The 52,469-nt window shown below is 70.6% G+C and carries 53 protein-coding genes and 1 pseudogene; 38 read left to right on the top strand and 16 right to left on the bottom strand.

All coding sequences use genetic code 11. The features are described from left to right. The 3 genes from thrC to rho all read left to right on the top strand — a co-directional run. On the top strand, positions 1–883 hold an 883-nt coding region (gene thrC, locus VGN18_RS03255), incomplete at its 5' end, for a threonine synthase (RefSeq protein WP_327538201.1). A gap of 6 nt (positions 884–889) precedes the next feature. Further along, a complete protein-coding gene (gene thrB, locus VGN18_RS03250) occupies positions 890–1,810 on the top strand; it encodes a homoserine kinase (protein WP_327538200.1) in 921 nt (306 codons plus the stop codon). 294 nt (positions 1,811–2,104) lie between these two features. After that, complete coding sequence (gene rho / locus VGN18_RS03245) at positions 2,105–4,060, top strand: transcription termination factor Rho (protein ID WP_327538199.1); 1,956 nt, start codon at positions 2,105–2,107, stop codon at positions 4,058–4,060. A gap of 3 nt (positions 4,061–4,063) precedes the next feature. Here the strand turns inward: rho and VGN18_RS03240 are convergent, their stop codons facing one another. Further along, on the bottom strand, positions 4,064–4,531 hold the full coding sequence (locus tag VGN18_RS03240; RefSeq protein WP_327538198.1) for a PH domain-containing protein: 468 nt from the start codon (positions 4,529–4,531) through the stop codon (positions 4,064–4,066). A gap of 23 nt (positions 4,532–4,554) precedes the next feature. Next, positions 4,555–6,921 carry a glycoside hydrolase family 31 protein gene (locus VGN18_RS03235; RefSeq protein ID WP_327538197.1) on the bottom strand — a complete coding sequence of 789 codons (2,367 nt, stop codon included), beginning with the start codon at positions 6,919–6,921 and terminating at the stop codon, positions 4,555–4,557. Between the two features lie 100 nt (positions 6,922–7,021). On the opposite strand from VGN18_RS03235, the gene VGN18_RS03230 reads away from it, so the two are divergent. From VGN18_RS03230 to galK, 6 genes are all read left to right on the top strand, one after another. Then, positions 7,022–7,600, top strand: a complete 579-nt coding sequence (locus VGN18_RS03230) for a hypothetical protein (protein WP_327538196.1) — start codon at positions 7,022–7,024, stop codon at positions 7,598–7,600. A gap of 162 nt (positions 7,601–7,762) precedes the next feature. Beyond that, complete coding sequence (locus tag VGN18_RS03225) at positions 7,763–9,031, top strand: ABC transporter substrate-binding protein (protein ID WP_349259820.1); 1,269 nt, start codon at positions 7,763–7,765, stop codon at positions 9,029–9,031. A gap of 124 nt (positions 9,032–9,155) precedes the next feature. Continuing rightward, positions 9,156–10,178, top strand: coding sequence for a sugar ABC transporter permease (locus VGN18_RS03220; RefSeq protein WP_327538194.1), 1,023 nt, complete (start codon positions 9,156–9,158; stop codon positions 10,176–10,178). Then, positions 10,178–11,080: a carbohydrate ABC transporter permease gene (locus VGN18_RS03215; protein WP_327538193.1), complete on the top strand. Its 903-nt coding sequence runs from the start codon at positions 10,178–10,180 to the stop codon at positions 11,078–11,080. Before VGN18_RS03220 ends, VGN18_RS03215 begins: the two co-directional genes overlap by 1 nt. A gap of 203 nt (positions 11,081–11,283) precedes the next feature. Then, positions 11,284–12,393, top strand: a complete 1,110-nt coding sequence (locus VGN18_RS03210; RefSeq protein WP_327538192.1) for a sn-glycerol-3-phosphate ABC transporter ATP-binding protein UgpC — start codon at positions 11,284–11,286, stop codon at positions 12,391–12,393. Between the two features lie 151 nt (positions 12,394–12,544). Continuing rightward, positions 12,545–13,630: a galactokinase gene (galK, locus tag VGN18_RS03205; RefSeq protein ID WP_327538191.1), complete on the top strand. Its 1,086-nt coding sequence runs from the start codon at positions 12,545–12,547 to the stop codon at positions 13,628–13,630. On the opposite strand, the gene VGN18_RS03200 is transcribed toward galK, so the two are convergent. Continuing rightward, positions 13,627–15,522 (bottom strand): alpha-amylase family protein, encoded by a 1,896-nt coding sequence (locus VGN18_RS03200; RefSeq protein WP_327538190.1) that lies wholly within the window; start codon positions 15,520–15,522, stop codon positions 13,627–13,629. The two genes, galK and VGN18_RS03200, sit on opposite strands and share 4 nt — an antisense overlap. A gap of 139 nt (positions 15,523–15,661) precedes the next feature. On the opposite strand from VGN18_RS03200, the gene rpmE reads away from it, so the two are divergent. From rpmE to VGN18_RS03120, 16 genes and pseudogenes are all read left to right on the top strand, one after another. After that, entirely contained in the window at positions 15,662–15,880 is a 219-nt protein-coding gene (gene rpmE / locus VGN18_RS03195; RefSeq protein WP_327538189.1) for a 50S ribosomal protein L31, read from the top strand. Between the two features lie 89 nt (positions 15,881–15,969). Continuing rightward, on the top strand, positions 15,970–17,040 hold the full coding sequence (gene prfA / locus VGN18_RS03190; RefSeq protein ID WP_327538188.1) for a peptide chain release factor 1: 1,071 nt from the start codon (positions 15,970–15,972) through the stop codon (positions 17,038–17,040). Next, positions 17,037–17,861: a peptide chain release factor N(5)-glutamine methyltransferase gene (prmC, locus tag VGN18_RS03185; protein ID WP_327538187.1), complete on the top strand. Its 825-nt coding sequence runs from the start codon at positions 17,037–17,039 to the stop codon at positions 17,859–17,861. Before prfA ends, prmC begins: the two co-directional genes overlap by 4 nt. 54 nt (positions 17,862–17,915) lie before the next feature. Continuing rightward, positions 17,916–18,578: an L-threonylcarbamoyladenylate synthase gene (locus tag VGN18_RS03180; protein ID WP_327538186.1), complete on the top strand. Its 663-nt coding sequence runs from the start codon at positions 17,916–17,918 to the stop codon at positions 18,576–18,578. Positions 18,579–18,591: 13 nt separating this feature from the next. After that, entirely contained in the window at positions 18,592–19,818 is a 1,227-nt protein-coding gene (locus tag VGN18_RS03175) for an MraY family glycosyltransferase (RefSeq protein ID WP_327538185.1), read from the top strand. A gap of 147 nt (positions 19,819–19,965) precedes the next feature. After that, entirely contained in the window at positions 19,966–20,172 is a 207-nt protein-coding gene (locus tag VGN18_RS03170) for an AtpZ/AtpI family protein (RefSeq protein ID WP_327538184.1), read from the top strand. Between the two features lie 16 nt (positions 20,173–20,188). Further along, on the top strand, positions 20,189–20,590 hold the full coding sequence (locus VGN18_RS03165; RefSeq protein ID WP_327538183.1) for an ATP synthase subunit I: 402 nt from the start codon (positions 20,189–20,191) through the stop codon (positions 20,588–20,590). A 28-nt stretch (positions 20,591–20,618) separates the two neighbouring features. Beyond that, a complete protein-coding gene (atpB, locus tag VGN18_RS03160; RefSeq protein WP_327538182.1) occupies positions 20,619–21,350 on the top strand; it encodes a F0F1 ATP synthase subunit A in 732 nt (243 codons plus the stop codon). Between the two features lie 66 nt (positions 21,351–21,416). Further along, positions 21,417–21,677 (top strand): F0F1 ATP synthase subunit C, encoded by a 261-nt coding sequence (locus tag VGN18_RS03155; RefSeq protein ID WP_327538181.1) that lies wholly within the window; start codon positions 21,417–21,419, stop codon positions 21,675–21,677. Positions 21,678–21,701: 24 nt separating this feature from the next. Then, positions 21,702–22,253, top strand: coding sequence for a F0F1 ATP synthase subunit B (locus tag VGN18_RS03150; protein ID WP_327538180.1), 552 nt, complete (start codon positions 21,702–21,704; stop codon positions 22,251–22,253). After that, entirely contained in the window at positions 22,250–23,074 is an 825-nt protein-coding gene (locus tag VGN18_RS03145; RefSeq protein WP_327538179.1) for a F0F1 ATP synthase subunit delta, read from the top strand. Before VGN18_RS03150 ends, VGN18_RS03145 begins: the two co-directional genes overlap by 4 nt. Before the next feature lie 82 nt (positions 23,075–23,156). Then, a pseudogene (gene atpA, locus VGN18_RS03140) lies at positions 23,157–24,710 on the top strand (F0F1 ATP synthase subunit alpha); the annotation flags it as partial. A gap of 21 nt (positions 24,711–24,731) precedes the next feature. Continuing rightward, on the top strand, positions 24,732–25,721 hold the full coding sequence (locus VGN18_RS03135; protein ID WP_327538177.1) for a F0F1 ATP synthase subunit gamma: 990 nt from the start codon (positions 24,732–24,734) through the stop codon (positions 25,719–25,721). Between the two features lie 2 nt (positions 25,722–25,723). Further along, positions 25,724–27,178 (top strand): F0F1 ATP synthase subunit beta, encoded by a 1,455-nt coding sequence (atpD, locus tag VGN18_RS03130; protein WP_327538176.1) that lies wholly within the window; start codon positions 25,724–25,726, stop codon positions 27,176–27,178. A 4-nt stretch (positions 27,179–27,182) separates the two neighbouring features. Continuing rightward, positions 27,183–27,566, top strand: coding sequence for a F0F1 ATP synthase subunit epsilon (locus VGN18_RS03125; RefSeq protein ID WP_349259819.1), 384 nt, complete (start codon positions 27,183–27,185; stop codon positions 27,564–27,566). Positions 27,567–27,614: 48 nt separating this feature from the next. After that, positions 27,615–28,019, top strand: a complete 405-nt coding sequence (locus VGN18_RS03120; RefSeq protein WP_327538174.1) for a DUF2550 domain-containing protein — start codon at positions 27,615–27,617, stop codon at positions 28,017–28,019. On the opposite strand, the gene VGN18_RS03115 is transcribed toward VGN18_RS03120, so the two are convergent. Together VGN18_RS03115 and VGN18_RS03110 are read right to left on the bottom strand one after the other, a co-directional pair. Continuing rightward, positions 27,971–28,474, bottom strand: coding sequence for a gluconokinase (locus VGN18_RS03115; RefSeq protein ID WP_327538202.1), 504 nt, complete (start codon positions 28,472–28,474; stop codon positions 27,971–27,973). The two genes, VGN18_RS03120 and VGN18_RS03115, sit on opposite strands and share 49 nt — an antisense overlap. A 23-nt stretch (positions 28,475–28,497) precedes the next feature. After that, on the bottom strand, positions 28,498–29,070 hold the full coding sequence (locus tag VGN18_RS03110; RefSeq protein WP_327538173.1) for a cob(I)yrinic acid a,c-diamide adenosyltransferase: 573 nt from the start codon (positions 29,068–29,070) through the stop codon (positions 28,498–28,500). A gap of 39 nt (positions 29,071–29,109) precedes the next feature. Here VGN18_RS03110 and murA point away from each other — a divergent pair, with 39 nt between their 5' ends. Further along, complete coding sequence (gene murA, locus VGN18_RS03105; protein ID WP_327538172.1) at positions 29,110–30,390, top strand: UDP-N-acetylglucosamine 1-carboxyvinyltransferase; 1,281 nt, start codon at positions 29,110–29,112, stop codon at positions 30,388–30,390. Here the strand turns inward: murA and VGN18_RS03100 are convergent. From VGN18_RS03100 to VGN18_RS03090, 3 genes are all read right to left on the bottom strand, one after another. Continuing rightward, positions 30,370–31,194 (bottom strand): hypothetical protein, encoded by an 825-nt coding sequence (locus VGN18_RS03100; protein WP_327538171.1) that lies wholly within the window; start codon positions 31,192–31,194, stop codon positions 30,370–30,372. The genes murA and VGN18_RS03100 overlap by 21 nt on opposite strands. A 64-nt stretch (positions 31,195–31,258) precedes the next feature. After that, the gene (locus VGN18_RS03095) at positions 31,259–31,570 is read right to left on the bottom strand and encodes a hypothetical protein (protein WP_327538170.1); all 312 of its coding nucleotides are present in this window, start codon (positions 31,568–31,570) and stop codon (positions 31,259–31,261) included. A gap of 7 nt (positions 31,571–31,577) precedes the next feature. Then, positions 31,578–32,027 (bottom strand): SRPBCC family protein, encoded by a 450-nt coding sequence (locus tag VGN18_RS03090; protein ID WP_327538169.1) that lies wholly within the window; start codon positions 32,025–32,027, stop codon positions 31,578–31,580. 121 nt (positions 32,028–32,148) lie between these two features. Here VGN18_RS03090 and VGN18_RS03085 point away from each other — a divergent pair, with 121 nt between their 5' ends. From VGN18_RS03085 to VGN18_RS03065, 5 genes are all read left to right on the top strand, one after another. Then, positions 32,149–34,134, top strand: coding sequence for a protein meaA (locus VGN18_RS03085; protein WP_327538168.1), 1,986 nt, complete (start codon positions 32,149–32,151; stop codon positions 34,132–34,134). A 132-nt stretch (positions 34,135–34,266) separates the two neighbouring features. Then, positions 34,267–34,926 (top strand): endonuclease NucS, encoded by a 660-nt coding sequence (gene nucS, locus VGN18_RS03080; RefSeq protein ID WP_327538167.1) that lies wholly within the window; start codon positions 34,267–34,269, stop codon positions 34,924–34,926. Positions 34,927–35,105: 179 nt separating this feature from the next. Further along, positions 35,106–35,861, top strand: coding sequence for an enoyl-CoA hydratase (locus VGN18_RS03075; RefSeq protein ID WP_327538166.1), 756 nt, complete (start codon positions 35,106–35,108; stop codon positions 35,859–35,861). Between the two features lie 74 nt (positions 35,862–35,935). After that, positions 35,936–37,711, top strand: a complete 1,776-nt coding sequence (locus VGN18_RS03070) for a 3-hydroxybutyryl-CoA dehydrogenase (RefSeq protein WP_327538165.1) — start codon at positions 35,936–35,938, stop codon at positions 37,709–37,711. A 4-nt stretch (positions 37,712–37,715) separates the two neighbouring features. Further along, the gene (locus tag VGN18_RS03065) at positions 37,716–38,021 is read left to right on the top strand and encodes a hypothetical protein (RefSeq protein WP_327538164.1); all 306 of its coding nucleotides are present in this window, start codon (positions 37,716–37,718) and stop codon (positions 38,019–38,021) included. Positions 38,022–38,054: 33 nt separating this feature from the next. Here the strand turns inward: VGN18_RS03065 and VGN18_RS03060 are convergent, their stop codons facing one another. From VGN18_RS03060 to mce, 3 genes are all read right to left on the bottom strand, one after another. Then, positions 38,055–39,017: a hypothetical protein gene (locus tag VGN18_RS03060; RefSeq protein ID WP_327538163.1), complete on the bottom strand. Its 963-nt coding sequence runs from the start codon at positions 39,015–39,017 to the stop codon at positions 38,055–38,057. Positions 39,018–39,093: 76 nt separating this feature from the next. Continuing rightward, positions 39,094–40,422 carry a crotonyl-CoA carboxylase/reductase gene (gene ccrA, locus VGN18_RS03055; protein ID WP_327538162.1) on the bottom strand — a complete coding sequence of 443 codons (1,329 nt, stop codon included), beginning with the start codon at positions 40,420–40,422 and terminating at the stop codon, positions 39,094–39,096. A 60-nt stretch (positions 40,423–40,482) separates the two neighbouring features. Continuing rightward, a complete protein-coding gene (gene mce, locus VGN18_RS03050) occupies positions 40,483–40,932 on the bottom strand; it encodes a methylmalonyl-CoA epimerase (RefSeq protein ID WP_327538161.1) in 450 nt (149 codons plus the stop codon). A 134-nt stretch (positions 40,933–41,066) separates the two neighbouring features. On the opposite strand from mce, the gene VGN18_RS03045 reads away from it, so the two are divergent. Together VGN18_RS03045 and meaB are read left to right on the top strand one after the other, a co-directional pair. Further along, on the top strand, positions 41,067–42,251 hold the full coding sequence (locus VGN18_RS03045) for an acetyl-CoA C-acetyltransferase (protein ID WP_327538160.1): 1,185 nt from the start codon (positions 41,067–41,069) through the stop codon (positions 42,249–42,251). 3 nt (positions 42,252–42,254) lie between these two features. Next, positions 42,255–43,223: a methylmalonyl Co-A mutase-associated GTPase MeaB gene (meaB, locus tag VGN18_RS03040; RefSeq protein ID WP_327538159.1), complete on the top strand. Its 969-nt coding sequence runs from the start codon at positions 42,255–42,257 to the stop codon at positions 43,221–43,223. A 5-nt stretch (positions 43,224–43,228) separates the two neighbouring features. Here the strand turns inward: meaB and VGN18_RS03035 are convergent, their stop codons facing one another. Together VGN18_RS03035 and VGN18_RS03030 are read right to left on the bottom strand one after the other, a co-directional pair. Then, positions 43,229–44,428, bottom strand: a complete 1,200-nt coding sequence (locus VGN18_RS03035; protein ID WP_327538158.1) for an alpha/beta fold hydrolase — start codon at positions 44,426–44,428, stop codon at positions 43,229–43,231. Between the two features lie 96 nt (positions 44,429–44,524). Continuing rightward, positions 44,525–45,304, bottom strand: a complete 780-nt coding sequence (locus VGN18_RS03030; protein WP_327538157.1) for a DUF2127 domain-containing protein — start codon at positions 45,302–45,304, stop codon at positions 44,525–44,527. Between the two features lie 109 nt (positions 45,305–45,413). Here VGN18_RS03030 and VGN18_RS03025 point away from each other — a divergent pair, with 109 nt between their 5' ends. The 3 genes from VGN18_RS03025 to VGN18_RS03015 are packed head-to-tail and all read left to right on the top strand — an operon-like array spanning position 45,414 to position 47,521. Further along, complete coding sequence (locus tag VGN18_RS03025; protein WP_327538156.1) at positions 45,414–45,761, top strand: YciI family protein; 348 nt, start codon at positions 45,414–45,416, stop codon at positions 45,759–45,761. A 10-nt stretch (positions 45,762–45,771) separates the two neighbouring features. Further along, positions 45,772–47,016: an RNA polymerase sigma factor gene (locus VGN18_RS03020; RefSeq protein WP_327538155.1), complete on the top strand. Its 1,245-nt coding sequence runs from the start codon at positions 45,772–45,774 to the stop codon at positions 47,014–47,016. A gap of 16 nt (positions 47,017–47,032) precedes the next feature. Then, positions 47,033–47,521, top strand: coding sequence for an N-acetyltransferase family protein (locus tag VGN18_RS03015; protein WP_327538154.1), 489 nt, complete (start codon positions 47,033–47,035; stop codon positions 47,519–47,521). A 13-nt stretch (positions 47,522–47,534) separates the two neighbouring features. Here VGN18_RS03015 and VGN18_RS03010 read toward each other — a convergent pair whose 3' ends face one another. Together VGN18_RS03010 and VGN18_RS03005 are read right to left on the bottom strand one after the other, a co-directional pair. After that, entirely contained in the window at positions 47,535–48,707 is a 1,173-nt protein-coding gene (locus VGN18_RS03010; protein WP_327538153.1) for an acyl-CoA dehydrogenase family protein, read from the bottom strand. Positions 48,708–48,732: 25 nt separating this feature from the next. Then, on the bottom strand, positions 48,733–49,839 hold the full coding sequence (locus VGN18_RS03005; RefSeq protein WP_327538152.1) for a M14 family zinc carboxypeptidase: 1,107 nt from the start codon (positions 49,837–49,839) through the stop codon (positions 48,733–48,735). Between the two features lie 62 nt (positions 49,840–49,901). Here VGN18_RS03005 and VGN18_RS03000 point away from each other — a divergent pair, with 62 nt between their 5' ends. Continuing rightward, positions 49,902–50,423, top strand: coding sequence for a MarR family transcriptional regulator (locus VGN18_RS03000; RefSeq protein ID WP_327538151.1), 522 nt, complete (start codon positions 49,902–49,904; stop codon positions 50,421–50,423). 50 nt (positions 50,424–50,473) lie between these two features. Here the strand turns inward: VGN18_RS03000 and VGN18_RS02995 are convergent, their stop codons facing one another. After that, entirely contained in the window at positions 50,474–51,265 is a 792-nt protein-coding gene (locus VGN18_RS02995) for a hypothetical protein (protein WP_327538150.1), read from the bottom strand. A 127-nt stretch (positions 51,266–51,392) separates the two neighbouring features. Between VGN18_RS02995 and VGN18_RS02990 the strand changes: the two genes are divergently transcribed. Beyond that, positions 51,393–52,469 (top strand): acyl-CoA mutase large subunit family protein (locus VGN18_RS02990; RefSeq protein ID WP_327538149.1); only part of this gene is annotated, 1,077 nt, incomplete at its 3' end.

Genomic DNA, 52,469 nt, shown 5'->3' with positions numbered 1-52,469 from the left:
GTCGTTCAAGGACCGCGGGATGACGATGGCGATCTCACGTGCGGCCGAGGCCGGCGCGAAGGCCGTCATCTGCGCCTCGACCGGCAACACGTCGGCCTCGGCCGCCGCCTACGCCACCGCGGCCGGCATGGCCTGCGCCGTGCTCGTGCCCGACGGCAAGATCGCGATGGGCAAGCTCAGCCAGGCCATCGCCCACGGGGCGACCCTGCTGCAGGTCGACGGCAACTTCGACGACTGCCTCGAACTCGCCCGCAAGCTCGCGGTCGACTACCCGGTGGCGCTGGTCAACTCGGTGAACCCGTTCCGGCTGCAGGGCCAGAAGACCGCCGCGTTCGAGATCTGCGACGTGCTGGGCGGCCCGCCCGACGTCCACTGCATCCCGGTCGGCAACGCCGGCAACATCACCGCCTACTGGATGGGCTACCAGGAGTACGCGCGCGACGGCGTCACCGATCGCTCGCCGCGCATGTTCGGCTTCCAGGCGGCGGGCGCGGCCCCGATCGTGCTCGGCGCCCCGGTGCTGCGGCCGACCACGATCGCGACCGCCATCCGCATCGGCAACCCGGCCTCGTGGACCCAGGCCGAGCAGGCCCGCGACGACTCCCACGGGCTCATCGACGCCGTCACCGACAAGCAGATCCTCGAGGCCTACCGACTCGTGGCGCGCAGCGAGGCGGTGTTCGTCGAGCCCGCATCGGCCGCGTCGGTCGCCGGGCTCCTGGCCACCGCCGCCGACGGCCGACTGCCGGCCGGTTCGCGGGTCGTCTGCACCGTCACCGGCAACGGCCTCAAGGATCCCGAGTGGGCGATCTCGGGCGCGCCGAAGCCGATCACCGTGCCGGTCGACGGGCACGCGGCCGCCGTCCAGCTCGGTCTCGGCTGAGCCGGCGTGAGCGGACACTTCACCGACGCGACCGTCCGGGTCCGCGTTCCGGCCACCAGCGCGAATCTCGGCCCGGGCTTCGACGCGCTGGGCCTCGCCCTCGCGCTCCACGACGACGTCGCGGCGCGGGTCACCGCATCCGGGCTGGAGGTCGAGGTCTCCGGCGAGGGGGCCGACGGCGTGTCCCGCGACGAGACGCACCTCGTCGTGCGGGCGATGCGCCGGGCGTTCACCGCCATGGGCGTCGAATGCCCCGGCCTGGCCCTCACCTGCGACAACCGCATCCCGCACGGGCGCGGGCTCGGCTCGTCGGCCGCGGCCATCGTCGGCGGCCTGCTGCTCGCGCGCGGTCTCGTGCGCGACGGCGTCTCGCGGCTGCCTGACGGCGAGATCCTCGAGTTGGCCTGCGAGCTCGAAGGGCATCCCGACAACGTGGCCCCGTGCCTGCTCGGCGGCCTGACCATCGCCTGGATGGAGGGCGCGACCGCCCTGGCCGTGCGGCGTGATCTCGACCCGGCGATCGTCCCGGTGGCGTTGATCCCGCCGTTCACCGCCTCGACCGAACTCGCCCGCGGTCTGCTGCCGGCGACCGTCCCGCACGCCGACGCCGCCTTCGCCGCGGGCCGCGCCGCGCTGCTCGTCGCCGCGCTCACCGGCACCCCGCAGGCCCTGCTCGCCGCCACCGAGGACCGGCTCCACCAGTCCTACCGGGCGCCGGCGATGCCCGACAGCGCGCAGCTGGTCGCCGAACTGCGATCGCGCGGGCACGCCGCGGTGATCTCGGGAGCCGGTCCCACCGTGCTCGTGCTGGCTCGAGGTCAGGTCGAGGCCGAGTCGGCGATGTCCGCCGCGCCCCAGGATTGGACGTCGATGGTCCTGGTCGTGGACGCGCCGGGCGCGCACGTCCTCGCCGATACGTCGTTGTGATCTTGCCCGTCGGGAACACCGAACCCCAATCCGGTGTTGCTGCTGCTAAGTCGAGCGTCTACGCTCGATCACGTCAGCCAGAGCCCGCTCATGCGCGGCTCGCGACAACCCCGCCAGATCCGAGCCCTTCGGCTCGGGACGACGGCCGGGCGCTGACTTCTCACCACAGCTTCCCGGCACGACGCCGGGGAACCCGGGCCCGGGCGTAAAACAGTCGCCCTGGTCCGACGTAACACAGGTCGAGCCGCACCGAGAGACGTGCGCCGACCGCCCCCTCGGAAGGATCCGACACCAGTGACCGAAACCCACGAGCAGACCCTGCCTGTCGCCATCGAAGCGACGGAGAACGGGGCTGCCGGCCGAACGGGCGCCACCCGCCCCGCGGCCAAGCGAGGCTCGCTGTCCTCGATGCTGCTGCCCGAACTGCAGCAGATCGCCGGTGGCCTCGGCATCAACACGACCAAGAAGAAGAAGAGCGACCTCGTCGCCGCGATCCAGGCGGCCCGCGCGGGCGACGCCCCGTCCAACGGGGCCCCGAAGTCGGAGTCCGCCAAGCCGGAGTCCGCCAAGTCAGAGTCCGCCAAGTCAGAGGCCCCGAAGGCGGATGGCGCGCAGTCCGAGACGCCCCGGGAGCGCCCGGCCCGCCGGGTGGCCCGATCGGCCCAGACCACGCCGGCCGCGGCGCCCTCGGTCGACGGCGGTTCGCCCGAGACGAGCACCGCGCCGACGACCGAGAACGGCAACCAGAGCAACCAGGACCGCGCCCACAACCAGGGCGGCACGGAGCGCAACCAGAACGCCTCCGGCGGCGGCAACCAGGACCGTCAGCGCAACCGCAGCCAGGGCGGCGGCCAGAACAACCAGCCCAACCAGGGCGGTGGCGGCCAGAACCGCAACCAGAACCAGGGCGGCGGCCAGAACCAGGGCGGCGGCCAGAACCGCAACCAGAGCAACCAGGGTGGCGGCGGCAACAACTTCGACGACGACGACGACTTCGAGGGCGGTCGCCGCCGCGGGCGCCGCTACCGCGACCGCCGGGGGCGCAACCGCGAGCGCGTCGGTGGCGGCGGCGGCCAGGGCGGCAACGACGCCGAGCCGACGGTCACCGAGGACGACGTCCTGGTGCCGGTCGCCGGCATCGTCGACTGCATCGAGGACAAGAACGCGTGGTTCGTGCGCGTCGGCGGCTACTTCGCCACGAGCGACGACGTCTTCATCGCCACCGCGCTCGTGCGGCGCCACGGCCTGCGTCGCGGCGACGCGATCACCGGCGTGGTGCGCCAGCCGCGCGAGGGCGAGCGCAAGGAGAAGTACAACCCGCTCGTCCGGCTCGACACCGTCAACGGCGGCAACCCGGATGCCATCAAGGGCCGCCCCGAGTTCACCAAGCTGACGCCGCTCTACCCGCAGGAGCGCCTGCGCCTCGAGACCGAGCCGCACGTGCTGACCACGCGCGTCATCGATCTGGTGATGCCGATCGGCAAGGGCCAGCGCGCCCTGATCGTCTCGCCGCCGAAGGCGGGCAAGACGATGGTGCTGCAGGCCATCGCCAACGCGATCGCGGTCAACAACCCCGAGGCGCACCTCATGGTCGTGCTCGTCGACGAGCGGCCCGAAGAGGTCACCGACATGCAGCGCTCGGTGCGCGGCGAGGTCATCGCCTCGACGTTCGACCGGCGCCCGCAGGACCACATCACCGTCGCCGAGCTCTCCATCGAGCGGGCCAAGCGGCTCGTCGAGATGGGTCACGACGTCGTCGTGCTGCTCGACTCGATCACCCGCCTCGGCCGCGCCTACAACCTCGGCGCACCGGCCAGCGGACGCATCCTGTCCGGTGGCGTCGACTCGACCGCGCTCTACCAGCCGAAGCGCTTCCTCGGCGCGGCCCGCAACATCGAGAACGGTGGCTCGCTGACCATCATCGCCACCGCTCTCGTCGAGACGGGTTCGGCCGGCGACACGGTCTTCTTCGAGGAGTACAAGGGCACCGGCAACGCCGAGCTCAAGCTCGACCGCAAGATTGCCGACAAGCGCGTCTTCCCAGCCATCGACGTCGACCAGAGCTCGACCCGCAAGGAAGAGATCCTGCTGTCGCCCGACGAGCTGGCGGTCACGATCAAGCTGCGCCGCGTGCTGCACGCGCTCGAGTCGCAGCAGGCGATCGAGCTGCTGCTCGACCGGCTGCGCAAGACCCGGACGAACATCGAGTTCCTCATGCAGATCGCGAAGACGACCCCGGGCCAGGACTGACGGTCAACCGCGACGGGCGGCGGCCAGCTCCTTCAGGTGGGTCGCCGTCCCGTGCATGATCGACCGCACCCGGCTCATCTTCGTGGGCAGGGTCGGCAGCAGCAGTGACGGCGGCACGTCCACGTGCGCGCCGGTGACGCGGGTGATGCGGATGGTCGTCGCGTTGCGGCGGCCCACCGTCATCTCGACGTCCTTCACGTCGTTCCACTCGACCAGGTCGGTGCGAAAGAGGTGGCGCACCCAGATGCCGTCGTCGTCGGCGACGAGCAGGTAGCGCAGCGCGACGACGGCGCCGAACAGCGACGCCGCGGCGATGATGCCGGTCATGATCAGCGCCCCCGGGCTCAGGTGCACGTTGAGGTCGAGCGCCAGCAGCCCGGTCGCGACCAGCACCAGCACGGCGGCCTGCCACGGCGGGATGCGCCACTCCTGCGGCAGGTCCCGCGATCGGTTCGTTTCGGTCGGGGGCATCGCTGCAGCGTAGGTGAGCCGGGTCAGGCCGGGTTGGCCGTGACGAGCTCGACGATCGCGTCGCGCAGCGCGGGCGGGATCGCCAGCGCGGTCAGCTGCGGGACGAGGCGCACGAGGTCGTCGTCGAACGCCGCGTACACCTCCTCCTTCAGCGCGTAGCCGACCTGGGCGTGGTCGAGGAGTTCGAAGACGCGGCGCCGCACGTCGGCATTCGTCCGCAGCGATGGATCGCCCGACACCGACACGTCGATCGCCGAGGTCAGCGGGACCTGGGGCAGCGCGATGCGCACGCTGCCCGGGACCGGGCCGCGGGTGACCTCCAGCTCGTGCGTCGCCCCGTTGACCGTCGCCGTCGCGGCGTCGACCGCGGTGGCGCCGCACAGCACGATCTCGTAGCGACGTGCGCCCGGGACGGACTCGAGCGAACCCTGCACCGCACCGATGCCCACCGAGCCCGACGCGGCGTCGTACGTGACCGGGGTCAGGGCCCACCGCTCGTCGTCGGAGTCCTCCGCGACGGTGAACGAGCCGTCGGCGCCGGCGAAGACCCACAGCTCGAGCGTCTGCGGGTTCGCCGTGCCCGACGTCTCGCCGGCCGGTGTCAGGGGCACGATCGCCCCGGCCCGGGCCAGCACCGGGATCGAGTCGAGGTCGCGGTGCAGCACGATCGAGCGGTCGCCGCGGTAGGTCAGCCCGGTGAACACGTCGATCCACGCGCCCGGCGGCAGCCAGGCGGTCACTGCGCCGAGCAGCGTGCCGTCGTCGCGCGGGGTCGTGATCGGCGCGACCAGCAGCTGGTCGCCGAACATGTACTGGTTCGGCACGTCGTAGGCGTGCGCGGTCTCGGGGTGGTCGTAGTACATCGGCTGCACCAGCGGCTGGTGCTCGAGGTGGGCGCGCCGGTTCATCGTGTAGAGGTACGGGACGAGCCGGTGCCGCAGCGCGAGGAACCGCTCCATCGTCTGCTCGGCCGGCGCCCCGAAGCGCCACGGCTCCTTGGTGTTGAACAGGCCCTTGCTCGAGTGCAGCCGGGTGATGGGGGAGAAGACCCCGAACTGCACCCAGCGCACGGCGAGCTCGTCGTCCTTCTCGCCGAAGAAGTGGCCGCCGATGTCATGGCTCCACCAGCCGTAACCGACGTTCGACGCGGTGGCGGTGAAGTAGGGCTGGAACTCGAGCGACGCCCAGCTGATCACCGTGTCGCCGGAGAAGCCGATCGGGTAGCGGTGGCTGCCGATGCCGGCATAGCGCGAGAACGTGAGCGGCCGGCGGCCGCCGCGTCCGGAGTCGAGGTAGTGGACGTGGTTGAGCAGCCACAGCGGGTCGAGCCCGGCGATGCGGGTGACACCGCCCTGCTGCCAGTCCAGCCACCAGAAGTCGACGCCCTCGGCCTCGAGCGGGTGGTGGAGCTCCTCGAGGTAGGCCGCGATGAACTCGGGGTCGGTCGGGTCGAAGGCCACCGGCAGCTCGCTCGCCGGGTCGATGCCGAGGCGCTGTGCGATGGCCGGGTAGGCCGTCTCGTGGCCGTGGACGCCCTCGGCCGGGTGCACGTTGAGCGAGACCGCCAGGCCGCGCCGGTGCAGCTCCTCGAGGAAGGCCTTCGGGTCGGGGAACAGGTCGGTGTTCCAGCTGTAGCCGGTCCAGCCGCTGCCGTAGCGCGGGTCGATCTCGACCCAGTGCCAGTCCATGTCGAGGACGGCCACCGACAGCGGGGTGGCGACGGCCTCGAAGTGATCGAGCAGTTCGAGGTACTCGTCGGCCGAGTAGGGGTGGTAGCGGCTCCACCAGTTGCCCAGGGCGAAGCGCGGCAGCAGCGGCTGCGGGCCGGTCAGGCGGTAGAGCGCGGCGAGCGCGGCGCGATAGTCGCGGCCGAAGGCGAAGACGTAGAGGTCGAGCGTGCCGGGGCGTCGCGACACGACCCAGCCGTCGTCGCCGAGCAGCACCGTGCCCGAGTCGTCGACGACGGTGATGCCGTCGCGGGAGAGGATGCCGGGCTCGAGCGGGCAGGGGCCGTCGACCTCGTCGAGGGTGCGGGCGGTGCCGCCGAGGTTGCGGGTCGGCAACCCGAAACGCCACACGCTGCCCGAGGAGTGGAAGCCGCCCTTGGCCTGCACCGACAGGCCCTCGGTGCTGAACGGCCGCTTGTCGTAGGAAAGATGCAGCCGGGACGTGTGCACCTCGAGCAGGTCGTCGGACTCGGTGACGCTGAAGTCGTTGGCCGGGAAGGCGCGGTCGACGACGCTCTGCGACGGCCGGTCCTCGAACCGGCCGCTCTCGTCGTACTCGAGCCGCACGAGGCCGGCGTCGAGCACCGTGATGCGGTAGTTCGGACCGGCCACGACGTTGGCCGCGTCGGCGGCTCCGTCACCCGTGACGAAATCTGGGAACACCGTTCGTGTGCCTTCCGCAAGCGTTTTCGCAGGACGGGGGAGAACGCTACTGCACCCGGTTCCGGGGCATCGCGGACGACGATCGTTACCGTTACCGCCCATGACCTTCGACTCGCGGCACCCGGCCCCGCGCGGTGACGCGCTCGCCCGGCTCGAGGCCGCCGGCGCGTGCCTGCCCGGTGCGGCCTTCGTGGCGACCGGCACCGTGCTCGTGCTGGCCGCCTTCACGGTGCTGAACTGGTTCCGCGACGGCGCCGGTTTCTTCACCGGCGCGGGCAGCAACACGTCGTTCAACCAGGTCGGCGACATCCTGGATCTGCGCCGGGCGCAGTTCGCCCAGCAGGGGCTGACGAAGTACGTCTCGTTCGGGGCGTCCCAGCCCTATTTCTCCTGGTTCGGCTGGACGCTGCTGCTCGCGGCCGTGCTCACCGGCGGGCTGGCTGTGTCCCGCCTGGGCCGGCGCTGGATCCTGCGGTGGCTAGGGGCGGTCGTGAGCGTCGCCGGCGTCGCGTTCACCCTGCTCGCGCTGAACCTGGTGACGGTCGAGGGCAACGCGGGCAACAACGCGGACCTCCCCGATTACGGCCAGTACATCGCGCATGCCGGCCTCGGGGCCTGGGCCGCCGCGGGCGGGTTCCTGCTCGTCGCCGTCGGCTCGCTCGTACCGCACCGCGACTGACCGGCCGGACCGACAACGGTCCTCGCTCGACAACGATCGGCGGCCCGCACCAGACCTCGATAACGAATCGATACCGAAACGTTGAGATCCGCGCCACCCGCGCCGGGCAATGGCAGGTTGTCCACCCGTAAGGGTTTTCAGGGATTGGGTGAAAGGACGCTGATGCGACCAAGAAAGATGATCGCCACCGCTGTCGCCGTCGGCCTCAGTTTTTCGACGTTGACGGCCTGCTCGTCATCGGGCGGCGGGAGTGGATCTAACAACTCGACGGGACCGATCACCTTCGTGACCGGCAAGGACAACGCCAACGTGTGGCCTCCGTTGATCGCCAAGTGGAACGCGGCGCATCCGAAGGAGCAGGTCACGCTCAAGCAGCAGAGCGACCAGGCCGACCAGCAGCTGTCCGACCTCCAGCAGCACTTCCAGGCCAAGGACGCCAACTACGACGTCGTGACCGTCGACGTCGTGTGGTCGGCCGAGTTCGCGGCCAAGGGCTGGCTCGTCCCGCTGACCGGCAAGAACGCGCTCGACACGTCGAAGCTGCTGCCGGCCACGGTCAAGGCCGCCACCTACAACGGCACGCTCTACGCGGCGCCCTACGCCTCGGACGGCGGGCTGCTCTACTACCGCAAGGATCTCGTCCCGACGGCGCCGACCACGTGGGACCAGCTCATCAGTGACTGCCAGGGCAAGACGAGCCCGACGATCACCGGGCCCAAGCCGGGCTGCTACGCCGGTCAGTTCGCCAAGTACGAGGGCCTGACCGTGAACGCGGCCGAGGCGATCAACGCCGCGGGCGGCGTCATCGTGAAGTCGGACGGCAAGACGCCGGACGTCAACACCCCGGAAGCGGCCAAGGGTCTCGACTTCCTGGTCAACGGCTTCAAGCAGGGCTACATCCCGCGCGAGGCCATCGGCTTCCAGGAGACGCAGAGCCTCAACGCCTTCCAGGCCGGCCAGCTCGTCTTCATGCGCAACTGGCCCTACGCCGACGCCATCCTCAACGGTCCCGGCTCCAAGGTGAAGGGCAAGTTCGACATCGCCCCGCTCCCGGGCCCGAGCGGTCACGGTGCCTCGAGCCTCGGTGGCCACAGCCTCGCGGTGAGCAAGTTCTCGAAGCACCAGGCCACGGGTGCCGCCTTCGTCAAGTGGATGGAGGAGCCGGAGCAGCAGACCTACGACCTCACCAAGGGCACGCTCGCCCCGGTGATCACCTCGCTCTACAGCGACGCCGCGCTGGTCAAGCAGTTCCCGTACCTGCCGACGCTGCTCAAGAGCATCGAGACCGCCGTGCCGCGGCCGGTGACGCCGTTCTACCCGGCCGTCACCGAGGCGATCGAGGTCAACGCGTACGCAGCGCTCCAGGGTCAGACGTCGACGACGGCTGCCTTGGCCGCGATGCAGAAGGCGATCGCGTCAGCGACGGGCTAAGGCCGGTCTGCTAGTCAGGGCGCCCGCGCCCACCCTCACCCGGGCGGAGCGATTCAGGTCTATTGAGTCGCTCCGCCTGGTGTGAGACGGTCATCACATCGCCGCGTCCCAGGGGGAGACCCTCATGACACTCGCCGGACCCGTTGAAGAGCGCGCGACAGAGGGCTCGGGCCCCCCGTCGCCGACGAAGAAGCGCAAGAAGATCAAGTCGGGTGAGGGCCGCCTGGCGCTCATGCTCATTGCCCCCACGATCGTGCTGCTGGCGATGGTGGTCGGGTACCCGATCGTCGACGCCGTTCAGCACTCGTTCCTCACCGACCAGGGCCTGGACAAGGCCGGGTTCTTCAACCAGGGCGGTCAGTGGAACGGGGTCAGCAACTACAAGTACTGGCTCCTGCAGCAGTGCCCCACGGCTGGTGGCGGCACCAGCAGTTGCCCCAGCGGCACGCTGGGTTCGCAGTTCTGGGACAGCGTCGGGGTCACCCTCCTCTTCGCCATCGTCACGGTCACCTTCGAGACGGTCATCGGCATGGGCTTCGCGCTGATGATGAACCGGCCCTTCAGGGGTCGTGGCCTCGTCCGCGCGGTCATCCTCATCCCGTGGGCGATCCCGACCGCCGTCACGGCCAAGCTCTGGTCGGTCGTCTACGACCCGCAGGGCATCCTCAACCACCTGCTCGGTACGAGCTTCCAATGGACCTCGGACCAGTGGCCGGCCCGGTGGGCGATCATCATCGCCGACACCTGGAAGACGACGCCGTTCATCGCGCTGCTGATCCTGGCCGGCCTGCAGGGCATCAGCGCCGACCTCTACGAGTCGGCCAAGATCGACGGCGCCAACGCCTGGCAGCGATTCACCAAGGTGACGCTGCCGCTGGTCAAGCCGGCCCTCGCCGTGGCGGTCATCTTCCGCGCCCTCGACGCCCTGCGCATGTACGACCTGCCGGCGATCCTGACCGGCGGTGCCAACGGGACGACGACGATGTCGATCCTGGTCGTGCGCCAACTCCAGGCGACGAACGTCAACTCGGCGTCCGCGCTGTCGACGGTCACGTTCGTCATGATCTTCGCGATCTCCCTGGCCCTCGTCCGCTTGTTCAACGCGAACATCGTCGGCGCCCAGAAGCCGAGCAAGGAGGCGAAATAATGGCGACCGCTCTCCAGGACGCCCCGTCGGCCCCGCCGCCGGCATCGGCCAAGGCCAGCGCGCCGAAGGAGCCCTTCAAGTGGGGCAACCTCGGCACCGCCGGGGTCATGGTGATCATCATCCTGTGGTGTCTGTTGCCGTTCTACTGGATGGTCGTCATGGCCTTCCGCGACAACGCCTACACCTACGACAACACGTTCTGGTTCACGCATCTCACGATGAAGAACTTCAGCTACGCGTTCGACACGACGAACAACGCGTTCGGTCGGTCACTGGTGAACAGCCTGATCATCGGCACCTGCGTCACCGTGCTGGCGATGGTCATCGGCGTCTTCGCCGGCTACGCGTTGGCCCGCCTGGCCTTCCGGGGCAAGGGCATCGTCCTCGCGGCCATTCTCGCGGCGTCGATGTTCCCGGGCGTGGCGATCCTGACGCCGATCTTCCAGCTGTTCACCGACTTCGGCTGGCTCGGCACCTACCAGGGTCTGATCCTGCCGCAGATCTCGTTCTCGCTGCCGCTCGCGGTCTACACGCTGACGTCGTTCTTCGCCGACATGCCGTGGGAGCTCGAGCAGGCCGCCCGGGTCGACGGTGCGACCCCCGGCCAGGCGTTCCGGCTGGTCATCCTGCCGCTCGCCGCCCCGGCCATGTTCACCACCTCGATCCTGGTGTTCCTGGCCTCGTGGAACGAGTACCTGCTGTCCAGCGTGCTGTCCAACGGCAACACCAACGTCGAACCGTCGACGGTGGCCATCGCCAAGTTCACCGCCGGTCCGCACATCGTCGCCAACACCCAGACGATGGCGGCCGGGCTCGTGGTCACCGTCCCTCTGGTGATCGTCGTCCTGCTCTTCCAGCGTCGCATCGTCAGCGGTCTGACCGCCGGTGGTGTGAAGGGCTGATCCAGCCCCCTCGGATGCACCACCGTTCCACCAACACAGTGCAGTGCCGCAATGCCCGCTCGAGGACCGCTCCATTAGACCGGTGGAGCACTCGGTCGTCGTCGGGAATGCCGTGAGACCCGCCGGGTCGGGCAACGTCGCCTGACCCGGGGTGTCCGTACCCGGCGCGGTATCCACACCGGTCGAGAGAGGGGCAATGCCCCATGGCTGCAGTGCAGTTCTTGAAGGCGACCTGCCAGTACCCGGGTAACCCGGTGCCGTCGGTCAACGAGTTGGACCTCGACATCAACGACGGCGAGTTCATGGTCCTGGTCGGCCCGTCCGGGTCGGGCAAGTCCACCGCGCTGCGCATGCTGGCCGGCCTCGAAGAGGTCAGCCGCGGCGAGATCCGCATCAACGACGTCGACGTCTCGGCCAAGCCGCCGAAGGAACGCGACATCGCGATGGTGTTCCAGTCCTACGCGCTCTACCCGCACATGAGCGTCGCCGAGAACATGGGCTTCGCGCTCAAGCTCGCCGGCGTCAACAAGGACGAGCGCGAGCGCAAGGTGCTCGAGGCGGCGAAGCTGCTCAACCTCGAGGACTACCTGCAGCGCAAGCCGAAGGCCCTCTCCGGTGGCCAGCGCCAGCGGGTGGCGATGGGCCGCGCCATCGTGCGCTCGCCTGCCGTGTTCCTCATGGACGAGCCCCTGTCGAACCTCGACGCCAAGCTGCGGGTCGAAACGCGCTCCAACATCGCCCAGCTGCAGGCGCGGCTCGGCACCACCACCCTCTACGTCACCCACGACCAGGTCGAGGCCATGACCATGGGGCACCGGGTGGCGATCCTCAAGGAGGGCGGCTTCCTGCAGCAGGTCGACACCCCGCGCAACCTCTACGACACCCCCGCCAACGCGTTCGTCGCGGGCTTCATCGGCTCGCCGGCCATGAACCTGCGCCCGGCCGAAATCGTCGACGGAGGCGCCCGGCTCGGCAACATCGTGCTGCCACTGAAGCCGCAGGTGATGGCCGCGGCCAAGGAGGCCGGGCTCAGCACCATCACGCTGGGCGTGCGGCCCGAGTCGTTCCAGGCCAGCCGGCCCGGTGCCGACGGCACCGCCTCCGGACTGCGGATCGAGGTCAAGCTCGTCGAGGAGCTCGGCGCCGACGCGTTCGTCTACGGCAAGCTCGAGGGCGACGAGAACGACGACAGGAACTACACCGTCCGCTTCGACGGCCGGGTGCCCCCGCGGATCGGCGACGTCGTCACCGTCGACGTGCACACCGGCGAGGAGCACGCGTTCCACCCCGAGACGGGCCTGCGACTCGGCTGATCCCCCCACGCACGCGCCGGCGGCGCACGGGTCGACCGACCCGTGCGCCGCTGTCGTTCGCGGTGCACTGTCGGTTCCGGCGCACAGTTACGGCGCACTACGGTGGTCCCGTGCCCCGTACCGCCGACCCCGCCCGCCGCCCGTGACGGTCGTGTGGCGTGCGCCGGGCCGGGTCAACCTGATCGGTGAGCACACCGACTACAACGACGGCTTCGTCGCGCCGATCGCGCTGCCGCTCGGCATCACGGCCCGGGTCACGGCGACCACGGACGGCGCGGTGCACGCCCGCTCGGTCGGCGTCGAACCGGCGCGCTTCGATCTCGCCGGCCTCGCGCCGGGCACGGTCGAGGGCTGGGCGGCCTACGTGGCCGGCGTCGTCTGGGCGCTGGCCGAGCGCGGGCACGACATCACCGGCGCCGACATCGACCTCGACGGCGACGTGCCCCACGGGGCCGGACTCTCCTCGTCGGCCGCGCTCGAGTGCGTGGTCGCGATCGCGCTGGACGACGTCTTCGGCCTCGGGCTCACGCGCGACGAGCTGATCGCGGTGGCCCGCCGGGCCGAGAACGACTACGTGGGGCTGCCCAACGGTGTGCTCGACCAGAGCGCGTCGCTGCTGTGCCGGGCCGGGCACGTCCTGCTGCTGGACACCCGCAGCGGCGAGCGGCGTCACGTCCCGTTCGATCTGGCCGCCGCCGGCCTCGCGCTCCTGGTCATCGACACCCGCGCGCCGCACCGCCTCGTCGACGGCGAGTACGCCGCCCGGCGCCGCGACTGCGAGGCGGCCGCGGCCGAGCTCGGCATGACCGCCCTGCGCGACGTCGTGGACCTCGTCGCCGCGCTCGCCGCGCTCACCGACGAGCGGCTGCGCCACCGGGTGCGGCACGTCGTCACCGAGAACGCCCGCGTGCTCGAGGTCATGGGCATCCTCGACGGCGGGGGAGACCTACGGGCGATCGGGCCGGTGCTCATCGCGTCGCACATGTCGCTGCGCGACGACTACGAGGTGTCCAGCCCGGAGCTCGATCTCGCCGTCTCGGCCGCGCTCGGCGCCGGCGCCCACGGCGCCCGGATGACCGGTGGCGGTTTCGGCGGCTCGGCCATCGCCCTGGTCGATGCCGCGTCGGCCGATGACGTCACCGCCGCGGTCACGGCCGGCTTCGCCGCGGCCGGATTCGGCCCGCCCTCGGTGTTCGCCGCCGTGGCGGCCGACGGCGCGCACCGGGTCGAGGTCTAGCGCGCCAGCAGCCAGACCGCCTGGTAGGGCGCGAGCCAGATGTTTGCGTCGACGTCCACCGGCAGGTCGGAGCCGGACAGCACGTCGCGGTGGCGGCCGAGGCCGAGCTGCTCGAGCCGGTAGGCCGGCCAGGCGCGGCGCGACCCGGTGACGTTGTACAGCTCGAGCAGCACGCCTTCGGGGTGCCGGCGCAGGACGGGCAGGATGCCCGGGTCGGCCGGCTCGAGCACCTGCGACTGCGTGGCCGCGTGCATCATCGGCAGCACTGCGCGGGTGGCCGCCAGGTGGCGCATCGCGGCGAACACCCGCTGCTCGACCGTGCCCGGCTCCGCGCGCCGGGCCTGGGCGGCGCGATCCATGCGGGGACGGTGCGTCCACCGGTTGTCGCCCTCGTGCCCGGGCTCGTCGGCCCAGCGTGGATCGTCCGGCAGGGCGAGCTCGTCGCCCATCCAGATCACCGGCACGCCACCCCACCCGAGCACCAGCGCGTAGCCCAGGACGAGCCGGGCGATCGCGAGGTCGAGCGCGAGCGGGTCGCCGCCGGAGCGGGCGTCGTCGAGCCCGACGAGCGCGGCGGTCATGCCGCTGACGCGCCGGTCGCCGGTGGCCGGGTTCGCCTGGAACACCAGCCCGTGGCCGAACGTGCCGGGGAACGCGCCGGTGTAGAAGTCGGACAGGAAGGTGCGGTGCCCGTAGCCGGTCAGGCCGACGGCGGCGGCATCGGTGTCGTCGATGGCCCAGCCGATGTCGTCGTGGCAACGCAGGTAGCAGATCCAAGCGGTCGTGATCGGCACCGACGGCAACTCCTGCAGCGCCCGCACCGCGAGGGTGACGTCCTGCGTCGCGAGCATCGACCAGATCTGCACCATCAGCGTGTTGTGATAGGCCAGATCGCTGACCTTGCCGTGATGGCGGCCGCGGCCCAGGTAGTGCACGAGATCGTCGGGCGCGACGATCGCCTCGGCCTTGAGCAGCACGGCCGGGCAGGCGATGCGAATCAGGGCGCGGAGCGCCTGGGCGATCGAGTGCACCTCGGGCTGGTTCTGGCAGTTGGTCCCCAGCCGCTTCCAGAGGAACGCGATCGCGTCCAGCCGCAGCACCTCGACGCCGGCGTTGGCGAGGAACAGCACGATGTCGGCGTACTCGGCGAAGACGTCGGGATTGGTCCAGTTGACGTCCCACTGGAAGTCGTTGAACGTTGTCCAGACCCAGGCGTCGAGCTCGGGGTCATGGGTGAAGTTGCCCGGCGCGAAGTCGGGGAACACCTCGGGCAGCGTCCGCTCGTAGGCGTCGGGCTCGGTGCGGTCGGGGTAGACGTGGAAGTAGTCGCGGTACGTCGGCTCGCCGGCTCGGGCCCGCACCGCCCACTCGTGCTCACGGGCCACGTGGTTGAGCACGAGGTCGAGCACGAGGCTGATGCCCTGCTCCCGCAGCTCGAACGCCAGCTTGCGCAGGTCGTCGACGGTGCCGAGGTCGGCCCGCACCTCGCGGTAATCGGCCACCGCGTACCCGCCGTCGCTGTCGCCGTCGCGGGGACGCAGCAACGGCATCAGGTGCAGGTAGCCGACGCCGAGCTCGCGCAGGTAGTGGATCTCGTCGGCGACGCCGGTGAGCGATCCGGCGAAACGGTCGGCGTAGGCGGCGTAGCCGAGCATGCCCGGCTGCTGGAACCAGTCGGGCGTCAGCGTGCGGACGAGATCGAGGTGGTGCAGGTCGTCGGGCCGCTCGGCGTAGGCGCGGGCGGCGAGCTCGATCAGGCGCTCCTCGAGGGTCGCGGCCACCGCCTCGGGGTAGAGATCGAGCAGGCCCTCCCGCAGGTCGGGCCGCCACCGCTGCACCCGGATCTCGAACAGCTCCCGGCGATCGCCCGACAGCCCGGACAGCGGATTCATGGCGGTGATCCTGCCACCCGGCGCCGGGGAATGGAGCAGCCCGCGTAGCCGTTAGACTGGGCGTTCGACACTCCAACCCGGCTCCGGTTCACGCCAGCACCCACGGCGACCCGGCGGCCATCCGAAGGGAACCAGCATCATGCGTGAAGGCATCCACCCCGAGTACGTCGTCACCGAGGTGACCTGCTCGTGCGGCAACACGTTCACCACTCGCAGCACCTCGAAGTCGGGTCAGCTGCACGCGGACGTCTGCTCGGCCTGCCACCCGTTCTACACGGGCAAGCAGAAGATCATGGACGTCGGCGGCCGCGTCGACAAGTTCGAGAAGCGCTACGGCAAGCGCGTCCGCAACTCCTAGCTCTTCCGACGGCGCCCGTTGCCGCCCCCTCATCGGGGGCGGCGGCGGGCGCCGTTCCCATGTCGGCGTCGGGTAGCTAGGAGAGGCACATGAGCGATACACCGGGACGGCTGCCTGAGCTGCTGGCCGAGTACGCCGAGGTGGAGACGGCCCTGGCCGATCCCGAGGTGCACAGCGACCAGCAGCGGGCCCGCGACCTCGGACGACGCTTCGCCGAGCTGGCCCCGATCCGGGCGGCGGCGACCGAGCTCGAGACCGCGCGGGACGACCTGGAGGCCGCTCGCGAGCTGGCCGGTGAGGACGCCTCCTTCGCCGTCGAGGCCGACGCCCTGGTCGTCCGCATCGACGAGCTCGAGGAACGGCTGCGGCGCCTGCTGCTGCCCAAGGACCCGAACGATGCCAAGGACGTCATCCTCGAGGTCAAGGCGGGCGAGGGCGGTGAGGAGTCGGCGCTGTTCGCCGGCGACCTGCTGCGCATGTACCTCCGCTACGCCGAACGTCTCGGCTGGCAGACCGAGGTGCTCGACGACGAGCCGACCGATCTGGGCGGCAAGAAGTCGGTCACCATCGCCGTCCGCGCCCGCAAGCCCACCGACGCGGTCTGGGCGCACCTGAAGTACGAGGGCGGTGTGCACCGCGTCCAGCGGGTACCGGCCACCGAGTCGCAGGGCCGCATCCACACCTCGGCCGCGGGCGTCGTCGTGCTGCCCGAGGCCGATGAGGTCGACGTCGAGATCGATCCCAATGACCTGCGCATCGACGTCTACCGCTCGTCCGGGCCGGGCGGGCAGAGCGTGAACACCACCGACTCGGCCGTGCGCATCACGCACATCCCCACCGGCACCGTGGTCAGCATGCAGAACGAGAAGAGCCAGCTGCAGAACCGTGAGGCCGGCCTGCGGGTGCTGCGGGCCCGACTGCTCGCCGCGGCCCAGGACGCCGCCGAGTCGGCCGCCTCGGACGCGCGCCGGTCGCAGGTCCGCACCGTCGACCGCTCCGAGCGGGTGCGTACCTACAACTTCCCGGAGAACCGGATCAGCGACCACCGCGTCGGCTTCAAGGCCTACAACCTCGACCAGGTGCTCGACGGCGCGCTCGACGACGTCATCGCCGCGCTGCGCCAGGCCGACACCGAAGCGCTGCTGTCGGGCAGTTCGTGACCCTGCTGACGGACGCGACGGCGCGGTTGGCGGCCGCCGGGATCGCGACGCCGCGGGTCGACGCCGAGCTGCTGCTCGCGCACGCGCTGCGCGTGCCCCGGTCGCGGCTCGTGCTCGTCGAGCCCGACGCCGACGCGCTGGCCGCGTTCGAGGGCCTGCTGGTGCGGCGGGAGAGCCGCGAGCCGCTGCAGCACATCGTCGGCACCGCCCCGTTCCGGCACATCGAGATCCCGGTCGGGCCCGGCGTGTTCGTGCCGCGCCCGGAGACCGAGTTGCTCGTCGACGCCGTCCTCGAGCACCTGCGCGCGGCCGCGGAGCCCGTCGTCGTCGACCTCTGTTCGGGCAGCGGCACGCTCGCCCTGGCGATCGCCGACGAGGTGCCGGCCGGTCGGGTGATCGCGGTCGAGCAGGCCGGTGAGGCCGCGTGCTGGCTCGCCCGCAACGCCACCGGCACCCGCGTCGAACCGGTGGTCGCCGACGTGCGCGATCCGCACCTGCTGCCCGAGCTGCGCGGCCGGGTCGACGCCGTCGTGGCCAACCCGCCCTACGTGCCGAGCGGGGTCGAGGTGTCGCCCGAGGTCCGGGCCGACCCGCCCGACGCGGTGTTCGCCGGGGCCGACGGTCTCGCGCTGATGCCGTCGGTGATCGCCCGCGCGGCCGAGCTGCTGCGTCCTGACGGCGCGTTCGCGGTCGAGCACGACGACACGCACGAGACGGCGGTGCCCGACCTGCTGCGGGCCGACGGGCGCTTCACCGCGATCACCGCGCACCGCGATCTGGCCGGCCTACCCCGGTTCGCCACCGCTCGCCGGGTGCGCTGACCTCCGGGAGTGCTGACCTCCGCCGCCCTCACGGCGATGAGGCAGGATGGCCCCGTGGCCCTGTTCTTCCATTGCAGTGATCCCGACACCCGGGTCGACGCCATCCAGACCGCCGCTCACAGCGTGAGCTCGGGCGAGCTGGTCGTGCTGCCCACCGACACGGTCTACGGTCTCGGCGCCGACGCGTTCGACGCGGTGGCGGTGGCCGACCTGCTGCGGGCCAAGGGGCGCGGCCGCGACATGCCCGTCCCGGTGCTCGTCGGCTCGTGGTCGACCATCGACGGCCTGGTCAGCACGGTCGACTCGCGCACCCGCCTGCTGGTCGAGGCCTTCTGGCCCGGCGGCCTCACGCTCGTCGTGCGGCACGCCCAGTCGTTGACCTGGGATCTCGGCGACTCGCGCGGCACGGTCGCGATCCGCATGCCGCTGCACCCCGTCGCCATCGAGCTGCTCGAGAAGACCGGACCGATGGCCGTCTCGAGCGCCAACAAGTCGGGGCACCCGCCGGCGCAGACCGCGGCCGAGGCCCGGGCCCAGCTGGGCGACGACGTGGCCGTCTACCTCGAGGACGGCCCGGCGCCCGAGGGTGTCGCCTCCACCATCGTCGACGTCACCGGCCCGCACCCGCAGATCCTGCGGGTCGGCGCCGTCACCGAGGACGCGCTCCGCGCAATCGTGCCCGACATCATCGGCCTCGGCGCCCCCGCGAGCCCGTGAGCCGGCGGACGCCATGACCCACCCGAGCCTGGAGTACGTGCTCGTCGGCTGCATCGGCGCGCTCGTGACCTTCCTGCTCACCCCGCTGGCCCGCCGCGCGGCGATCCGTTGGGGCGCGGTGGCCCTCCCGCGCGACCGCGACGTGCACGCCGTCGCCACCCCGCGCATGGGCGGCGTCGCACTGTTCGCCGGGGTCGCGCTGGCCCTGTTCGTCGCCCAGCGGCTGCCCACGCTGCACGGGGCCTTCGACAAGGGCCCGGAGATGGCCTGGGTGGTCGGCGCCGCCGCGATCATCTGTCTGATCGGCATCCTCGACGACATCTTCGAGCTCGACTCGCTGACCAAACTGGCCGGCCAGGTACTCGCCACCGGCCTGATGGTCACGCTCGGCGGCGTCCAGCTCGGCTCGTTCTACTTCCCCTTCGGCGACAGCGGCACGGTCGTGCTCGGCAGCGACCTCGCGATCCCGGTCACGATCCTGCTCACCGTCCTGACCATCAACGCGATGAACTTCATCGACGGGTTGGACGGCCTCGCCGCGGGCGTCACGGCCATCGCGGCCGGCGCGTTCTTCGTCTTCTCCTACCACCTGACCCAGCAGGGCTATCTCGATGTCGCGGCCACCCCGACGCTGCTGGCCGCCGTCCTGGCCGGGGCGTGCCTGGGCTTCCTGCCGCACAACTTCTTCCCGGCCCGGATCTTCATGGGCGACTCGGGCTCGATGCTGGTCGGCCTGCTCCTCTCGGCCGCGGCGACGACCGCCACCACGAGCGCCGACCCGCAGTCGTTCAAGAGCGCGTTCGGCGGCCTGCCGCTGCTCCTGCCCCTCCTGATCCCGGTCGCGGTGCTGGCCCTGCCGTTCGTCGACCTCCTGCTCGCCGTGTTCCGCCGGGTCGGCCGGGGCAGCTCGCCCTTCGCACCGGACAAGCAGCACCTGCACCACCGCCTGCTCGAGATCGGGCACAGCCACCGCCGGGCCGTGCTGCTGCTGTACTTCTGGTCGGCCCTGCTGGCCTTCGCCGGGGTCGCGGTGTCGTTCAGCACCGGGCCGTGGGTCGTCGTCTCGATGCTGATCGCGCTCGTCGTGGTGGGGCTGGTCGTGTCGCTGGTTCCCGGCCTGCGTTCGCGGCTGCGCAAGGGCCGGGTGGTGACGGCCGCCGAGGACGACATCCGGGCCAGGAACCCGGCCTCCGGGCGGCCCCCGGTGCAGGAGCACCCCGTCCAGCCCGGTAGTGTCTGAGAAGAAGCCCAGCAGCAGCGGCCGGTCGTGGCGACACGCCGAGCAACTGGTGCGCTGAAGCACGGGTTTCCCCGGATGCCCCCGACTGAGGAGTTGCCGATGACTCACCCCGGTACGGACACCGACAGCTACTGACGGTGGACGCCGATGGCACCTGAATCCCCGAGCTGGCAGTCACTGCTCGGCATGGGCGCCGTCACCGCGGCCGTGCTCGCCCTCGGGATGGTTCTCGGCTGGCTGGCCGACTCCATCGCCGGTACCACCCCGGTCTTCATCATGATCGGCCTGCTGGTCGGCGTGGCGGGGGCGGTCACCTACGTAGTCAACGAGTTCAGACAGTTTCTCAAGAGATGAGCGGAGAGCCTTCACCGTGGAGCCGGTCGTATACACCCCGGTGTCAGCCGCTGCGAACCTGCGCAGATCGGCCCGTATAGGGGGCGTGCTCGGCGTGGTCGCAATCGTGATCACCGGGTTGCAGGGTCACCCGCTGATGGGACTGTTCGGGCTGGTCGGCATCGGCCTCGGCGCGGTGAACAACCTCATGCTGCAGCGTTCGGTACTCGCCTACGCCCGCGATGCCGCGATGAGCAAGAAGCGTTTCCGCAACGGCGTGTTCGGCCGGCTGGGTGGCATCACCCTGGTGGCCATCGCGATGGGCCTGCTGATCCGTCCCGACGGTCTCGGGGTCTTCGCCGGCCTCGCGGTATTCCAGATCCTCATGCTCGTCGGCGCCGCGGTGCCGGTGTTCCGTAGTCTGCGGCCGTCGTCATGATCGCCTCAACGTTGGGAATGGTGAAGTAGTGAGCGCCCAGAACCTGGCCATCAACATCACGCCGGGCGAGCACATCGAGTGGCACGTCGCCGGGCTCACGCTCAACGGCGACACGATCACCGCCACCCTGATCGCCGGCGCGATCATCCTGCTCATCGGCTTCCTGATCCAGCGCAAGTCGAGCACCCGCCGGCCGACCAAGCTGCAGCTCGCGTTCGAGACCATCACCGAGCAGGTCGAGCGCCAGGTCGAGGACACGATGGGCATCAAGACCGCCCCGTTCGTCGTCCCGCTGGCCATGACGCTGTTCGTCTTCATCCTGATCGCCAACCTCATCGCGATCGTGCCGACCGGCCACCACCCCGAGTACGCGCCGCCGCCGGCCTCCGACGTGAACCTGACCTACGCGCTGGCGATCCTGGTCATCGGCACCATGCACGTGGTCGGCATCCGCAAGCGCGGCGTACGCGGCTTCTACGGTCACCTGTTCGAGAAGCCGCGCGTGATGATCCCGCTGCGCCTCGTCGAGGAGGTCATGAAGCCGGTCACGCTGGCACTGCGACTCTTCGGCAACATCTTCGCCGGCACGATCATGGTCGCCCTCATCGCGGCCATGCCGGCCGCGATCCTCTGGCTGCCCGACATCCTGTGGAAGCTGTTCGACGCCTTCATCGGCCTCATCCAGGCGTTCATCTTCGCGCTGCTGACCGTGCTCTACATGAGCTCGATCGCACCTCACGAGGAGGGCGCGCACCACTGACCACGTCAGGTTCGGACCAGTACGACAATTCAGCTACACGTCAACGTCAGAAGGAATTGAGGAGAAATGGCTAACACGCTCATCCAGGGAATCGAGACCGCGGGCGGCCTCGTCGGTGGCGGCCTCGCGCTCGGCGGCGGCGCGATCGGCGCCGGTATCGGTGACGGTCTCGCCGGCAGCTCGCTGATCCAGGGCGTTGCCCGTCAGCCCGAGGCCCAGGGGCAGCTGCAGACGCTGTTCTTCCTGACCGTCGGCCTGGTCGAGGCGGCGTACTTCATCAACCTCGCGTTCGCCGTGCTCTTCGTGTTCGTCCTGTCGAGCAAGTAAGCAACGGAACAGGGAATCCCCGTCATGGCCCAGCCCCACACCGTGCTCGCCTCGGGCAACTTCCTGGTGCCCAACGCGACCTTCATCGCCGAGTTCTTCGCCTTCATCCTGATCCTCGGGATCGTCGCGAAGTACATCCTGCCCCGGCTGCAGGGCCCGCTGCGCGAGCGGCAGGAGCTCATCCGCCAGCAGATGCAGGACGCCGACGACGCGAAGGTGCGTCTGGGCGAGGCGGAGAAGAAGTACCAGGAGGCGCTGAACGAGGCGCGCACCGAGGCGGCCCAGATCCGCGAGAACGCGCGCGCCGAGGCGCAGCGCACCATCGAGGAGCTGCACCAGAAGGCGCAGGAGGACGCGGCTCGCATCGTGCAGCGGGGCGAGGAGCAGCTGGCCAGCCAGCGCGCGTCCATCGTCCGCGAGCTGCGCGGCGAGATCGGCACCCTGGCCGTCGAACTGTCGGAGAAGATCGTCGACCAGCGACTCGCCGACGACGCCCAGGTCTCGGCCACGGTCGACGCCTTCCTCGCCGGCCTCGAGTCCCAGGAGAAGGCAGTGTCAGGAGGGACGGACGCATGATGCGTTCCGCCAGCAGGCAGGCGTCGGCGAAGCTCCGCGAGGAGCAGCACGCTGCGCTCGGCGACAAGGCGAGCGCGGCCGCGCTCACCACGCTCGCCGACGAGCTGTACGCCGTCGCCGGTCTGCTCGTCGCCCAGCCCCGGCTGCGACGCACGCTCGGCGACCCGGCGACCGCCCCCGCGGCCCGCACCCAGTTCGCCGAGAGCCTGTTCGGCAGCAAGATCGACAAGGTCACGCTGCAGGTGCTCAAGGCCGCGGTCGGCTTGCGCTGGTCCTCCCCGTGGGACCTCACCGATGCCCTCGAGCGCGCCGGTGGCGACGCGTTGTTCGCCGCCGCCGAGAAGGACGGCAACCTCGACCGCGTCGAGGACGAGCTGTTCCGTTTCGAGCGGATTCTCGACGCCGACGGTGAGATCGCGACCCTGCTCGACGAGCAGACCGCCGACGTCTCGCGGCGCACGGGCCTGCTCGAATCGCTGGTGGGTGCGAAGGTCTCGCCGCTCACGCTGACGCTGCTCAAGCACGCCGTGGGCAGCCAGCGCAAGCGCAGTATCGCGCTGGCCATCGACGACCTGCTCGAGCAGGCCGCCGTGCGCCAGGAGCGTTCGGTCGCCCGGGTCATCTCGGCCGTCCCGCTCACCGCCGCCCAGCAGGAGCGGCTCGCGGCCGCGCTCGGCCAGACGTACGGCCGGGCGATCAGCGTCCGCACCGCGCTCGACCCCAGCATCCGCGGCGGCCTGGTGATCCGCGTCGGTGACGAGGTCATCGACGGCAGCGTCGCCACCCGCATCGTCGGGGCCCGCACCGCCCTCGCCGGCTGATGCCGGCACCGCAGTACCCGCACCACCCCCGAACCGCACCGCCAGTAACCGCAGGCAAGACCCACGAGATTGAGGAAACTTCATGGCAGAGCTGACGATCTCCGCCGACGAGATCCGTAGCGCGATCGAGAGCTACGTCTCGTCCTATTCGCCGGAGGCCTCCCGCGAAGAGGTCGGCGTCGTTGCCGAGACCGGTGACGGCATCGCCCGTGTCGAGGGTCTGCCGAGCGCGATGACCAACGAGCTGCTCGAGTTCGAGGGCGGCACGCTCGGGATCGCCCTGAACCTGGACGTCCGCGACATCGGCGTGGTCATCCTGGGCGACGCGTCGAAGATCGAGGAGGGTCAGCAGGTCAAGCGCACCGGCGAGATCCTGTCGGTGCCGGTGGGCGACGCCTACCTCGGCCGCGTCGTGAACCCGCTCGGCCGGCCGATCGACGGCCAGGGCGAGATCGAGTCGAGCGAGCGCCGCGCCCTCGAGCTGCAGGCGCCGACAGTGGTGCAGCGCCAGGAGGTCCGCGAGCCGCTGCTGACCGGCATCAAGGCCATCGACGCCATGACCGCCATCGGTCGCGGCCAGCGCCAGCTGATCATCGGCGACCGCCAGACCGGCAAGACCACGGTCTGCCTGGACGCGATCATCAACCAGCGCGACAACTGGAAGAGCGGCGACGAGTCGAAGCAGGTCCGCTGCATCTACGTCGCCATCGGCCAGAAGGGCTCGACGATCGCCGCCGCCAAGAAGACGTTGGAGGAGGCCGACGCGATGGAGTACACGACCATCGTCGCCGCCCCCGCGTCCGACTCGGCCGGTTTCAAGTACCTGGCCCCGTACACCGGCTCGGCCATCGGCCAGCACTGGATGTACGCCGGCAAGCACGTCCTGATCGTGTTCGACGACCTCACCAAGCAGGCCGAGGCCTACCGCGCCGTGTCCCTGCTGCTGCGCCGCCCGCCGGGCCGCGAGGCCTACCCGGGCGACGTGTTCTATCTACACAGCCGGCTGCTCGAGCGTTGCGCGAAGCTGTCGAACGACCTCGGCGGCGGTTCGATGACCGGCCTGCCGGTCATCGAGACCAAGGGCAACGACGTGTCGGCCTACATCCCGACCAACGTCATCTCCATCACCGACGGCCAGTGCTTCCTCGAGACCGACCTCTTCAACGCGGGCGTCCGCCCGGCCATCAACGTCGGCATCTCGGTGTCGCGCGTGGGTGGCGCGGCGCAGCCGAAGGTGATGAAGGACGTCGCCGGCCGCCTGCGGGTGGACCTGGCCCAGTATCGCGAGCTCGAGGCGTTCGCCGCCTTCGGCTCCGACCTGGACAAGGCCTCGCAGCAGCAGCTGGCCCGCGGTTCGCGCCTCGTCGAGCTGCTCAAGCAGCCCGCCGCGTCGCCGTTCCCGGTCGGCCGCGAGATCGCCTCGATCTGGGCCGGCACCACCGGCAAGCTCGACGAGGTCGCGGTCGAGGACATCCGTCGCTACGAGCGCGAGTTCCTGGACTACATCCAGCACAACTCGTCGGGGCTGTTCGAGAGCCTGGCGACGTCCAAGAAGTTCGACGACGACCTGTCGGGGCAGCTGGAGAAGCTGCACGAGGACTTCGCCAAGCAGTTCCAGGCGACCCCCGACAAGTCGAGCAAGTAGTCGGGCAGCTGAATGGGAGCCCAACTTCGGGTCTACCGGCGCCGTATCCGTACGGTGTCGTCGACCAAGAAGATCACCAAGGCGATGGAGCTCATCGCGGCTTCGCGCATCGTCAAGGCGCAGCAGCGGATGAACAACGCTCGTCCGTACGCCAAGGAGCTCAGCCGCGCGCTCGCCGCCCTCAGCGGTGACACCACGCTGAAGCACCCGATGCTGACGGGCGTCGAGAACCCGCGCCGCGCCGGCATCCTGGTGATCACCAGTGACCGCGGCCTGGCCGGTGGCTACAACGCCAACGCGCTGAAGGTGGCCAACGAGCTCGCGAGCAAGCTCGAGTCCGACGGCAAGGAGGTCGACCGTTACGTCATCGGGCGTAAGGGTGCGGCGTTCTTCAACTTCCGCACCATCGCGCTCGCGGGCTCGTGGACCGGCTTCTCCGAGCAGCCGAACTTCACCGACGCCCGCGGCGCGACGGAGGCCGTCGTGACCGCGCTGTCGGCGACGTCCGAGGGCACGGTCCGTTCGGGGGGCGACGACGAGGAGAACGCAGACTCCGGCAAGCCCGGCATCGACGAGCTCTGGGTCGTCTACACCCGGTTCGTGAACTCGGTGACCCAGACCGCCACCGCGGTGCAGGTGTCGCCGATCAAGGACGCGGACGGCGACGGCGAGCACGGCGACGGCGACTCCGACTCCTCCGAGAAGGACGAGGCGGACACCGGCGGCGCGCTGTTCGAGTTCGAGCCCGAGCCGGCCCGGCTCATCGAGGCGCTGCTGCCGCGCTACATCAGCTCGCGGATCTTCTCCGCGCTGCTGGAGTCGGCCGCCTCGGAATCCGCGGCCCGCCGGCGCGCCATGAAGTCGGCGAGCGACAACGCGACCGACCTCATCAAGACATTCACCCGGCTGGCCAACCAGGCCCGCCAGGCTGAGATCACCCAGGAGATCAGCGAGATCGTCGGCGGCGCCGATGCTCTCGCCTCGGCAGGAGAAGAGCTGTAACTATGACGACTCTCGAGAAGAACGAGACCGACACCGAGGCGACGGGCGGCGGCACCGGACGCGTCGTGCGCGTCATCGGCCCCGTGGTCGACGTGGAGTTCGGCCGCAACGCCATGCCGCCGCTGAACCAGGCGCTGACGACCGAGATCGAGCTGGGCGAGCTGTCGAAGACGCTCACCCTCGAGGTCGCGCAGCACATCGGTGACGACATGGTGCGCGCCATCGCCCTGCAGCCCACCGACGGTCTGGTGCGCGGTTCCGAGGTCCGCGACACCGGCTCGCCGATCACCGTGCCCGTCGGCAACGGCACGCTCGGGCACGTCTTCAACACTCTCGGTGAGCCGCTGGACGTCAAGGCCGAGGATCTCGACATCAAGGAGCGGTGGTCGATCCACCGCGAGCCGCCGCCGTTCGACCAGCTCGAGTCCAAGACCGAGATGTTCACGACCGGCATCAAGGTCATCGACCTGCTGACCCCCTACGTGGTCGGCGGCAAGATCGGGCTGTTCGGTGGTGCCGGTGTCGGCAAGACGGTGCTGATCCAGGAGATGATCTACCGCGTCGCCGAGAACTTCGGCGGTGTGTCGGTGTTCGCCGGTGTCGGTGAGCGCACCCGTGAGGGCAACGACCTCATCGCCGAGATGACCGACTCGGGCGTCATCGAGAAGACCGCGCTCGTCTTCGGCCAGATGGACGAGCCGCCGGGCACCCGCCTGCGCGTCGCGCTGTCGGCCCTGACGATGGCCGAGTACTTCCGCGACGTCCAGAAGCAGGACGTGCTGCTGTTCATCGACAACATCTTCCGGTTCACCCAGGCCGGTTCCGAGGTGTCGACGCTGCTCGGCCGCATGCCGTCCGCGGTGGGTTACCAGCCGACGTTGGCCGACGAGATGGGTCAGCTCCAGGAGCGGATCACCTCGACGCGAGGTCACTCGATCACCTCGATGCAGGCGATCTACGTGCCCGCCGACGACATCACCGACCCGGCGCCGCACACCACGTTCGCCCACCTGGACGCGACGACCACGCTGTCGCGTCCGGTGTCGGAGAAGGGCATCTACCCCGCGGTGGACCCGCTCGACTCCACGTCGCGCATCCTGGACGCCCAGTACATCGGCCAGGAGCACTACGACGTCGCGAACCGCACGAAGCAGATCCTGCAGCGCTACAAGGAGCTCCAGGACATCATCGCGATCCTCGGTATCGACGAGCTGTCCGAGGAGGACAAGGTCATCGTCGGTCGCGCGCGTCGCATCGAGCGCTTCCTGTCGCAGAACACCTTCGTGGCCGAGCAGTTCACCGGCATCCCCGGTTCGTTCGTGCCGCTCGAGGAGACGATCGACGCGTTCAAGCGTCTGACCCAGGGCGAGTTCGACTCCTACCCGGAGCAGGCGTTCTTCATGTGCGGTGGCCTCGAGGACCTCGAGCGCAAGGCCAACGAGCTCAAGAACGCCTAGTTCGATGGCGACCATGCAGGTTGAGCTGGTGTCGATCGAGGCACCGATCTGGTCGGGCGAGGCGACGGCGATCTTCGCGCGCACGGTGGAGGGCGAGCTGGGCATCCTGCCCGGCCACGCCCCGCTGCTGGGCGCGCTCGAGCCGGGCTACGCGGTGCGCATCGACACCGAGGGCGGCGAGTCCATCCGGGTGGCCGTGCACGGCGGGTTCCTGTCCGTCCGCACGGACGGCGTGTCGGTGCTCGCCGAGCAGGCCGAACTGTCCGACGACATCGACGTCGCCCGGGCCCGCGAGGCGCTGAACCGCAGCGAGGGCGACGACGCGGACGACGAGGCGTCGAAGAACCGGGCGCGAGCGCGTTTACGCGCCGCAGGCGAGGACATCTGACCGCAGATCCCCGAGCAATCGGGCCGGGCCGTCGGATGGGGGACAGCCGTGCACACCGTGGACATCATCGCGGTGTGCGCGGCTGTTCTCGTCGTGGTCGTGGCCACCGCCGTCCTGGCCCGGCAGCGCTACATGCTGCGGATGAGCGGGTCGCTGCCGATGGCCGTCCAGCGCGGCAATCGCTGGCTCTACGGCATCGCGCGCTACCAGGGCGGCGAGCTGCGCTGGTACCGCGCGATCGGCATCGGCACCCGGCCGTCCCGGGTGCTGCGCCGCGGGGAGGTCGAGGTCGTCGCCCGGCGGGGACGCCTCGATTCCGAGCGCGGCGCACTGCCCGCCGCCGCGGTCGTCATCGAGTGCCGCTCGGACGACGAGACCTTCGCGCTCGCCCTCGGCGACAGCGCCTACACCGGCTTCGTGTCCTGGCTGGAATCGTCCGCACCCAGGGCCTGAATGATCGCGTCGACCTGGGCCGCGAGCGGCTGGTCGATGCCGACGCGGACCGCGCGCTCGTGCGGGCCGGGCGGCTCGAGGGTCGCGAGCTGGGAGTCCAGCAGCGCGACCGGCATGAAGTGTCCCTGGCGGGCGCCGAGCCGGGCCGCCAGCAGGTCGCGCGGCCCGTCGAGATGAACGAAGAGCACCGCCGGGCGGCGCAGGACGTCGCGGTAGCTCCGGCGCAGGGCCGAGCAGGTGACGACGGCGCCGTGCCCGGCGGCCAGTTCGGCGTCGATCCAGTCGGCCACGCGGGCCAGCCACGGGGTCCGGTCGTCGTCGGTGAGCGGCCGGCCGGCCGCCATCTTCGCGACGTTCGCGGGGGAGTGCAGGTCGTCGCCCTCGGCGAGGTCCCAGCCCAGCCGCGCGGCGAGGGCGGCGGCCACGCTCGACTTCCCCGAGCCGGACACCCCCATCACGACGACGACGGCAGGTGGGCTCAGCGCTCGCCGCCCGGCTTCCACAGCACGTCGCCGTCGGGGTTGGCGACCCGGCTCAGGATGAACAGCAGGTCGGAGAGCCGGTTCAGGTAGAGCAGTGCGTCGCGGTTGGTGTGCTCGGCGTCGGTCTCCCACAGCGTCCAGGCGCTGCGCTCGGCGCGCCGGGCCAGGGTGCGGGCGGTCTGCAGCAGCGCCGCGCCGGGCGTGCCGCCGGGCAGGATGAAGCTGTTCAGCTTGGGCAGTTCGGCGTTGAACTCGTCGCACCAGCCCTCGAGCCGTTCGACGTAGCCCGGCTCGACCCGCAGCGGCGGGTACTCCGGTTCCGGTACCACGGGAGTGCAGAGATCGGCACCGACGTCGAACAGGTCGTTCTGGATCGTCCGCAGCACGGCTGCGACCCGTTCCGGCAGCGCGCCGAGCGCGAGGGCCACGCCGATGGCGGCATTCGTCTCGTCACAGTCGGCGTAGGCCCCGACCCGGGCGTCGGTCTTGCGCACCCGTGACATGTCGCCGAGGGCGGTGGTGCCGTCGTCGCCGGTCTTGGTGTAGATGCGGGTCAGGTGCACGGCCATGCGTGCGACCCTAGCCGTCGCGCCGGTTAGCCTGGTTCGGTGCAGGTATTGAGAGTGACCGGTGGAACGCGCCTGGCCGGCAGTGTCGACGTCGTCGGGGCCAAGAACAGTGTGCTGAAGCTCATGGCTGCGGCCCTCCTGGCCCCGGGCGAGACCACGCTGGGCAACCTGCCCGCGATCTCGGACGTGACCATCATGCGCGAGCTGCTGGAGCGGCTGGGCTGCCAGGTTGCCGAATCGGCCGACGGCGCCGTCGACCGCGTCACGATCACCACACCGGAGGCGATCAACCCCGAGGCGCCGTACGAACTCGTCCGCAAGATCCGGGGCTCGATCGCGGTGCTCGGCCCGATGCTGGCCCGCACCGGCCGGGCCAAGGTGGCGCTGCCCGGCGGCGACGCGATCGGCTCGCGCCCCCTCGACATGCACTTCGCCGGCCTCGAGCGCATGGGCGCCGACATCCGCACCGAGCACGGCTACATCGTGGCCGAGGCCCCCGACCTGCGGGGCGCCTCGATCTGGCTCGACTTCCCGAGCGTCGGTGCCACCGAGAACATCATGACCGCCGCGGTGCTGGCAAAGGGCACGACGGTCATCGACAACGCCGCCCGCGAGCCCGAGATCGTCGACCTCTGCCGGATGCTCGTGTCGATGGGGGCCCAGATCGGCGGCATCGGCTCGTCCACGCTGGAGATCACCGGCGTCGAGGAACTGCACGGCACCACCCACCACGCCGTCCCCGACCGCATCGTCGCCGGTACCTGGGCGCTGGCCGCGGTCGCCACCCGCGGCGACGTCACCGTCCGGGGCGCGAACGCCACGCACCTGGAGATCGCGCTGGACAAGGTCGTGCGGGCCGGTGGCGAGGTCGAGGTGCTCGCCGACGGCTTCCGGGTGGCCCAGGCCGACCGCCCGCGGAGCTTCGACGTCGTCACGTTGCCCTACCCGGGGCTGGCCAGCGACCTGCAGCCGCAGGCGATCGCCGCCCTCTCGGTCGCCGAGGGCACGGCGATGATCACCGAGAACCTGTTCGAGGCCCGGTTCATGTTCTGCGACGAGATCGCCCGGATGGGAGCCGACGTCCGCACCGACGGCCACCACGCCGTGGTGCGGGGGCGCGAGCGGCTCTCCGGTGCGCCGGTGCGGGCCACCGACATCCGAGCCGGCGCGGGCCTGGTCATCGCCGGCCTGGTCGCCGAGGGGGTCACCGAGGTGGCCGAGATCCACCACATCGACCGCGGCTACGTCCGTTTCGACGAGCAGTTGCGGGGGCTCGGCGCCGACGTCGAACGGGTGGAATCAGACAGTTTTGGTGGCTGACCGAGCCGGCTCGGAATCCGGTACCGCCGAGTCGTGGAGTGCGATCGCCGGCGGGTTCTTCCGGTCGTGCAGGTACTTGATCAGCGCCAGCACCGCGAAGTAGGCGTTGCCGAGGTAGAGCATCACCCGGACGAACTCGTGCTGGTGGTGCGGGTGCGCCGGGTCCCACAGCAGCGCCCCGAGGGCGACTCCGCCGATCCAGAGCGTGGCGCCCACGATCGTGTACTTCTGCATGAACTTGGCCCGGGCGATGTGCGGGAACGGCATGTTGGCCAGGCACAGCACCGACAGGACGAGCGTGATGACGGCCCCGACCCAGGTGCGGGCGTCCATGACCCACAGGACGGGTCCGAGGATGTTCCAGGCGGCCGGGAAGCCGCGGAACCAGTTGTCCTCGGTCATCATGTCCTTGCGGGCGAACCAGATGGCCGATGTGAAGACCATGACGCACAGCACGACGATGCCGAAGTTGTTGCGCGGCACGACGCCGAACTCCCACATGAACGCCGCCGGCACAACCACGCACGTGACGTAGTCGATGATCAGGTCGAGCAGGAACCCGTCGATGCGCGGCACCCGCTTCTCGACCTCGAGTGCGCGGGCGATGGGGCCGTCGACACCGTCGATGAGCAGCGTGAGCAGCAGCCAGATGATCGCGTGATCGGGCCGATCGGTCAGGACGTCGCGCAACGCGAGCATCGCGGCGACGATGCCGAGGGTGGTGAAGCCGTGGAGGAACCAGGCGCTGCGCACCTGGGCCGGCGTGTACTGCTTCGCCGCGTCCTGCCGGAAGGGTGATGTCACGGGGCGCCTCGGTTTTCACTCACGCCGGGCACCCTATGCGGTGCCCGGAGCCGGACAAAGTCAGTCACGTCTCGAGGACCGCCCGGGCCTGCTCGGCGTCGCCGTGGAACACGAGCACGTCGAGGCGACCGTCCCGCCGTTTCGACATGGACGAGCGGATGCCGGCCTCGCCGAGTCGCGCCCGGTGTTCCATGGCCTGCTGACGGGGCAGCCCGGGGACGACCACGGTGAGCAGGCCGAGCTCGGTGGACTCGGCGGCGTCGACCGGCCGGGTAGCCGGGCGCGGGCGCGACGGGCGGAACACCCAGCGCAGCACCAGGGCCAGCAGCAGGATCACCAGGATGGCGATGATGCCGGACGACGGGTCGTTGCTCACCCTTGCATCATCCCCCCGTCGCCAGGTGCTTACGCAGCCCCTTCTCGCCCGATCGCATCATGTGGTCGTGGTTGAAGCGCAGGGCCGGGCCGAGGAGCCGTCCGGCCGCGCGCAGCCGCTCGATCCCGACGTCGACCTGCTCGTCGAAGACGGCCTGCGTCGTAGGGCCGTCGGCGGTGATCGTCCACTGGCTGGTGCCGACGAGGTCGCCCTCCAGCCGGGCCCGGAGCACCCGAGCGTCCCGGTCCTCGACCTCGCGACGCATCACGAAGGTGAGGTCGTAGGGGAGCAGGCTGCGGCAGGTCAGCTCGCCCGACGTGTCGTCGAGCCGGCGGGTCGAACGCACCTGCGGCCACCAGCGCGGGTACCCCTCGACGTCGGCGAGGATGTCGTAGACGTGCTGCGGCGAGGCTGCCACTCGCCACACCGACCGGAAAACGTACGCCGCGTCACTCATGCCGCAATTCAACCCGTTCCGCCGCGCGAGACCCTGCGAAGTCGGACACACTGGCTCCTCGGACCGGAGGGTCGGCCACCCTCCTCTGCCTACACTCAGGCGCTGCCTTGGAGGTATCCGGATGCCTTTTCCGACCGACGACGACCGCGACAAGCCCTGGTTGATGCGCACCTATGCCGGCCACTCGTCGGCGGCGGCATCGAACGCGCTGTACCGGCGCAACCTCGCGAAGGGTCAGACCGGACTGTCCGTCGCGTTCGACCTGCCGACCCAGACCGGCTACGACCCCGACGCCGAACTCGCCCGCGGTGAGGTCGGCAAGGTGGGCGTCCCGATCTCGCACATCGGCGACGTACGCGCGCTGTTCGACGAGATCCCCATGGAGCAGATGAACACCTCCATGACGATCAACGCACCGGCGATGTACATGCTGGCGCTCTACCTGACGGTCGCCGAGGAGCACGGCGCAGACTTCGCGAAGCTGTCCGGAACGACGCAGAACGACATCATCAAGGAGTACCTCTCGCGCGGGACGTACGTGTTCCCGCCCGCGCCGTCGATGCGGCTGATCAGCGACATGATCGCCTACACCGTCGCGAACGTGCCGAAGTGGAATCCCATCAACGTCTGCAGCTACCACCTGCAGGAGGCCGGCGCGACGCCGGTGCAGGAGGTCGCGTTCGCGCTCTGCACCGCGATGGCCGTGCTCGATGCGGTCAAGGAGTCGGGGCAGGTTCCCGAGGACAAGTTCGGCGACATCGTCGCCCGCATCTCCTTTTTCGTGAACGCCGGCGTGCGGTTCGTCGAGGAGATGTGCAAGCTGCGCGCCTTCGGTCAGCTCTGGGACGAGATCACCGCCGAGCGCTACGGGGTGACGGACGCCAAGCAACGCCGCTTCCGCTACGGCGTGCAAGTGAACTCGCTCGGGCTCACCGAGGCCCAGCCGGAGAACAACGTCTACCGGATCCTGCTCGAGATGCTCGCGGTCACCATGTCGAAGGACGCCCGGGCCCGGGCGGTGCAGCTGCCGGCCTGGAACGAGGCCCTCGGGCTGCCACGGGCGTGGGACCAGCAGTGGTCGCTGCGCATGCAGCAGGTGCTCGCCTTCGAGTCCGACCTGCTCGAGTACGACGACCTGTTCGAGGGCTCGACGGTGGTCGAGGCCAAGGTCGCCGAGATCAAGCGGGGGGCCGGCGAGGAGATCGCCCGGATCCTCGAGATGGGCGGGGCCGTCGCCGCCGTCGAGACGGGGTACCTGAAGTCGGCCCTCGTGTCGTCGCTGGCCCTGCGCCGACGCCGGATGGAGTCCGGTGAGGACGTCGTCGTCGGCGTGAACAAGTACACCGAGAGCGAGCCGAACCCGCTCGTCGGCGGTTCCGACGGTGGCATCCTGACCGTCGACCCCGCCGTCGAGGAGGCCGCCAAGAAGGCGATCGAGGCCTGGCGCGCCGACCGCGATGCCGCCGCCGTCGACCGGGCGCTCGACGCGCTGCGCGACGCGGCCAAGACCGACGAGAACCTGATGGCGGCCTCGCTGACGTGTGCCCGCGCCGGCGTGACCGTCGGCGAGTGGTCCGGCGCGCTCCGCGAGGTGTTCGGCGAGTACCGCCCGCCGACCGGTGTGTCGGGCGCGACCGGCGGAGGCCACGAGGGTTCGCTGTCCGAGGTCCAGGAGCGGGTGCGCGCGCTGGGCCGCAGCCTCGGCCGGCCGCTGAAGTTCCTCGTCGGCAAGCCCGGGCTCGACGGCCACTCCAACGGGGCCGAGCAGATCGCGGTGCGCGCCCGCGACGCCGGCTTCGAGGTCGTCTACTCCGGCATCCGGCTGACCCCGGCCCAGATCGTCGCGGCCGCGGTGGAGGAGGACGTCGACGTCGTCGGGCTGTCCGTGCTGTCCGGCTCGCACATGTCGGTCGTCCCGGCCGTGGTCGAGGGGCTCAGGGCGGCCGATCTCGCCGACGTCCCGGTCATCGTCGGCGGCATCATCCCGGAGGCCGACGCGGCGACCCTGCGCCACTCCGGCGTCGCGAGGGTGTTCACGCCGAAGGACTTCGAGATCACCACGATGCTCAGCCAGGTCGTCGACGCGATCGAGGAAGCCCGCGCCTGACCCCACCCCGTTGAGTGGCGAGTTCTTGACGTGAGTGGCGATCACCTACGCGCCACTCGCGTGAAGAACTCGCCACTCAACGGGGAGGGCGGGGGACTCCGTCGGCGGGCCGGGCCGGTAGCGTCGCGACCTGTGCGCCTGGTCATCGCTCGTTGCAGCGTCGATTACGTCGGCCGCCTCACGGCCCATCTGCCGCTCGCGAAGCGGTTGCTGCTGGTGAAGGCGGACGGGTCGGTCCTCGTCCACTCCGACGGCGGGTCGTACAAGCCGCTGAACTGGATGAGCCCGCCCTGCTCGCTGGTCGAGACCGCCGAGACGTGGACGGTGACCAACAAGGCGGGGGAGCAGCTGATCGTCACCCTCGAATCGGTCGAGCACGACACCGCGCACGAGCTCGGCATCGACCCCGGCCTGGTCAAGGACGGCGTGGAGGCCCACCTGCAGAAGCTGCTGGCCGAGCACATCCACACCCTCGGTGTCGGCTACCGCCTCGTGCGCCGGGAGTACCCCACGCCGATCGGACCGGTCGACATCCTGGCCCGCGACCCCAAGGGCGTCGCCGTGGCCGTCGAGATCAAGCGGCGCGGCGAGATCGACGGCGTCGAGCAGCTCACGCGCTATCTCGAGCTGCTCAACCGCGACCCGCTGCTCGCCCCGGTGAGGGGCGTGTTCGCCGCGCAGGAGATCAAGCCCCAGGCCCGCACCCTCGCCGAGGACCGCGGCATCACCTGCCTCGTGCTCGACTACGACGCGCTGCGCGGCATCGACGACCCGTCGCAGCGGCTGTTCTAGCGCCCGGACCCGACCGGACGGATCGGCGGTTCGGCACCATCAACGAGACCCTGGTCGAGATCGCCCGCCGCCGACCCGAACCGGCGTGACACCGCTCCGGGTGTGTTCCGTCGTGACGCGATCCCGGAGATCCCCGGGGATGTCGCCGGTGTCCGGTCCGGGTCTGACAGAGTGCAGCCATGTCGCTCGTGCTGCTCGAGAACGGACCCGTCGAGGGCGTGCGCGTCCTCACCCTGAACGACCCCGACCGCCGCAACGCGATGTCGCCGGCGCTGCAGGCCGCGCTCAGCGAGGCCGTCGACACCGTGGCCGCCGACGGCGACGCCCGGGTGCTCGTCGTCACCGGCAACGGTCCCGGATTCAGCGCGGGCGCCGACCTGCCGGCTGTCTTCGGGGGCAGCGACAAGCACCCGTACGAGGTGCGCGAGGGCCTGCGCACGATCTACGACAGCTTCCTGCGGGTGAAGCGGCTCAGCATCCCGGCCATCGCCGCGGTCAACGGGGCCGCGGTCGGCGCCGGCGTGAACCTGGCGATGGCCTGCGACATCCGCATCGCCGGCCCGCACGCGAAGTTCGGGGTCACCTTCACCAAGCTCGGGCTGCACCCCGGCGGCGGCTGCACCTGGTTCCTGACCCAGAACCTCGGCCGCCAGCGCACGATGTCGCTGATCATGGACGGCGGCATGCTGAGCGCGGTGGAGGCCGAGGAACTCGGGCTCGTCCTCGACGTGGTCGACGATCCGCTGGCGGCGGCCCTCGAAACCGCCGGTCGGTGGGCCGCTGTCGACCCGCTGCTGGCCCGCGACATCAAGCGCGCCATCGGCATCGCCGAGCGGGGCAGCTTCGAGGACACCCTCGACTTCGAGTCCTGGGCCCAGGCCGCCTCGACCCGCAGTCCCCAGCTGGCCGAGGCCATCGCCCGTTTCAGCAAGTAGCCCGGACGCGAGATCGGTCACGGAACGCGCGTTCGCGGGCGTAGCGGCGAGGTCAGCCGGTTAGGCTCCTTCGCATGTCTCGGGAGTTCAAGCAGGTCGGCGTGGTCGGGCTCGGCACCATGGGTGCCGGCATCGTCGAGGTCTTCGCCCGTTACGGGCTGTCGGTCATCGCCGTCGAGAAGGACGACACCGCGCTCGGCCACGGCAAGGCGCACCTGGACGGCTCGATCGCCCGCGGTGTCGACCGCGGCAAGCTGACCGAGCAGGAGGCCACCGAGCTGCTGGAGCGGGTGAGTTTCGGCACCGACCTCGCCGCCATGGCCGAGGTCGACCTCGTCATCGAGGCCGTGCCCGAGAAGCTCGAGCTGAAGCGGGCGATCTTCACCGAGCTCGACTCCATCTGCAAGCCGGAGACCATCCTGGCCAGCAACACGTCCTCGCTCTCGATCACCGAGATCGCCGTGTCCACCGGGCGTCCCGGCAAGGTCGTCGGCATGCACTTCTTCAACCCGGCGCCGGTCATGAAGCTCGTCGAGGTCATCCGCACGGTGGTCACCGAGCAGGAGGTCGTCCTCGACGTCGAGGCCTTCGCCCAGAAGCTCGGCAAGGTCGACGTCACCGTCGGCGACCGCGCCGGCTTCATCGCCAACGCCCTGCTCTTCGGCTACCTCAACCACGCCGTCGACCTGTACGAGTCGCGTTACGCCAGCCGCGAGGACATCGACGCCGCCATGAAGCTGGGCTGCGGCCTGCCGATGGGCCCGCTGGCGCTGCTCGACCTCATCGGCATCGACACCGCCTACGAGATCCTCGACACGATGTACAAGCAGTCGCGCGACCGCCTGCACGCCCCGCAGCCGATCTTCAAGCAGATGATGACGGCCGGTCTGCTCGGGCGGAAGACCGGCAAGGGCTTCTACACCTACGACACCGCCGGGTCGCCCAAGGTGGTCGACGACGACCTCACCCCGTCACTCGCGGCCGCTCTCGAGGGAGCGCGCGAGATCAGCCGGGTCGGCGTCGTCGGTTCGGGCACCATGGCCTCGGGCATCATCGAGGTCTTCGCCAAGGCCGGTTACGACGTCACCTTCGTCGCCCGCAGCGACGACAAGGCCGCCAAGGTGGTCGCCGGCATCACCCGCTCGCTCGACAAGGCCGTCGGCCGCGGCAAGCTCACCGAGGCCGACCGCGACGCCGCCCTGACCCGGATCACCCCGAGTTCCTCGCTGGACGACCTGGCCGCCGTGCAGCTCGTCGTCGAGGCCGTGGTCGAGGACCTCCAGGTCAAGCAGACGCTTTTCGCGAACCTCGACGACATCTGCGCGCCCGGCACCGTGCTCGCCACCACGACGTCCTCGCTGCCGGTCATCGAGTGCGCGATGGCGACATCGCGCCCGGCCGACGTCATCGGCATGCACTTCTTCAACCCGGCGTCGATCATGCGCCTGGTCGAGGTGGTCAGCACCGTGTCGACCGCGCACGACGTCGAGGCCACCGTCCTCGACGTCACCCGCAAGATCGGTAAGCACCCGGTGCGCTGCGGCGACCGCTCGGGCTTCATCGTGAACGCGCTGCTCTTCCCCTACCTGAACGACGCCGTCCGCATGCTCGAGGCGCACTACTCGAACGCCGACGACATCGACGCGGCGATGAAGGTCGGCTGCGGGTACCCGATGGGCCCGTTCGAGCTGCTCGACGTCGTCGGCAACGACGTGTCGCTGGCGATCCAGCGGCAGCTGTTCCAGGAGTTCCGCGACCCGGGCTTCGCTCCCGCGCCCCTGCTCGAGCACCTTGTCACCGCGGGCCGCCTCGGTCGCAAGACCGGCAAGGGTTTCCGCGACTACAGCTAGCGGCATGCCCCGCCAGAACCGTCGCCGGGTCGAGGCCGCTCGTGGCCGCCCCGTGGGCGGGTCAGCGCGGCGCGAGTCGTGGCGGGGCGAGGCCTACGACGTCCGGACGGTGAGCGGCCAGGCCGGGACGAAGGCGTACCGCTGCCCGGGCTGCGACCAGGAGATCCGGGCCGGCGTGCCCCATCTGGTCACCTGGCCCGCCGACGACGTGTCGGCCGACGACCGGCGCCATTGGCACACGACCTGCTGGGACGCCCGCGGCCGGCGTGCTCCCGGGGTGCAGCGCACCCGCAGCGCCCCGCGCTACTGATCGTGGAGCGTGAGAGCAACGCTCCACGATCGGTCAGTCGCTCGGGCCGAGGTCGCGCAGCGACTCGGGCAGGTCCGGCTCGGGCGGGGTGGCGGCGCGCGCCTCGTCCAGCGCCGCGCCGAGCCGCTCGCGCAGGGCGGTGAGCGCGCCGTGGGTGTCGTCGCGCACGCCGTGCAGCCGGCGGACCTCGTGGGTGGCGTCGGCGATGAGCTGGCGGGCCGCCTGACGGGCGTCGGCGAGGGTGCGCGCGGCGGCCTCGTCGGCCGTGCGCTTCTGCTCCGACTCCTCGCGATGGGCGGTGCTGCGCCGCAGCCGCAGCGCGATCTCGAAGTCCTCCTGGGCCCGGGTGCGCTCGGCCAGCGCCTCGGCGTCGAGGCGCTCGCGCTCGGCCTGGGCCTCGGCGGCCAGCCGTTCCCGCGTCGCCTCGGACTCGGCCGACAGCCGGGCCTCCGCGGTGCGGGTGCGCTGCTCGCTCTCGGCGAGCGACTTCTCGATCAGCTCGCGGCGCTGCTCGGCCTCGGCCAGCCGCTGCCGGAACGTCTCCTCGGCCTCGGCGAGGCGCTGCGTGGCGTCGCCGATGATCCGCTCCGCCTCCGCGTGCGCCGCGGCCCGGGTGCGGGCGGCAGCGTCGGCCGCGCCGTTGCGGGTCTGCTCGGCCTGGGCCTCGGCGTCCGTGCGGATCTTGGCCGCCTCGGACGCCGCCGTCTCGAGCTTCTGCTTGACCCGCTCGTCGACGTTCTCCGCACTCACCGACTCGGTGGCCGCGCGGAGCTGCCGGCGCAGCGACTCGATCTGGGCCGACAGGCTGCCGAGCTGGGCCGCCAGGTCGGCGCTCTTGGCCGCCGCGGCGTCACGCTCGGCCACGGTGACCCGCAGGTCGTCGTCCAGACGGCCGATCTCCCGATCGACCTGGGCCTTGTCGTAGCCACGCATCGCGGTGTCGAAACCGCGGCTCATGTCGTACAACGGCAACAGGTCGGACGTCGGCTCGGTCATCGAGCCATCGTCCCATTACCGGGCGAAGTGCCCAAGGTCGGTAGACCTGAGAATGCTGTGCGCTCCGCCCCGGGGGTCAGCGGTCCCGGAAGCGGTTGATCGCGTCCAGGTGCTTGGCCCGCAGCTCGCGGTCACGCACGCCCAGGCCCTCCTCGGGCGCCAGGCAGAGGACGCCGACCTTGCCCTGGTGCAGGTTGCGATGCACGTCGTTGGTGGCCTGGCCGGTCTCGGCGAGGGGGTAGACCTTCGACAGCGTCGGGTGGATCGCGCCCTTGGCGATGAGCCGGTTCGCCTCCCACGACTCGCGGTAGTTGGCGAAGTGCGAGCCGATGATGCGCTTGAGCGTCATCCACAGGTACCGGTTGTCGTACTCGTGCATGTAACCCGAGGTCGAGGCACAGGTGGTGATGATGCCGCCGCGACGGGTGACGAACACCGAGGCGCCGAAGGTCTCGCGGCCCGGGTGCTCGAACACGATGTCGATGTCGTCGCCGCCGGTCAGCTCGCGGATCTTCGAGCCGAACCGCTTCCATTCCGACGGCTGCTGGACGCCGTCCTTCCAGAACTCGTAGCCCTCGGCGCTCCGGTCGATGATCAGCTCGGCCCCCATGGCCCTGCAGATCTCGGCCTTCTCGGGGGAGGAGACGACGCAGACCGGGATCGCGCCGCCGTTGAGGGCGTACTGCGTGGCGTACCCGCCGAGACCGCCCGAGGCGCCCCAGATCAGCACGGTGTCGCCCTGCTTCATCCCGGCGCCGTGGTGGCTGACCAGCTGGCGGTACGCGGTGGCGTTGACGAGTCCGGGCGCTGCCGCCTCCTCCCAGGTCAGGTGGGCGGGCTTCGGCATCAACTGGTTGGACTTCACCAGCGCGAGCTGGGCCAGGCCGCCGAAGTTGGTCTCGAAGCCCCAGATGCGCTGCTGCGGGTCCATCATCGAGTCGTCGTGACCCTGCGGGTCCTCGAGCTCGACGGACAGGCAGTGCGCGACGACCTCGTCGCCGGCCTTCCAGCGGGTGACGCCCGGGCCGGTGCGCAGCACGACCCCGGAGAGGTCGGAGCCCACCACGTGGTACGGCTGGTCGTGCTTGCGGGCGAGCTCGGAGGACTTGGCGTAGCGCTTGAGGAAGCCGAAGGTCGACACCGGCTCGAAGATCGACGTCCAGACGGTGTTGTAGTTGATGGCGCTCGCCATGACGGCCACGATCGCCTCACCCGGGCCGAGCTCGGGGGTCGGGACCTCCTGCAGGTGCAGGCTCTTGCGCGGGTCCTTCTCCTTCGTCGTCAAGCCGGCGAACATGTCCGCCTCGTCGGCGCGGACGACCACGCCCTCGTAGCTGTCGGGCACGGAGAGGCCGGCGACGGAGGCGAGGTCGTCGTTGAGGATGGCGGCGCGGATTTCGTCCACGGGAGTTCCTATCTGTCGGGGCTCGGGCGGATCACAGCAGATGTTACCGGACAGTAACTTCTACTGTCCTGTCGAGGCGGGTTCGACGAGCTCGACGAGCACGCCGCCGGCGTCCTTCGGGTGGATGAAGTTGACCCGGCTGTCGGACGTGCCGCGGCGCGGGGCGTCGTAGAGCAGCCGCAGACCGCGCTCGCGCAGGGTGGCGGACACGGCGTCGATGTCGGCCACGGTGTAGGCGACCTGCTGCACGCCGGGGCCGTTGCGACCGATGAACTTGGCGATCGTGGAGTCCTCGGAGAGCGGGGCGAGCAGCTGGATGCGGGTCGTGCCGTCGCCTACGGCGAGCATGGCCTCGCGGACGCCCTGCTCGGCATTCGTCTCCTCGTGGACGCTCACGACGCCGAAGGTGTCGCGGTAGAAGGCGATCGCCTCGTCGAGGTCGGGGACGGCGATGCCCACGTGGTCGATCTTGGTGAACAGGCTGCCGGCGGATTCGGAGGTCGTAGACATTCGGACATCGTGGCAACCTGAACCGCTTGCAGGGACCCTCCGGTGGGACGGTTCACACTCGCCGGGACAGCCGGGCTGGTTATGGTTGAGCCGCTGTGCGGGGCACTCCTGCGCGCATCGAGGAGGAATCAGGCATGGCTGGATCGGTCATCGTCAACGGCGCCCGCACCCCCATGGGCCGGCTCATGGGCTCGCTGAAGGACTTCTCCGGCGCCGACCTCGGTGGCGTCGCCATCAAGGCCGCGCTGGAGCGCTCCGGGGTCTCGCCCGGGCAGGTGCAGTACGTGATCATGGGACAGGTCCTGCAGGCCGGCGCCGGCCAGATCCCCGCGCGCAATGCCGCTGTCAAGGCCGGCATCCCGATGAACGTGCCGGCGCTGACCATCAACAAGGTCTGCCTCTCCGGCCTGGACGCGATCGCGCTGGCCGACCAGCTGATCCGCGCCGGCGAGTTCGACATCGTCGTCGCCGGTGGCCAGGAGTCGATGACCCAGGCGCCGCACCTGCTGCCGAAGTCGCGCGCGGGCTTCAAGTACGGCGCGATCGAGATGCTCGACGCGATGGCCTACGACGGCCTCACCGACATCTTCGAGAACATCCCGATGGGCGAGTCGACCGACAACGTCAACAAGAAGCTGGAGATCGGCCGCGAGGCGCAGGACGCCTTCGCCGCCCGCTCGCACCAGCGCGCCGCCGAGGCGCAGAAGAACGGCGTGTTCGACGAGGAGATCGCGCCCGTCCTGATCCCGCAGCGGAAGGGCGACCCGATCGAGTTCCGCGAGGACGAGGGCATCCGCGGCGACACGACCGCCGAGTCGCTCGCCAAGCTGCGCCCGGCGTTCAACCGCGACGGCACGATCACCGCCGGCACGGCCTCGCAGATCTCCGACGGCGCCGCCGCTGTCGTCGTGATGAGCAAGGCCAAGGCCGAGGAGCTCGGCCTGTCGTGGATCGCCGAGATCGGCGCCCACGGCAACGTCGCCGGCCCGGACAACTCGCTGCAGTCGCAGCCGTCCAACGCCATCAACGATGCGCTCCGCAAGGAGAACCTGCAGGTCGCCGACCTCGACCTCATCGAGATCAACGAGGCGTTCGCGGCCGTCGGCATCCAGTCGATGAAGGACCTCGGCGTCTCCGAGGACATCGTCAACGTCAACGGTGGCGCCATCGCGCTCGGCCACCCGATCGGCATGTCCGGCGCCCGCCTGGCGCTCACCCTCGCGCTCGAGCTCAAGCGGCGCGGCGGCGGCACCGGCGCGGCCGCGCTGTGCGGCGGCGGGGGCCAGGGCGACGCGCTGATCCTGCACGTTCCCGCCTGACGGGTGGCCGTCTCCCGGCGTGACGTCGATGTCGCCGGCCTGGTCGACCGGGCCCGGGGCGGTGAGCCCCGGGCCGTCGCCCGGCTGATCTCGCTCGTCGAGAACGACTCACCCGTACTGCGCGAGGTCGCCGCGGCGCTCGCTCCGCACGGTGGTCACGCGCAGGTGGTCGGGCTGACCGGTTCGCCCGGCGTCGGTAAGTCCACCTCGACCTCGGCGCTGGTCACCGCGCTGCGGGCCGCGGACAAGCGGGTCGGCGTGCTGGCCGTCGACCCGTCCTCGCCGTTCTCCGGTGGCGCGCTGCTCGGCGACCGCGTGCGCATGCAGGACCACGCCACCGACGACGGGGTGTTCATCCGCTCGATGGCCTCGCGCGGGCAGCTCGGCGGGCTCTCGGCCGCCGTCCCGCAGGCGCTGCGGGTGCTCGACGCGACCGGCTGCGACGTCGTGCTCGTCGAGACGGTCGGCGTCGGGCAGGCCGAGGTCGAGATCGCGTCGCTGGCCGACACCACGCTGCTCGTCGTGGCGCCCGGCTTCGGTGACGGCATCCAGGCGGCCAAGGCCGGCATCATCGAGATCGCCGACATCTTCGTGGTCAACAAGGCCGACCGCGACGGCGCCGACCAGGTAGTGCGCGACCTGCGCTACATGCAGTCGCTCGGCGGCAAGCACTCGACCGCCGGCGCGTGGCGGCCGCCGATCGTGAAGACCGTGGCCGCGCGCGCCGAGGGCGTCGACGACGTCATCGCCGCCATCGAGAAGCACCGCGGCTGGATGGAGGAGCACGGCGAGCTCGACCGGCGTCGCCGGATTCGAGCGGCCGCCGAGATCGAGGCGATCGCGCTCGGGACCGTCCGACAGAAGTTCGCCGAGGTGCACGGCTCGACGGCGCTGGACACCGCGGCCGGTCGGGTCGTGGCCGGCTCGACCGACCCCTACACCGCCGCCGAGGAGCTCGTCGCGTCGCTCTGACCGATTCAGGCGGCCTCGGGGCCGGGGAGCTCGGCGATGAAGTCGCGGGTGAGCCCGGCCGTCACTTCGGGGAACTCGAACTGGGGCACGTGCCCGCAGTTCTCCAGCACCACGGTGCGCGCACCGGGTAGCGCCTCGTCGACGAAGCGGGCGAAGCCGGCGGGCACGAGCACGTCCTTGTCGCCCCAGATGAACAGCGCCGGCGGCTTGAGCCCGGGCAGACGATCCCAGAAACCCTTCTCGCCGAACGGCTCGTCCAGGTAGATGTGGCGCAGCGCCGAGAAGGTGGCCAGCCGGTTCGACCGGATCGTCATCACCCGGACGAACTCGTCGATGGCCGCGTCGTACCAGGCCTGGGGCAGCGCGGCCGGGTCGGCGAACAGGTTGCGCAGCCCGCGCATCGCCATGCGGCGCGGCACGCGGACCGGCAGCGCGGCGATCTCGTCCGGGACGATGCGCACGAACGGCACCAGCTGGCGCAGCTTTCGGAACGCGACGGCCGGGCACAGCAGCACCAGTCCGCGGACCTCGTAGGGCGAGATGAGCGCCGCCTCGAGGCAGGTGCGCCCGCCCAGGCTGTTGCCGACGAGGACGGCGGGGGAGTCGCAGGTCTCGCGCAGGAACGCGATCAGCCAGTCGCCGAGGTAGCGCGCGGCGTGGGGCTCGCCCTTGGCCTCGGTGCCGCCGTGACCGGGCAGGTCGGGCGCGAGGACGCGGAAGTTCTTCGACAGCGCCGGGATGAGCGGCAGCATCGAGGCGTTGGTGGCGCTCAGGCCGTGCACGAGCACGACGGTCGGGGCGTCGACCGGGCCGGCCTCGAGGTAGAAGGTTTCGATGCCGCCGGCGCGCACCGAGCGGGTGTAGGTGCGGGTGTCGTCGGCGGCGTCGCCGGGGAACAGGCCGTCGAGCTGGAGGGCCAGGGCGAGGTCGCCCCGCACGGTCAGCAGGCCGTCGAGGAACGCCTGGACGCCGCTGCGCTCGCCCGAGACGACCTCGGTGAGGATGGGCAGCGACGCCTTCACCGTGGTGGTCGGCCGGGACGGTCCGCCGCGCCGGGCCGAGGCGCGGCCCTTCTCGATCTCGACGGTCCAGTTGGCCATGCCGCCGGCGGTGAACAGCAGGGTGGCCGTGGTGTCGGCGAGCAGGGGCGAGTAGATGCCGAGCAGGCGCTCGCGCAGCAGCGGCAGCAGGTCGTTGTCGGTCACGCGACCTCCTTCACTAACGGGCACACGCGGTCGATCCCATCATCGACCTCCGGCCGATCCACTTGAGTCATCAACGCAGCAGTCGACGGCACGGTTTCAGGCGCGGCGGGCCGCGGACTCCTCGGCATTCTCCGACGAGGCCTCGACCTCGAGCAGCGAGACCTCGTGCAGCGACTCCTCGTACGCGCGGTGCCCGCCCCTCAGTCCGAAGAGGCGCTTGGACAGCAGCAGATACAGCACCGCGGCGATGTTGACGATCAGGACGACGACCTTGAGCCAGGTGGTCTTGTCGACGACCTCGTACACCTCGAGCGGGATGAACAGGGTGGTGCCGACGACGGCGACGTACTCGCCCCAGCGCTTGAGCGACCACAGGCCGATGCCCTCGGCGACCTGCAGCAGCCCGTAGAACAGGATGCCGAACGCGATGAGGTTCAGCGTCGAGGGCTTGGCGTGCAGCACCTTCTCGATCGAGTGGATCGTGCTCGAGTCGGACACGTTGAAGTGGATCTGACGGAAGAACGGCTCGAGGGATTTCAGATCGCGCTGGAACAACTCCTGCAGGCTCACCTGGGTGCTCCGGAGCCGCCACACCGCGACGGCGAGCAGGATCAGGATGAGGCCGCGGGCCCACCGCTCGATCGCGAGCGCGCGCAGGATGAACGCGCTGCGCAGCGCCTTGCCGCGGAGGAGGACGGGGGCGTCGTCGGCGGGCCCGCTGCCGTGCGGCTCGCCCAGCACGAAGGCCCCGCACCGCAGGCAGCGCCAGGCGTTGCCGAGCGGCGTGCCGGCCTCGAGCCGGGCGCGGTACTCGGGTTCGTCGGGCGCGTAGGTCACGTGCCCGTGGCGGGCACAGGACCGAAGATTCCACTCCATGGGGTTCGAGCGTGCCAGTTTCCCATTTACGCTGTCGATCCGGGTCCGTCCCGAACGTCGTCCTGATAGAGAGGCCCGACGGCGGGCCTCCTGACGAAAGGTGCAGCACATGGGTCAGTACCTGGTTCTCATCTACGACGACGAGAGCGCCTACGCCTCCCTGGACGCGGCCGGCATGGGGCAGGTCATGGCGGGGCACAACGCTTTCTCCGAGAAGTGGGGGGACGCCGTCCTCGGCGGCAACGCGCTGGAGGCGGTGGCGACGGCGACGACCGTGCGGCCCGACGGCGCCGGTGGCTTCACCACCACGGACGGCCCGTTCGTCGAGTCGAAGGAGGCGCTCGGCGGCTACTACCTCGTCGAGGCGGCCGATCTCGACGCCGCGATCGCGATGGCGCAGGACGTGCCGGTGCTCGACGGCGGGCTCGAGGTGCGTCCGATCATGGTGTTCTCCTAGGTCGAGGGGCGTGAGCACGTCCGCGGCCGTCGCGGCTGCGGTGGCCGGGGCGCACCGTCGCGAGTGGGGGTTCGTCCTCGCCGCGACGGTGCGCATCACCCGCGACATCGACCTGGCCGAGGAGTGCGTGCAGGACGCCTACGCCCAGGCGCTGCGGGTGTGGGCCGAGCGGGGCATCCCGGCGCGGCCGGGCGGCTGGCTGACGACCGCGGCCCGCAACCGCGCGCTGGACCGGTTGCGACGGGACACGACGTTCCGGCGGCTGATGCCGATGCTGGTGGAGGACGAGGCGGGCGAGGATCCGGACCCGACGGTCGAACCCGAGATCCCCGACGACCGGCTGCGCCTCATCTGCACCTGCTGCCACCCCGCGCTCGCCCCCGAAGCGCGGGTGGCGCTGACCCTGCGGCTGGTGTGCGGGCTGACCACGGCCGAGGTGGCGCACTCGTTCCTCGTCACCGAATCGACGATGGCCGCGCGCCTGACCCGGGCCAAGAAGAAGATCTCGGCCGCGGGTATCCCGTACCGGGTGCCGTCGGCGGCCGAGCTGCCCGAGCGGGTCGATGCGGTGCTCGCCGTGATCCACCTTCTGTACACGACCGGCCACACCGCCCCGGCCGGCGACGGGTTGACCCGTCCGGATCTCGTCGAGCGTGCCCTCGACCTCGCCCGGCTGTTGCGCGCCCTGCTCCCGGCCGACCGCGACGTTGCCGGCCTGCTCGCGCTCATCCTGCTCACCGACGCGCGGCGGACCACCCGCGTAGGACCGGACGGGCAGCTGGTCCTGCTGGCCGACCAGGACCGCGCCGCGTGGGATCGCGCCGAGATCGCCGAGGGCGTGGCGCTCGTGCGCGAGGCCCTGCGGCGTCGGCCGGCCGGTCGCTTCGCGCTGCAGGCGGCGATCGCGGCCGTGCACGCCGAGGCCGACTCGTGGGAGGCGACGGACTGGCCCGAGGTCGTCGGGCTCTACGACCTGCTGTTGCAGGCCTGGCCGTCGCCGGTGGTCGCGTTGAACCGGGCGGTGGCGGTGGGCTTCGCGGCCGGGCCGCAGGCCGGTCTCGATGCGCTGGACGCGCTGGGGGCCGAGCCGCAACTCGCGGCCTACGCCTACCTGGCCGCGGCGCGGGCCGACTTCCTGCACCGCCTCGGCCGCGACGACGAGGCCCGCTCCGCCTACGACGAGGCGCTGCTGCTCACCGAGAACGCTGTCGAGCGGCGATTCCTGACCGACCGGCTTGCCGCGCTGGGGGCCTGACGGCTGGGATGGGGCGGTGACCCGCATCGAACCGCTCGCCGCCGCGCACTGGCCGCGGGTCGCCGCGATCTACGCCGCCGGCATCGCGGGCGGCGACGCGACCTTCGAGACGGTGGTGCCGTCATGGGAGTCGTGGGACGCGGCCAAGCTGCCCGAGCACCGCTTCGTCGCGGTCGACGATTCCGGCGTCGTCGGCTGGGTCGCGGTGAGCCCGGTGTCGTCGCGGTGCGTCTACAGCGGGGTGGTCGAGCACAGCGTGTACGTCGATCCGGCGGCGGCGGGCCGGGGCGTCGGTCGCGCGCTGCTGACCGCGCTCATCGCCTCGACCGAGGCCGCCGGCATCTGGACGATCCAGTCGGGCGTCTTCCCCGAGAACGTCGCGAGCCTGGCCCTGCACGACTCGGTCGGCTTCCGCCGGGTCGGCGTCCAGGAACGCGTCGGGCAGCAGCACGGGCGCTGGCGCGATGTCGTCCTGCTCGAACGCCGCAGCACCGTCGTCCACTGACCTCGACGGTTGCTCAGCGGAAGGCGTCGATCCCGGTCAGCTTCGAGCCGAGGACGAGGGTGTGCACCTCGTGGGTGCCCTCGTAGGTGTAGACGGTCTCCAGGTTCACCGCGTGCCGCAGCACCGGGTACTCGGTGGTGATGCCGCTGCCGCCGAGGATCGAGCGGGCCTCGCGGCAGATGGCGAGCGCGGCGCTGACGTTGGCGAACTTCCCGAAGCTCACCTGGTGGGGCTGGATGCGCCCGGCGTCCTTCAACTCGCCCAGCCGGCGGGCGGTCAGCTGGGTCTGCTGGAGCGACACCGCCATGTCGGCCAGCTTCTTCTGGGTCAGCTGGAAGCCGGCGAGCGGCTTGCCGAACTGGGTCCGCGAGCCGGCGTAGTCGAGGGTGGCCCCGAGCGCGTCACGCGCGGCGCCCGTGACGCCCCAAACGATGCCGAAGCGGGCCTCGGTGAGGCAGCCGAGCGGCGCCTTGAGCCCGTTGCCCTCGGGCAGCCGGTTGGCCTCCGGCACCCGCACGTCGTCCAGGATCAGCTCACTCGTGACCGACGCACGCAGCGAGATCTTGTGGTGGACGTCCTGGCGGGTGAAGCCGGGCATGTCCTTCTCGACCAGGAAGCCGCGAACGCCCTCGTCGGTGCGGGCCCACACGACCGCGACGTCGGACAGCGAGCCGTTGGTGATCCACATCTTGGTGCCGTTGAGGACCCAGTCGCTGCCGTCGCGCACGGCGCGGGTGCGCATCGATCCCGGGTCCGAGCCCGAGTCGGGTTCGGTCAGGCCGAAGCACCCGATGAGCTCGCCGGCCGCCATGCCGGGCAGCCAGCGCTGCTTCTGCTCCTCGCTGCCGTAGGCGTGGATGGCGTACATCGCGAGCGAGCCCTGCACCGACACCAGCGAGCGCAGCCCCGAGTCGACCGCCTCGATCTCGGCGCACACCAGGCCGTACTGCGAGGCGAGCGCGCCCTGGCAGCCGTAGCCCTCGAGATGCATGCCCAGCACGCCCAGCGCGCCGAACTCCTGCGCCAGCTCGCGGGCGGGCAGCGTGCCCTCCTCGAACCACTCGCGGATGTTCGGACGCAGCCGGTCGTTCGCGAACTTGCGGACGGTGTCGCGCAGCAGGCGGTCGTCGTCACTGAGGTCGTCGTCCAGGTCCAGCAGGTCGAGGCGGTCGAGAGCGTCGGTCATAGGAGTGGACGCTACCCGTCCGCGCTCACGCCGGGACGGTCGTGGTGACGCACTGCTTCGGCGACCCGGTGCCCGACCCGATGTTGTGGAACACCAGGCAGAACGTGTGCCGGCCGGCGGTGGCCGGGATCGTCAGCGAGTAGCCGTGATCGCCCGGGATCCCGAAGACGGAGTTGACCGGCGCGTAGGGGGCCGCTGCGGTGGAGCGGCGCACCAGCGCCGCATCGCGGTAGTAGTCGACCACCACGTGGGCCGCTCGCCGGTCGGTGTCCCACGACCAGCCGCGGACGCGCGCGGACCCGGCGGACGGGCTGACGTAGACCGCGCTCCTCGGGTTGTGCGCGGCGAGCGAGCCGAAGGTGCCACCCATCGCCAGGACGACCCCGCGCCGCGCCGTGGTGGTCAGGTAGGTCGTCGACGGTGTCCAGCCGAACTCGGCGGTGATCGCGACGCCGTAGCCACTGCGGGTGTACCAGCCGGCCATCGAGCCGTCGCAGAAGCTCCAGCAGCGGAACGCCTTGAGCGGCAGGTGCAGGTCGGCCGCGAGGCGGTCACGGAAGCCGGGGTCCTTCTGGCCGCCGTCGGTGGTGTCGACACCGTAGAGGGGCTGGTGCAACGAGGTGACGTAGCGCGGTCGCAGGGTGCGCAGGAAGTCGTAGACCGCCCGGCTCTCGGGCTCGGACAGCGGCCCGGTGCCCGAGTAGTACTGGCCGGTGAGGTGCGTCCAGTAGTAGGGGAAGTTGCGGTTCAGGTCGACCTTGTGGGCGTTCTGCCGGGTGTTCGCGGCGTAGCCGTCGGGATTCATCGTCGGGATGATCCAGAGGTTGATGTTCTCGACGCTGACCGTGCCGTGGATCAGCGCGACCGCGACCTTGACGCCGGCCTTCTCGTCGCCGTGCATCTCGCCGATCAGCACCACCGGGCGGGCGATGTTCGGGTTGCCCAGGTGGTAGGCGCGGATCGCCCGGTGCTGCACGCTGTAGCCGATGATCTTCGTCTCGAGCACCGGGGTGGGCGTCGCGGCGGCCGCCGGCGCGGGTGAGACCGTCAGGGCGACCAGCGCACCGGCGAGCGAGGCGACGACGGTTGCGACGGCGCCGAGACGGCGGGAAGGACGAGAGAACACGGGCACCTGCCTGTTGATGTTGTGCGTCGCAGTCTGCCATCCCGCCCGGGTTGGTTACCCTCGCCAGCATGCCGTCGCCGCTCGGATTCGACCCCATTGAACGCGCGGGCGAGTTGTGGGAGAAGAAGTGGCCCGGCGAGCCCGGGGCGGTGTACGCCTCGATGCGCGCGGTCACCTCGATCATGCGGGCCCACCAGATCCTGATCGCCGAGCTCGACGCGATGCTGCGCCCGCACGGCATCACCTTCAGCCGCTACGAGGCGCTCGTCCTGCTGGTGCACTCGCAGGGCGGGGCGCTGCCGCTGTCCAAGATCGGCGAGCGGCTGCAGGTGCACGCCACATCGGTGACGAACGTGATCGACCGGCTCGAGGCGGCCGGGCTCGTGCGGCGCGAGCCCAACCCGCGCGACGGTCGCGGCACGCTGGCCGTCATCACCGACGCCGGGCGGGCCGTCGCCGAGAAGGCGACGGCCGACTTCAACGCCGCCCGCTTCGGCCTGTCGGCGCTGCCCCAGCCGGAGCTCGACACACTGTTCGACATCCTGCGCGCGCTGCGGCTCGACGCGGGCGACTTCGTCGACGAGGGCTGAGCGCGCCCCGGCCTCGGTGGCCGGCTGCTGCTGACGCCGCGCGGGGCTGATCAGGCCTTCGACGCCGCCGCGCGCTGCGACGCCACGAGGTAGGCGAAGCTGATGATGTTGTAGTCGTAGTCGGTGTGGTTCAGCTCGGCGCAGGTGATGAGCACTATGCGGTTGCGAACCTTGTCGTTCATCACCGAGGTGAGCCGGCCGGCGTCGAGCTTGTGCACCCCGAACGTCTGGCCCACGCGGTAGGTGAGGGTGCCCTTCGGCGTGCGCAGCGTCATCAGATAACCGTCAAGCTGCTTGACCGGCCAGATCTTGACGCCCTCGCGGGTGGTGACGGCCGAGCCCTTCAGCACCTCGCGGGTGGCGAGCGAGGACGCCTGGTTCAGCACCTCGAGGTCGTCCTGACCCCACGAGTGGCCGAGCACGTAGGTCGTGGCGCTGTTGCTGCCCGGCGCGACGCCGAACCCCTCGTCCACCCAGCAGACCGTGTGGTGCTGCTCGCCGGGCGGGTCGAGCGGGCGGATGTTCGGCATGCCGCAGACGTGCGCGGTGATCGTGAACGCCTTGCCGGCGAAACGGAACGCGGTCGGGCCGGCCGGGGCCACGTCGTCGTGCGGGGCCCGCGCAACCGGCCGGCGCGTCACGGTCGGCGTGGGGGTCGGCGACGGGAGCGTGGGACTGGGTGCCGCGTGGGTGGCCGGCGCCGCTGTCGGCTTCGGGGAGGTTGTCGGCTTCAGGGTCAGGTAGCCCACGCCGGCGACCGCGAGGACGAGGGCGCAGCCCAGCGCCACGACGGTCCGTCGACCCGGACGGCGGCGTGCGGTGGCAGGCAGATCCTCGACCATGACCGGCTCAGGATAGGCGACGACGGGCGCCGGTGACCGGGTCGACAGTGACATTTACTAGGACGTCCAAGTAAATTGTCGGACGTAGGGCCGATCACCGGCGCCGACTCCTCAATAAGGTCATGACATGGACGCAGAGCAGATCGTCGCCGGCCGGGCCCGCTGGCAGGCCAAGTACGACGCCGCCCGCAAGGCCGACCGCGACTACACGACCCTCTCCGGCGACGACGTCGACCCGGTCTACGGCCCGACCGGCGCCGACGACCGCATGGAGCGCATCGGCTGGCCCGGGGAGTACCCGTTCACCCGGGGCATCCACCCCACCGGCTACCGCGGCAAGCCGTGGACGATCCGCCAGTTCGCCGGCTTCGGCAGCGCCCAGCAGACCAACGAGCGCTACAAGATGATCCTGGCCGAGGGCGGCGGCGGGCTGTCCGTGGCGTTCGACATGCCGACCCTGATGGGCCGCGACAGCGACGACCCGCGCTCGCTCGGCGAGGTCGGCCACTGCGGCGTGGCCATCGACTCGGCGGCCGACATGGAGGTGCTCTTCGACGGCATCGACCTCGCCGGCACCACCACGTCGATGACGATCTCCGGGCCGGCCGTCCCGGCGTTCTGCATGTACGTCGTCGCGGCCGAGCGCCAGGGCGCCGACACCTCCAAGCTGAACGGCACGCTGCAGACCGACATCTTCAAGGAGTACATCGCCCAGAAGGAGTGGATCTACCCGCCGCAGGGGCACCTGAAGCTCATCGGCGACCTGATGGAGTACGTCGCCACCGAGGTGCCGGCCTACAAGCCCCTGTCGGTGTCGGGCTATCACATCCGGGAGGCGGGTTCGACGGCCGCGCAGGAACTCGCGTTCACGCTGGCCGACGGCTTCGGCTATGTCGAGCTCGGCCAGTCGCGCGGCCTGGACATCGACCAGTTCGCTCCCGGCCTGTCGTTCTTCTTCGACGCCCACATCGACTTCTTCGAGGAGATCGCCAAGCTGCGCGCGGCCCGGCGCATCTGGGCCCGCTGGCTGCGCGACGTCTACGGCGCGAAGACCGACAAGGCCCAGTGGCTGCGCTTCCACACCCAGACCGCGGGCGTCTCGCTCACCGCGCAGCAGCCCGACAACAACATCGTGCGCACCGCCGTCGAGGCTCTGGCCGCGGTGCTCGCCGGCACCAACTCCCTGCACACCAACGCGCTCGAC

This window comes from Jatrophihabitans sp. (assembly GCF_036000465.1).
GTDB lineage: Bacteria > Actinomycetota > Actinomycetes > Mycobacteriales > Jatrophihabitantaceae > Jatrophihabitans.
The sequence above is the reverse complement of the archived record's forward strand: the minus strand, read 5'-3'. Positions and strand labels throughout refer to the sequence as shown.

Bases quoted from the DNA above. Each gene is read 5' to 3' on its own strand.
- VGN18_RS03200 (WP_327538190.1), bottom strand. From the start codon at position 15,522: ATGAATCCGCTGTCCGGGCTGTCGGGCGATCGCCGGGAGCTGTTCGAG.
- VGN18_RS03240 (WP_327538198.1), bottom strand. From the start codon at position 4,531: ATGCCCCCGACCGAAACGAACCGATCGCGGGACCTGCCGCAGGAGTGG.
- VGN18_RS03115 (WP_327538202.1), bottom strand. From the start codon at position 28,474: ATGGGGGTGTCCGGCTCGGGGAAGTCGAGCGTGGCCGCCGCCCTCGCC.
- VGN18_RS03155 (WP_327538181.1), top strand. From the start codon at position 21,417: ATGGCTAACACGCTCATCCAGGGAATCGAGACCGCGGGCGGCCTCGTC.
- VGN18_RS02995 (WP_327538150.1), bottom strand. From the start codon at position 51,265: ATGGTCGAGGATCTGCCTGCCACCGCACGCCGCCGTCCGGGTCGACGG.
- VGN18_RS03170 (WP_327538184.1), top strand. From the start codon at position 19,966: ATGGCACCTGAATCCCCGAGCTGGCAGTCACTGCTCGGCATGGGCGCC.
- VGN18_RS03220 (WP_327538194.1), top strand. From the start codon at position 9,156: ATGACACTCGCCGGACCCGTTGAAGAGCGCGCGACAGAGGGCTCGGGC.
- VGN18_RS03085 (WP_327538168.1), top strand. From the start codon at position 32,149: ATGCCTTTTCCGACCGACGACGACCGCGACAAGCCCTGGTTGATGCGC.
- VGN18_RS03045 (WP_327538160.1), top strand. From the start codon at position 41,067: ATGGCTGGATCGGTCATCGTCAACGGCGCCCGCACCCCCATGGGCCGG.
- rpmE (WP_327538189.1), top strand. From the start codon at position 15,662: ATGCGTGAAGGCATCCACCCCGAGTACGTCGTCACCGAGGTGACCTGC.
- VGN18_RS03110 (WP_327538173.1), bottom strand. From the start codon at position 29,070: ATGGCCGTGCACCTGACCCGCATCTACACCAAGACCGGCGACGACGGC.
- VGN18_RS03090 (WP_327538169.1), bottom strand. From the start codon at position 32,027: ATGAGTGACGCGGCGTACGTTTTCCGGTCGGTGTGGCGAGTGGCAGCC.
- VGN18_RS03125 (WP_349259819.1), top strand. From the start codon at position 27,183: ATGGCGACCATGCAGGTTGAGCTGGTGTCGATCGAGGCACCGATCTGG.
- VGN18_RS03210 (WP_327538192.1), top strand. From the start codon at position 11,284: ATGGCTGCAGTGCAGTTCTTGAAGGCGACCTGCCAGTACCCGGGTAAC.
- VGN18_RS03010 (WP_327538153.1), bottom strand. From the start codon at position 48,707: ATGACCGACGCTCTCGACCGCCTCGACCTGCTGGACCTGGACGACGAC.
- prfA (WP_327538188.1), top strand. From the start codon at position 15,970: ATGAGCGATACACCGGGACGGCTGCCTGAGCTGCTGGCCGAGTACGCC.
- VGN18_RS03145 (WP_327538179.1), top strand. From the start codon at position 22,250: ATGATGCGTTCCGCCAGCAGGCAGGCGTCGGCGAAGCTCCGCGAGGAG.
- VGN18_RS03215 (WP_327538193.1), top strand. From the start codon at position 10,178: ATGGCGACCGCTCTCCAGGACGCCCCGTCGGCCCCGCCGCCGGCATCG.
- VGN18_RS03230 (WP_327538196.1), top strand. From the start codon at position 7,022: ATGACCTTCGACTCGCGGCACCCGGCCCCGCGCGGTGACGCGCTCGCC.
- VGN18_RS03065 (WP_327538164.1), top strand. From the start codon at position 37,716: ATGCCCCGCCAGAACCGTCGCCGGGTCGAGGCCGCTCGTGGCCGCCCC.
- VGN18_RS03070 (WP_327538165.1), top strand. From the start codon at position 35,936: ATGTCTCGGGAGTTCAAGCAGGTCGGCGTGGTCGGGCTCGGCACCATG.
- VGN18_RS03060 (WP_327538163.1), bottom strand. From the start codon at position 39,017: ATGACCGAGCCGACGTCCGACCTGTTGCCGTTGTACGACATGAGCCGC.
- mce (WP_327538161.1), bottom strand. From the start codon at position 40,932: ATGTCTACGACCTCCGAATCCGCCGGCAGCCTGTTCACCAAGATCGAC.
- VGN18_RS03030 (WP_327538157.1), bottom strand. From the start codon at position 45,304: ATGGAGTGGAATCTTCGGTCCTGTGCCCGCCACGGGCACGTGACCTAC.
- VGN18_RS03150 (WP_327538180.1), top strand. From the start codon at position 21,702: ATGGCCCAGCCCCACACCGTGCTCGCCTCGGGCAACTTCCTGGTGCCC.
- atpD (WP_327538176.1), top strand. From the start codon at position 25,724: ATGACGACTCTCGAGAAGAACGAGACCGACACCGAGGCGACGGGCGGC.
- VGN18_RS03000 (WP_327538151.1), top strand. From the start codon at position 49,902: ATGCCGTCGCCGCTCGGATTCGACCCCATTGAACGCGCGGGCGAGTTG.
- VGN18_RS03175 (WP_327538185.1), top strand. From the start codon at position 18,592: ATGACCCACCCGAGCCTGGAGTACGTGCTCGTCGGCTGCATCGGCGCG.
- VGN18_RS03075 (WP_327538166.1), top strand. From the start codon at position 35,106: ATGTCGCTCGTGCTGCTCGAGAACGGACCCGTCGAGGGCGTGCGCGTC.
- VGN18_RS03025 (WP_327538156.1), top strand. From the start codon at position 45,414: ATGGGTCAGTACCTGGTTCTCATCTACGACGACGAGAGCGCCTACGCC.
- VGN18_RS03135 (WP_327538177.1), top strand. From the start codon at position 24,732: ATGGGAGCCCAACTTCGGGTCTACCGGCGCCGTATCCGTACGGTGTCG.
- VGN18_RS03225 (WP_349259820.1), top strand. From the start codon at position 7,763: ATGCGACCAAGAAAGATGATCGCCACCGCTGTCGCCGTCGGCCTCAGT.